At 75.1% G+C, this 49324-nt stretch carries 39 protein-coding genes; 19 read left to right on the top strand and 20 right to left on the bottom strand.

The genetic code is table 11. The features are described 5' to 3' along the window. From ABZ621_RS35225 to ptsP, 3 genes are all read left to right on the top strand, one after another. Window positions 1–204: hypothetical protein (locus tag ABZ621_RS35225; protein ID WP_360610904.1), on the top strand; the 204-nt coding region annotated here is incomplete at its 5' end. 251 nt (window positions 205–455) lie between these two features. Further along, window positions 456–905, top strand: a complete 450-nt coding sequence (locus tag ABZ621_RS35220) for a PTS glucose transporter subunit IIA (protein ID WP_360610903.1) — start codon at window positions 456–458, stop codon at window positions 903–905. An 81-nt stretch (window positions 906–986) separates the two neighbouring features. Continuing rightward, window positions 987–2657, top strand: a complete 1671-nt coding sequence (gene ptsP, locus ABZ621_RS35215; protein WP_360610901.1) for a phosphoenolpyruvate--protein phosphotransferase — start codon at window positions 987–989, stop codon at window positions 2655–2657. 76 nt (window positions 2658–2733) lie between these two features. Here the strand turns inward: ptsP and ABZ621_RS35210 are convergent, their stop codons facing one another. Beyond that, window positions 2734–3651: a hypothetical protein gene (locus tag ABZ621_RS35210; protein WP_360610899.1), complete on the bottom strand. Its 918-nt coding sequence runs from the start codon at window positions 3649–3651 to the stop codon at window positions 2734–2736. A gap of 36 nt (window positions 3652–3687) precedes the next feature. Continuing rightward, complete coding sequence (locus ABZ621_RS35205) at window positions 3688–4983, bottom strand: MFS transporter (protein WP_360610897.1); 1296 nt, start codon at window positions 4981–4983, stop codon at window positions 3688–3690. A gap of 47 nt (window positions 4984–5030) precedes the next feature. Between ABZ621_RS35205 and ABZ621_RS35200 the strand changes: the two genes are divergently transcribed. Then, window positions 5031–6350: an aminotransferase class I/II-fold pyridoxal phosphate-dependent enzyme gene (locus ABZ621_RS35200; RefSeq protein WP_360610895.1), complete on the top strand. Its 1320-nt coding sequence runs from the start codon at window positions 5031–5033 to the stop codon at window positions 6348–6350. A 70-nt stretch (window positions 6351–6420) separates the two neighbouring features. Here the strand turns inward: ABZ621_RS35200 and ABZ621_RS35195 are convergent, their stop codons facing one another. Beyond that, window positions 6421–7995, bottom strand: coding sequence for a serine protease (locus tag ABZ621_RS35195; RefSeq protein ID WP_360610893.1), 1575 nt, complete (start codon window positions 7993–7995; stop codon window positions 6421–6423). A gap of 370 nt (window positions 7996–8365) precedes the next feature. Between ABZ621_RS35195 and ABZ621_RS35190 the strand changes: the two genes are divergently transcribed. Beyond that, the gene (locus ABZ621_RS35190) at window positions 8366–9019 is read left to right on the top strand and encodes an RNA polymerase sigma factor (protein ID WP_360610891.1); all 654 of its coding nucleotides are present in this window, start codon (window positions 8366–8368) and stop codon (window positions 9017–9019) included. Further along, complete coding sequence (locus tag ABZ621_RS35185) at window positions 9016–10056, top strand: CU044_5270 family protein (protein WP_360610889.1); 1041 nt, start codon at window positions 9016–9018, stop codon at window positions 10054–10056. Before ABZ621_RS35190 ends, ABZ621_RS35185 begins: the two co-directional genes overlap by 4 nt. A 50-nt stretch (window positions 10057–10106) precedes the next feature. Here the strand turns inward: ABZ621_RS35185 and ABZ621_RS35180 are convergent, their stop codons facing one another. Beyond that, complete coding sequence (locus tag ABZ621_RS35180) at window positions 10107–12086, bottom strand: acetoacetate--CoA ligase (RefSeq protein ID WP_360610887.1); 1980 nt, start codon at window positions 12084–12086, stop codon at window positions 10107–10109. Between the two features lie 213 nt (window positions 12087–12299). On the opposite strand from ABZ621_RS35180, the gene ABZ621_RS35175 reads away from it, so the two are divergent. Further along, a complete protein-coding gene (locus tag ABZ621_RS35175; RefSeq protein WP_360610885.1) occupies window positions 12300–14648 on the top strand; it encodes a glycoside hydrolase family 31 protein in 2349 nt (782 codons plus the stop codon). Window positions 14649–14697: 49 nt separating this feature from the next. Then, complete coding sequence (locus ABZ621_RS35170) at window positions 14698–15432, top strand: hypothetical protein (protein ID WP_360610883.1); 735 nt, start codon at window positions 14698–14700, stop codon at window positions 15430–15432. A gap of 137 nt (window positions 15433–15569) precedes the next feature. On the opposite strand, the gene ABZ621_RS35165 is transcribed toward ABZ621_RS35170, so the two are convergent. After that, complete coding sequence (locus ABZ621_RS35165; RefSeq protein WP_360610881.1) at window positions 15570–16082, bottom strand: NUDIX domain-containing protein; 513 nt, start codon at window positions 16080–16082, stop codon at window positions 15570–15572. A gap of 60 nt (window positions 16083–16142) precedes the next feature. Here ABZ621_RS35165 and ABZ621_RS35160 point away from each other — a divergent pair, with 60 nt between their 5' ends. From ABZ621_RS35160 to ABZ621_RS35150, 3 genes are all read left to right on the top strand, one after another. Beyond that, window positions 16143–16961: a M15 family metallopeptidase gene (locus tag ABZ621_RS35160; RefSeq protein WP_360610879.1), complete on the top strand. Its 819-nt coding sequence runs from the start codon at window positions 16143–16145 to the stop codon at window positions 16959–16961. A gap of 84 nt (window positions 16962–17045) precedes the next feature. Next, window positions 17046–17510, top strand: a complete 465-nt coding sequence (locus tag ABZ621_RS35155; RefSeq protein WP_360610877.1) for a zinc ribbon domain-containing protein — start codon at window positions 17046–17048, stop codon at window positions 17508–17510. Beyond that, a complete protein-coding gene (locus ABZ621_RS35150; protein ID WP_360610875.1) occupies window positions 17507–18694 on the top strand; it encodes a lipid-transfer protein in 1188 nt (395 codons plus the stop codon). Before ABZ621_RS35155 ends, ABZ621_RS35150 begins: the two co-directional genes overlap by 4 nt. A 99-nt stretch (window positions 18695–18793) precedes the next feature. On the opposite strand, the gene ABZ621_RS35145 is transcribed toward ABZ621_RS35150, so the two are convergent. The 4 genes from ABZ621_RS35145 to ABZ621_RS35130 are packed head-to-tail and all read right to left on the bottom strand — an operon-like array spanning window position 18794 to window position 23108. Then, window positions 18794–19399 (bottom strand): ATP/GTP-binding protein, encoded by a 606-nt coding sequence (locus ABZ621_RS35145; RefSeq protein ID WP_360610873.1) that lies wholly within the window; start codon window positions 19397–19399, stop codon window positions 18794–18796. Then, complete coding sequence (locus ABZ621_RS35140) at window positions 19380–19817, bottom strand: DUF742 domain-containing protein (protein WP_360610871.1); 438 nt, start codon at window positions 19815–19817, stop codon at window positions 19380–19382. The genes ABZ621_RS35145 and ABZ621_RS35140 overlap by 20 nt, the downstream gene beginning before the upstream one ends. 10 nt (window positions 19818–19827) lie before the next feature. After that, window positions 19828–20271, bottom strand: a complete 444-nt coding sequence (locus tag ABZ621_RS35135; RefSeq protein WP_360610869.1) for a roadblock/LC7 domain-containing protein — start codon at window positions 20269–20271, stop codon at window positions 19828–19830. Further along, on the bottom strand, window positions 20268–23108 hold the full coding sequence (locus ABZ621_RS35130; protein WP_360610867.1) for a nitrate- and nitrite sensing domain-containing protein: 2841 nt from the start codon (window positions 23106–23108) through the stop codon (window positions 20268–20270). Before ABZ621_RS35130 ends, ABZ621_RS35135 begins: the two co-directional genes overlap by 4 nt. 478 nt (window positions 23109–23586) lie before the next feature. On the opposite strand from ABZ621_RS35130, the gene ABZ621_RS35125 reads away from it, so the two are divergent. Beyond that, window positions 23587–23934 carry a hypothetical protein gene (locus tag ABZ621_RS35125; RefSeq protein WP_360610865.1) on the top strand — a complete coding sequence of 116 codons (348 nt, stop codon included), beginning with the start codon at window positions 23587–23589 and terminating at the stop codon, window positions 23932–23934. Between the two features lie 72 nt (window positions 23935–24006). Here the strand turns inward: ABZ621_RS35125 and ABZ621_RS35120 are convergent, their stop codons facing one another. From ABZ621_RS35120 to ABZ621_RS35100, 5 genes are all read right to left on the bottom strand, one after another. Continuing rightward, the gene (locus ABZ621_RS35120) at window positions 24007–28680 is read right to left on the bottom strand and encodes a hypothetical protein (protein ID WP_360610863.1); all 4674 of its coding nucleotides are present in this window, start codon (window positions 28678–28680) and stop codon (window positions 24007–24009) included. Between the two features lie 102 nt (window positions 28681–28782). After that, a complete protein-coding gene (locus tag ABZ621_RS35115) occupies window positions 28783–29697 on the bottom strand; it encodes a hypothetical protein (protein WP_360610861.1) in 915 nt (304 codons plus the stop codon). Beyond that, window positions 29694–30494, bottom strand: coding sequence for a hypothetical protein (locus tag ABZ621_RS35110; protein WP_360610859.1), 801 nt, complete (start codon window positions 30492–30494; stop codon window positions 29694–29696). The genes ABZ621_RS35115 and ABZ621_RS35110 overlap by 4 nt, the downstream gene beginning before the upstream one ends. Further along, the gene (locus tag ABZ621_RS35105) at window positions 30491–32020 is read right to left on the bottom strand and encodes a hypothetical protein (protein WP_360610857.1); all 1530 of its coding nucleotides are present in this window, start codon (window positions 32018–32020) and stop codon (window positions 30491–30493) included. Before ABZ621_RS35105 ends, ABZ621_RS35110 begins: the two co-directional genes overlap by 4 nt. Before the next feature lie 143 nt (window positions 32021–32163). Beyond that, entirely contained in the window at window positions 32164–32895 is a 732-nt protein-coding gene (locus tag ABZ621_RS35100; RefSeq protein ID WP_360610855.1) for a GntR family transcriptional regulator, read from the bottom strand. Window positions 32896–33120: 225 nt separating this feature from the next. Between ABZ621_RS35100 and ABZ621_RS35095 the strand changes: the two genes are divergently transcribed. The 5 genes from ABZ621_RS35095 to ABZ621_RS35075 all read left to right on the top strand — a co-directional run bounded on the left by ABZ621_RS35095 (window position 33121) and on the right by ABZ621_RS35075 (window position 37305). Next, window positions 33121–34419 carry an MFS transporter gene (locus ABZ621_RS35095; RefSeq protein WP_360610853.1) on the top strand — a complete coding sequence of 433 codons (1299 nt, stop codon included), beginning with the start codon at window positions 33121–33123 and terminating at the stop codon, window positions 34417–34419. Further along, a complete protein-coding gene (locus tag ABZ621_RS35090) occupies window positions 34416–34934 on the top strand; it encodes a DUF1445 domain-containing protein (RefSeq protein WP_360610851.1) in 519 nt (172 codons plus the stop codon). Before ABZ621_RS35095 ends, ABZ621_RS35090 begins: the two co-directional genes overlap by 4 nt. A gap of 117 nt (window positions 34935–35051) precedes the next feature. Then, entirely contained in the window at window positions 35052–35816 is a 765-nt protein-coding gene (locus tag ABZ621_RS35085; protein WP_360610850.1) for a 5-oxoprolinase subunit PxpA, read from the top strand. Continuing rightward, on the top strand, window positions 35813–36445 hold the full coding sequence (locus tag ABZ621_RS35080; protein WP_360610848.1) for an allophanate hydrolase subunit 1: 633 nt from the start codon (window positions 35813–35815) through the stop codon (window positions 36443–36445). The genes ABZ621_RS35085 and ABZ621_RS35080 overlap by 4 nt, the downstream gene beginning before the upstream one ends. Continuing rightward, window positions 36442–37305: a biotin-dependent carboxyltransferase family protein gene (locus tag ABZ621_RS35075; protein ID WP_360610847.1), complete on the top strand. Its 864-nt coding sequence runs from the start codon at window positions 36442–36444 to the stop codon at window positions 37303–37305. The genes ABZ621_RS35080 and ABZ621_RS35075 overlap by 4 nt, the downstream gene beginning before the upstream one ends. On the opposite strand, the gene ABZ621_RS35070 is transcribed toward ABZ621_RS35075, so the two are convergent. The 6 genes from ABZ621_RS35070 to ABZ621_RS35045 all read right to left on the bottom strand — a co-directional run bounded on the left by ABZ621_RS35070 (window position 37292) and on the right by ABZ621_RS35045 (window position 46893). Further along, entirely contained in the window at window positions 37292–40903 is a 3612-nt protein-coding gene (locus tag ABZ621_RS35070) for a hydantoinase B/oxoprolinase family protein (RefSeq protein ID WP_360610845.1), read from the bottom strand. The genes ABZ621_RS35075 and ABZ621_RS35070 overlap by 14 nt on opposite strands. Continuing rightward, window positions 40900–41841, bottom strand: a complete 942-nt coding sequence (locus ABZ621_RS35065; protein ID WP_360610843.1) for an SGNH/GDSL hydrolase family protein — start codon at window positions 41839–41841, stop codon at window positions 40900–40902. The genes ABZ621_RS35070 and ABZ621_RS35065 overlap by 4 nt, the downstream gene beginning before the upstream one ends. Then, on the bottom strand, window positions 41838–43166 hold the full coding sequence (locus tag ABZ621_RS35060; RefSeq protein ID WP_360610906.1) for a glycosyltransferase: 1329 nt from the start codon (window positions 43164–43166) through the stop codon (window positions 41838–41840). The genes ABZ621_RS35065 and ABZ621_RS35060 overlap by 4 nt, the downstream gene beginning before the upstream one ends. Window positions 43167–43237: 71 nt before the next feature. Beyond that, complete coding sequence (locus ABZ621_RS35055) at window positions 43238–44359, bottom strand: glycosyltransferase family 1 protein (RefSeq protein ID WP_360610842.1); 1122 nt, start codon at window positions 44357–44359, stop codon at window positions 43238–43240. A 372-nt stretch (window positions 44360–44731) separates the two neighbouring features. Beyond that, entirely contained in the window at window positions 44732–46228 is a 1497-nt protein-coding gene (locus ABZ621_RS35050; protein ID WP_360610840.1) for a HEAT repeat domain-containing protein, read from the bottom strand. Window positions 46229–46500: 272 nt separating this feature from the next. After that, window positions 46501–46893, bottom strand: coding sequence for an ankyrin repeat domain-containing protein (locus tag ABZ621_RS35045; protein ID WP_360610838.1), 393 nt, complete (start codon window positions 46891–46893; stop codon window positions 46501–46503). Between the two features lie 358 nt (window positions 46894–47251). Between ABZ621_RS35045 and ABZ621_RS35040 the strand changes: the two genes are divergently transcribed. Next, entirely contained in the window at window positions 47252–47446 is a 195-nt protein-coding gene (locus tag ABZ621_RS35040) for a hypothetical protein (protein ID WP_030493667.1), read from the top strand. A gap of 37 nt (window positions 47447–47483) precedes the next feature. Further along, window positions 47484–49085 carry a hypothetical protein gene (locus ABZ621_RS35035; RefSeq protein WP_360610837.1) on the top strand — a complete coding sequence of 534 codons (1602 nt, stop codon included), beginning with the start codon at window positions 47484–47486 and terminating at the stop codon, window positions 49083–49085. Window positions 49086–49324: the final 239 nt, after the last annotated feature.

Here is a 49324-nt window from a genome sequence, read left to right as displayed (position 1 = left end):
CTTCGTTCCTGTTTCCAGGCCCTCCGGGCGCTTCCTTCGTTTCCGACTCTATCAGATCTTTCCGATCCGATTTCCTCGGTGCTTTCCGGTCCCGAATTGAATTTCTCGGGGCCTTCCGGCGGGGTCAAACATTACCAGGCTTTCTCCGTCCCCCTGACCACCCCTCCGCGTTCACCGGATGAACCGGGGCAGGCAGAGGTGTAGACCACTGGGGTTAGGATCTGGCTTGATCGGTGCTGCCGACCGCGACTCAAAGCCGCGTTGGGGTCAGGCAGGAGTACGACAGTACATCCCACCGTCAGTAGAGGCAAATCGTTTCCGGTAGTCCCTAGGTCCGCCAACTGGTACGTCTCGTGCGGAACCGGGACTTCTTATGACTTACGCTTCTGAACAGTACGCGCCGCCCAGGACAGGTGTGGCGGCGCCACACGATCTCCGCCCCTGGGAGGCTTCCCATGTCAACCGTGACGTCGCCACTCGCTGGACGCGCCATCGGTCTCGCCAACGTTCCCGACCCGGTCTTCTCCGGTGCCATGGTCGGGCCCGGCACCGCCATCGATCCCGTACGTGAGCCCTCCGAGGCGGTCTCCCCCATCGACGGGGTCGTCGTCTCCATGCACCCGCACGCCTTCGTCGTCGTGGACGGCGAAGGCCACGGGGTGCTGACGCACCTCGGCATCGACACCGTCCAGCTCAACGGCGAGGGCTTCGAGCTGCTCGTCAACAAGGGGGACACCGTGGCGCGCGGACAGGCCGTCGTGCGGTGGAACCCCGCCGACGTCGAGGCCGCCGGCAAGTCGCCCATCTGTCCCGTCGTCGCCCTCGAGGCCACGGCCGACTCGCTGTCCGGCGTCCGTGAGGACGGCGACGTGAAGGCCGGCGACCAGCTCTTCGACTGGAGCTGAGTCCGGTCCGTCGTCCGGACGGCCACGAGTACGACATTCAACGCGGTGGCTTCGGCCGCCGCTCAATCGGAGACGGGTGAGATGGAGACAACGCTGCGAGGCGTCGGCGTCAGCCACGGTGTGGCGATCGGCCAGGTCCGGCACATGGGTACGGCGGTTCTCGAACCGCCCGCCAAGCAGATTCCCGCCGAGGACGCGGAGCGCGAACAGGGGCGCGCCCGCCAGGCGGTGGAGGCTGTCGCCGCGGATCTGATCGCGCGCGGCAACCTGGCCGGCGGCGAGGCCCAGGCGGTGCTGGAGGCCCAGGCGATGATCGCCCAGGACCCGGAGCTCATCGCCGACGTCGACCGCAGGATCGCGGTCGGGAGCACGGCCGAGCGCGGTATCTACGACGCCTTCTCGCACTACCGCGAGCTGCTGGCGGGTGCCGGTGAGTACATGGCGGGCCGGGTCGCCGACCTGGACGACGTGCGGAACCGGATCGTGGCGCGGCTGCTCGGAGTGCCGATGCCGGGTGTTCCCGACAGCGACGAGCCGTACGTGCTCATCGCGCGGGACCTGGCGCCGGCCGACACGGCGCTGCTCGACCCGGCGCTCGTGCTCGGGTTCGTGACCGAGGAGGGCGGGCCGACCAGCCACAGCGCCATCCTGGCGCGTGCCCTGGGTGTGCCGGCCGTGGTGGCGCTGCCCGGTGCCGGTGAGCTGGCGGAGGGCACGGAGATCGCGGTGGACGGTTCCACCGGCGAGATCTTCGTGGACCCGAGCGAGGAGAAGAAGGCGGCTCTGACCAAGGCCGCCGAGGAGCGGAAGGCCGCGCTGTCCGCGTCCAGTGGCCCGGGTGCCACCTCGGACGGGCACAAGGTGCCGCTTCTCGCCAACGTCGGTGGCCCGGCGGACGTGCCGGCCGCGGTGGAGGCGGGCGCCGAGGGCGTCGGTCTGTTCCGTACCGAGTTCCTCTTCCTGGACGACAGCCAGAAGGCCCCGTCCGAGGAGAAGCAGATCGAGGCGTACCGGAAGGTCCTGGAGGCCTTCCCCGAGGGCCGTGTGGTCGTGCGGGTGCTCGACGCCGGCGCCGACAAGCCGCTCGACTTCCTGACGCCGGTGGACGAGCCGAACCCGGCGCTCGGCGTGCGCGGGCTGCGGTCGCTGCTCGACCACCCGGAGGTGCTGCGGACGCAGCTGACCGCGCTGGCGAAGGCCGCCGAGGGTCTGCCCGTGTACCTGGAGGTCATGGCGCCGATGGTGGCCGACCGGACGGACGCGAAGGCGTTCGCCGACGCGTGCCGCGAGGCGGGGCTCCGGGCGAAGTTCGGCGCGATGGTGGAGATCCCGTCCGCCGCGCTCCGGGCGCGCTCGATCCTCCAGGAGGTCGAGTTCCTGTCGCTGGGCACGAACGACCTGGCCCAGTACACCTTCGCCGCCGACCGTCAGGTGGGCGCGGTGTCCCGGCTGCAGGACCCGTGGCAGCCCGCGCTGCTCGACCTGGTGGCGATGTCCGCCGAGGCGGCCAAGGCCGAGGGCAAGAGCTGTGGTGTCTGTGGCGAGGCCGCCTCGGATCCGCTGCTCGCGTGTGTCCTGACCGGTCTGGGTGTCACCTCCCTGTCGATGGGTGCGGCGTCGATCCCGTACGTGCGGGCGACGCTGGCGAAGTACACGCTGGCGCAGTGCGAGCGTGCGGCGGCCGCGGCTCGGGCCGCGGACACGGCGCACGAGGCGCGGCTGGCCGCGCAGGCGGTGCTGTCCGGGGAGTGATCCCGGGGTCGTAGCGCGTGGTTCGGAGGGGCTTCCCGTCACCTGGTGGCGGGGAGCCCCTTCGTCGTGTCCGGGGTCAGGGGTGGCGGTGGGTGCCGGGGTCGGGGGCGAGGGGGAAGCCGGCACGGTGGTCGACGCCGTGCTCCGGGGGGAGGGGTTCGCCGGTGCGGGCGTCGGTGCAGTAGGCGGCGAAGACCTCGGCCTCGGTCAGCGGGGCGAGGGTGCCGTCGGCGAGGCGCCAGCCGTGGACGCGGTCGGGGCGTCCGGGGTGGGTGGCGCGCAGGACGAGGCCGCCCGGGGCGGCGAGAACGAGGCCGGCCGCGAGGACAGCGGCGAACTCGGTGGCGGCGGTGGGGTCGTGGTGGTTGGTGCCCTGGTCGTCGCGGGCGGTGTGGAGGACGGCGAGCAGGTGGTCGTCGGCGGCGGGGACGCTGCAGACGAGGTGATGGGTGCCGCTTCCCGCGCCGTCGAGGAGGGCGAGGAGCAGGCGGGTGGCGTGGTCGAAGGCGTCGCGGCCGAGGTCCAGGTCGCAGTCGGGGCAGTCTCCGGCGGTGGCGAGGACGGTGGTGGCGTACTCCCAGGTGGCGCGGCGGACGGCGGTGTCGACGAGTTCGGGGAGGAGGGTGGTGAGGGGCTGTCCGGTGTAGGTGACGCGGGCGCCGGTGGTGGCCAGGTGGTCGGTAAAACGGCTGCGGCTGGTGGGGTGATCGGGGTCGAGGCCGGTCTCGGCGCAGTAGGAGACGTATTCGTCGGGGTCGAAGAGGGCCACGGTGGTGTGGGTGCCCTGGCGGGCGAGGGATTTGAGGAGGGCTTCGATCTCCTTGAGGTAGGTGCCGTGGTCGTCGAAGGCGAAGGTGCGGTAGCGGCGCATGGCGGCGAAGTCCTGCTCGTCGGCGAGGAGTCCGACGGTGCTGGGGATCTCGCGGCGCAGGGCGCGGCGGAGGGCGCGGCGGAGGCGGGTCGTGGTGGTCGTGGTGGTCGTGGTGGTCGTCATGGGTCCCCCTCGTTCGTGGCGGTCTGATCACGGCGATCAATGCTCACTCACCGTAACCGTCGGCACTGACAGTGACGGCGGGGTGGGCTGGGTGACGCGGTCGCGGATGAGGCGGTGCTGGGCGGCGCCCGCGCCGGCGAGGGCGAGGCCGAGGAGGGGCCAGGCGAGGGGGCCGGCCGTCATGACGGCCGTGACGAGGAGGGGGCCGGCGAAGCGCTGGCTCGACTGGGCGGTGCCGTGGGCGCCGAGGTAGGCGCCCTGGGCGTCGGCGGGGGCCAGGGCGACGGAGAGTTCCCACGAGGCGGTGGCGTGGACGATCTCGGCGAAGGTGAGGGCGACGACGGCCACGACGAGCGCGGCGATGGCGAGGGCGCGGCCGCCGGCGGCGGAGGCGGCGAGGGCGAGCGTGCCGACGACGAAGAGGCCGGAGAGGGGGACGAGGAGGCGGCGGGCGGCGGCGGGGGTGGCGCCGAAGCGGGCGAGGGGGACCTGGAAGAGGACGACGAGGACGGTGTTGAGGACGAGGAGGAGCGGGACGAGCCCGACGGGGGCCTCGGTGGCGTGGACGATCCAGAGGGGGACGGCGACCTGGAGGATCGTGTCGTCGAGGAAGAGGGCGGCGTCGGTGGCGGTGTAGCCGAGGAAGGTGCGGTCGCGCCAGGGGCCGGCGGGCTTGTCCCGGACGGTGTCGCGAGGGGTGGCGGAGGCCGGGGAGACGGTGCGGGTGGCGGAGGGGGGTTCGGCGCAGCGGAGGGTGAGGACGGTGATGGCGAGGTAGGTGAGGACGTTGCCGACGAGGAGCCAGGTGTAGGCCTGGGTGGATCCGGTGGCGAGGGCGGCCGCGGCGCCGAGGCCGCCGATGGACCAGCCGATGTTGACGGTGGTGCGCTGGATGGCCTGGTAGCGGGCGCGTTCGGTGCCGGCCTGGCGGGCCGCGTACAGCTTGATGAGGACGCTGCCGGCGCGGTCGGGGAGGGCGCCGAGGGCGGAGTAGAGGGTGAGGAGGAGGAAGTGGTCGGTGGTGAGGAGGGCGAGGAGGGTGGCTCCGCGCATGAGCTGGGTGGCGGCGATGACGCGGACGAGGGGGAAGCGGTCGGCGAGGACGCCGGCGAGTGGGGCTCCGGCTATGCCGACGCCGCCGGCGACGGTCATGAGCAGGCCGACCTGACCGAGGCTCAGCCCTGAGACGTAGGTGAAGTAGAGGGCGGTGCAGCCGGCCCAGAGGCCGGTGCCCGTCTTGTCGACGATGCTGACGACGAGCATGCGGCGGCCGTCGCGGCCTCCTGGGATGCGGTCGAGCGCGGTGCGGTGCCATGACGACGGCCGACTCACGTGGTTCCCCCTTGACGCGATTTATGTATTGGTACATAATTTTGAATGTGGCAACACAATATTGGATTCAGGGGACGACAGCCAAGGGGATCGCCGCGTCCGTCGAACGCGGGGTGGCCGAGGGGGAACTCGCCCCGGGCGACGCGCTGCCTCCCGTACGGAAGCTCGCGGACGACCTGGGGGTCAGTCCGGGCACGGTGGCGACCGCGTACAAGGAACTGCGCGGACGGGGGCTCGTGGTGACCCGCGGGCGGGGCGGCACGGTCGTGGCGGAGGCGCCGTCGGTGGCGTCCCGGCGGCCCCCGCGCATGCCGGAGGGGCTGACGGACCTCGCCAGCGGTCTGCCCGATCCCGCCTTCCTGCCGGTGCTCCACCCGCCCCGCGACGTACGGCCCGTCTACGGCTCGCACCGGGCGGCGCCGCGGCTCGCCGCGCTGGAGGAGCTGACCCGGGCGTGGTTCCGGCGGGACGGGGTGCCCGCGGAGCGGGTGACCTTCGCGCACGGGGCGCTCGACTGCGTCGCCCGGCTGCTCTCGGTGGAGCTCCGGCCCGGGGACGCGGTGGCCGTCGAGGACCCCGGCTTCCACCACCTCCTCGACCTGGTGCCCGCGCTGGGACTGCGGATGGTGCCGGTGGCCGTCGACGGCGAGGGGCTCACGCCGGACGCGCTGCGGGCGGCGCTGCGGGCCGGCGTGCGGGCCGTCGTCCTCAGCCCGCGCGCGCAGTGCCCCACCGGAGCGTCCCTCTCCCCCGCGCGGCGGGACGAACTGGGGGCGCTCTTCCGGGAGTTCCCCGAGGTCCTGGTGATCGAGGACGACTACCTCGCCGAGCTCGACGGGCCCGCGGCACCGACGGTGAGCGCACTGGCGCCCGCCCGCTGGGCCCAGGTGCGCACGGTCTCGAAGCGGCTGGGCGTGGACCTGCGGTGGGCCGGGGTGACGGGGGACGCGGTGACGCTCGCCCGGCACGACGGCCGGATGGTGATGACCTCCGGCTGGGTCAGTCATGTGCTCCAGGAGACCGTCGTCGGGCTCTTCTCCGACCCGGAGGTGGCACGGCTCGTGGCACGCGGGGAGGCCGCGTACGCCGAGCGGCGGCGGGCACTGGTCGACGCCCTCGGCGCCCGCGGCATCCGCGCGGTCGGGGCCTCCGGCCTGAACGTGTGGGTGCCGGTGCGGGACGAGTCGGCGGTCGTCAACGGGCTGCGGACGTACGGGTGGTGGGTGGCCGCGGGCGCCCGCTTCCGGATCACCGCGCCGCCCGCCGTACGGATCACCGCTTCCATGCTGCTGCCGGAGGCCGCCGAGCGGCTGGCGGCGGACTTCGCGCGGGTGCTCGGGGACACCCAGGCGACGTACGGGGGCTGACGCGGCGTGAGCCCGCCGCCCGGACCGGGAGACGGTCGGGGCGGCGGGCTCACGCGCGCGTGGCGGGTGGTCAGCGGGTGCGGTAGGCGTTGCCGAGGGTCTGGTCCAGGGTGTTGCCCTGGGCGTCGGTGAGCGTGGCGCGGAACGAGACCGTGCCCCCGGCGGCGGGGTTGCGGACCACGACGGCGCCGTTGACGACGGGCGCCTCGGTCCAGGTGCCGCCGCCATCGACGGAGGTCCGGACGCGCAGCGACCGGGTGCCCGCGCCGGCGGCCGGGCCCTGGACCGTGACGGGGACGCGGAGTTCCGCGCCGGCCGGGGCGGTGCCGGCGAGGTCGAGCGCCGGGGTGAAGCGGACGACGCTCAGGGGCAGTGCGGTCGGGGTGGTGGTCGCGGCGGAGTCGAAGGTCCAGACGGCGCTCGTGCGCCCCGCGCGCGTGCCGGTGCCGTGGAGGGCGGTGGCGGTGAGCCGGTAGCGGGCCTGCGCGGCGGTGCCGAGGGCGAAGGAGGCCCGGCCGGGGTCACCGCGGTGGGTGCCGACGAGGACGCCGTCGCGGTGGAGGGTCGTGGTCGCCGAGCGGAAGACCGGGGCGGAGGGGGTGTGTCCCTCGCCGTCGGCGAGCAGCGGCACGTCCAGGGCGAGCCGGTCGCCGTCGCGGACACCGGCGGGCGCCGCGCCGGGGGTCGGGTCGAGGGCGGGGCCGAAGACGGCGTTGTCGAAGGTGTGGGTGGTGGTCGCGCCGGCACGGACCGGCAGGTCCGGCGCCTCGTACCGGTTGGGCGGCGTCTCCGGCGTGCCGGGCGTGGTGTACGACAGGTCCCAGGCGCCGCGCTCGGGGGTGACGTGGAAGGTCGCGGTGCCGGGGCGGGCGAACTGGGCGCCGAGTCCGACGGTGGTGCCCTCGGACGGCAGGATCGCGGCGGAGCCGACGCCGCCGGCGGCGTCGCGGTCGGCCGCGCGGACCTTGAGCGTGGCCAGATCGCCGGCGGCGGGCCTGCGGGCGAAGCCGGTCAGGGCGCGGCCGGAGGTGAAGCGGTAGCCGAGGCCGTAGTCGGCGCGCTCACCGATCCAGTAGGCGTCGAACGAGGCCGTCACCGAGCCGGCTTCGGCGGCGGGGCCGACGTGCGCCACGCGCAGACCGTCCGCCGAGGACATCAGGTTCGCGGAGCGGGTCCGTCCGTCGTGGTGGACCTCGATGAACGACATGGCGTGCTCGGGACGGGCACCTGCCTCGGGCGGCCGCACGTCGACCGGCGACGTGGTGCGGGCGTCCAGGGTGACCGTCGTGTCGTGGTCGAGGTCGAGGCGGGGCTGGACGAGCCAGTCGACACCGGCGCCCTCGGACTCGGGGAGCAGCTGCGAGTCGAGGAGGTAGCGGCCCTTGGGCAGCCGCAGCGTGACGGTGCCGGAGGCGTCGTGGGGCCTTTCCTCGACGGCCTCGCCCGCGCCGGAGACGCCGACGACGCGGGTCGAGTAGGAGTCGGTCGGGGCGCCCTCGCGGTCGAGGTGGCGGAGGGTCAGGGTGAACGTCTCGCTCTGGGCGGTGGCGGGCGGGGCCGTGAAGGCGGTGGCCGTGAGGGCGGCGGCGAGAGCGAGGGCGGGAAGGGCGGGGCGGATCCTGGATCCCTTCCTGGGGCGGATCACGGAGGGGGTGTCCGGGATCCTGGATCCACGGTTCTGGATGTTGGATCCGATGTCCTGGGTATCGGATCCACCGCGCTGGAGCCTGTATCCAACGTTCTGGAGACTGGATCCGATGTTCTGGGTACGGGACCCACTGTTTCGGATCTTGGATCCAGTGTTCTGGGTGGTGGATCCGGTGTCCTGGATATTGGATCCAGGGGCCTGGGGCGTGGTGCGCTGCGTCGGTGTTTCGTTCATGCAGGGAACTGGGCGCCGCGCGGCCGGGGTTCCCGTGACCTGGGCCACATGAGGCGCGGGGCGGGCGGGGAGTGTGGCGCGGGTCACGGGAACCCGGGCGAACCGGTGAGCAGTACCCAGTGTGGAACCAGAGATGAGAGAACGTTTCCGGGCCGGGGATCCCGCGGCGCTCGGTGAGGCGTACGACGAGCACGCACGGGCGCTGTTCCGGTACGCGTACCGGATGTGCGGGGACCGGGCCTCGGCCGAGGACGTCGTGTCCGCGACCTTCCTGGAGGCGTGGCGCTGCCGGGGCAAGGTCCGTGCCGAGGGCGGGAGTCTGCGGCCGTGGCTGTTCGGGATCGCCACCAATGTGCTGCGCGGGGCCGCGCGGGAGGCGCGGCGGCGGGACGCGGCGCTGGCGCGGATGCCGGACCGGGGGGTGTTGCCGGACTTCAGTGACGCGGTGGACTCGCGGCTCGCCGACGAGGAGCGGCTGCGGGCCGCGCGGGTGGCCCTCGGCCGGCTGCGGCGCCGTGAGCGGGAGGTGTTCGGGCTCGTGGTGTGGGCCGGACTCGACTACGCGACGGCGGGCGAGGCGTTGGGCGTCCCCGTCGGGACCGTGCGCTCCCGGCTCTCGCGAGCCCGGGAGCGGCTGCGGGCCCTCGCCGAGGCCGAACTGCGCGCCGGTCGGCGCCGTGCCGGATCCGGTGCCGGTGTCGGCGCCGTGGCCGGCGGGCCTTCCCTGTCCGTGAGTGACGGCCGTACCGTCCTCGTCCCCCGAACCTCCCCGGAGAAGCCGGTATGAACGACGTCGATCCCCGTTCCCTGTCCCGTTCCGACCGGGATCCGCTGCTCGGCGAGTTGAGCGCCCTGTTGCCCGCGCCCGCCGTACCGGAGTTCGCGCCGGAGCGGCAGCGGGAGCTGCGTCGGGAGCTGCTGGCCTCGGTGCGGCCCTCGCGGCCGGCGGGGTGGTGGACGCGGAGGGCCGTGCGGTTCGCCGTGCCCGCGGTGGTGTGCGGCATCGCGGCGGGTGCGGTGCTCGTCGCCGCTCCCCCGGAGCCGCGTGAGCCGCGGTCGGCGGTGCGGGCGGAGGGCGCCGCCGTGCTGCTCTCGCGGGCCGCGCTCGCCGCCGCCTCGGCGCCCGCGCCGGACGCGCGGCCGGAGGAGTTCGTGTACGTGGAGAGCCTGGTGTCGCGGGCCGGGCTTCCGGCGGGCGGCGGGGCGGCCGTCGTGGAACCCGTACACCGGCGGCAGGTGTGGCTGTCGGCCGACGGGAGCCGGGCCGGGCTGCTGCGGGAGGAGGGGGCCGCGGATTCCGAGCTGTCGCCCCGGCTGCCCGTGTACGAGCTGGACGGGCCCGGTGCCGAGCCCCGGCGGACGTACCTGGAGACGGGCGAGCCGTCGGTGACCGAGCCGACGCACGCGTTCGTGGCGGGGCTGCCGACCGAGCCGGAGGCGCTCCTGCGGCTGGTGCGGGAGCAGACCCGTACCGGTGGCGGGGACGCGGACCAGCGGGCGTTCGCCGCGATCGGGACGCTGCTCGCCGAGACCTGGGCGCCGCCCAAGGTGACGGCCGCGCTGTTCGAGGCGGCCGGGCGGATCCCCGGCGTGGTGGTGCTGCCGTCGGCGCGGGACGCGGCCGGCCGGGAGGGCGTGGCCGTGGCCCGTACCTCCGGGGCGGAGCGGACCCAGTGGGTCTTCGACCGGTCGACCTCGGCCTTCCTCGGGGAGCGGACCGTGCTCGTCTCGGCCTCGGCCGCCGGTGCGGCCGGGACGGTGCTGAGCGAGACCGCCGTGCTCAGGAAGGCGGCGGTGGCACAGGCCGGGCAGGTGCCCCGCTGAACCGGTAGGTGACGGAAAGGGGCGCCCCGCGTGGGGCGCCCCTTCTCGTGTCAGCCTCGGCGGGTGGCCGCGAGGGACTCGTAGAAGCGCAGGAGGTCGAGGTTGTCGACGGAGCCCGCGTTGACGGCCTTCTCCAGGGGGGTGCCCTGGAGAAGGCGCTTGACGGGGACCTCGATGCGCTTGCCGGTGAGGGTGTGCGGGACGCCCGGGACCTCGATGATCTCGTCGGGGACATGGCGCGGCGAGAGTTCGGTGCGGATCGTGGTCTTGATCCGGGCGATCAGGTCGTCGTCGAGGGCCGCGCCCTCGGCGAGGTGGACGAAGAGTGGCATCCAATATCCACCATCCGGTTCCTCCAGGCCGATGACGAGGGACTCGCGGATCTCGGGAAGCCGCTCGACCGCCTCGTAGATGTCGGCGCTTCCCATGCGCACGCCCTGGCGGTTGAGGGTGGAGTCGGAGCGGCCGTGGATGACGACCGAGCCGTGGTCGGTGATCGTGATCCAGTCGCCGTGGCGCCACACCCCGGGGAACATCTCGAAGTAGCTGTCGTGGTAGCGGCTGCCGTCGGGGTCGTTCCAGAAGTGGATCGGCATGGAGGGCATGGGGTTGGTGACGACGAGCTCGCCGACCTCCCCGATGACGGGCTTGCCGGAGGGGTCCCAGGACTGGAGGTCGGTGCCGAGGCCGGCCGCCTGGAGCTCCCCGATGTGCACGGGGAGCGTGGGGACGGCTCCCGCGAAGCAGGAGCAGACGTCGGTGCCGCCGCTGACGCTGGCGATCCACAGGTCCTCGCGGACCTCGTCGTGGAGCCAGCGGAAACCGTCGGGCGGCAGCGGGGAGCCGGTGGTGGCGACGCACTTCACGGCGGAGAGGTCGAAGTCGCGGCCGGGGTGGACGTCGGCCTTGGCGCAGGCCATGACGTAGGCGGCGGAGGTGCCGAACAGGGTGGCGCCGGTGCGTTCGGCGACGCGCCACTGGGCGCCGGTGTCCGGGTAGCCGGGGCTGCCGTCGTACAGGACCACGGTGGTGCCGGTGAGGAGGCCGGAGACGAGGAAGTTCCACATCATCCAGCCGGTGGAGGTGTACCAGAAGAAGACGTCCTCGGGGCCGAGGTCGCAGTGGAGGCCGAGCTGCTTGAGGTGCTCGATCAGGATGCCGCCCTGGGACTGGACGATCGCCTTCGGCAGGCCGGTGGTGCCGGAGGAGTACAGGACCCACAGGGGGTGGGCGAACGGGACCCGCTCGAAGACGGGCTCCGTGTCGGCGGCGACGAGGTCGGCCCAGTCGAGGGCGCCTTCGGGGGCCGGCGTGCCGAGGAGCGGGATGTGGACCACGGCGCGGAGGGTGGGGAGCTCGGCGCGGAGCTCGGCGACGGTGTCGCGGCGGTCGTGCTCCTTGCCGCCGTAGCGGTAGCCGTCGACGGTGAAGAGGACGACCGGCTCGACCTGCTGGAAGCGGTCGAGGACGGAGCGGGCGCCGAAGTCGGGGGCGCAGGAGGTCCAGACGCCGCCGACGGCGGCGGTGGCGAGGAGGGCGACGACGGCCTGGGGGACGTTCGGCAGGTAGCCGCTGACGCGGTCGCCGGGGCGGACGCCGAGGGCGCGCAGTTCGGCGGCGAGCGAGCCGACCTGGCGGCGGAGTTCGCCCCAGGTGATCGGGGTCGGCTCGTGGGTCTCGTCCACGTGGAGGAGGGCCGTGTCCCCGGGGCGCTCCGTGGCGGCGCGCAGGGCGTGCTCGGCGTAGTTGAGGGTGGCTCCGGGGAACCAGTCGGCGCCGGGCATCGAGCGGTCGCCGAGCACGCGCGCGTAGGGGGTGGCGAAACGGACGTCGAACCATTCGGCGACGGCGCCCCAGAAGGTCTCCAGCTCCTCGACGGACCAGCGGTGCAGGGCCGGGTATCCGCCGTCGACGGGGGCTCCGTGGTGTTCGGCGGCCCACGCCTGGAAACGGGTGACGGCGGCGTGGGCGATGCGCTCCTCGTCCGGCTGCCAGAGCGGCTCGGTCGGCTCGGTCGGCGCAGTTGTCATCGGGTGGCTCCCTGGCTGTACGCGGGTCGGCGTGTGTCGCGCGCACGTGCGGGGGTGTGCGCGTGACGCGGCTGACAGGACGATGCCATGGGAGCGGCGTTCGCACCAGGGCCGCCCGCACATGGTCGGTGAGTTGAACATGTACTCCCACCACGGGTGAACGGCAGCTGAACGAGACTCGTATCGCCGCTGGCGGGTGGCAGGGTGACCCTCATGGACGGTCGTGGACTGGTGCGTTCGGTGAGGGTGTTCGGTTCGGTGCGGGGGCTCAGGACGGTACGGGCGGCGTGGCGGCAGCGGCGGGCGGACGCGGCGGGGCTGCCGCCGCGGGGGGCGGAGCGGGCCCGGGTCCCGGGGCTCGCGGAGGGCGCGGAGCCGGCTCCGGGCGGCGGGACGGTGCGGTTCGCCCGGTCGTCACTGCGGGTGTGCGTGTCGGCGGGCGGCACGGTGTTCTGGGGCTGGGACGGGGCGGAGCCGGAGCCGTCGTACGCGCTCGTGGGGGCGGCGCCCGAGCCGGATCCCCGGGCGGTCCTGGAGCCGGACACGGACGGCGGCTGGCGGGTCGTGTCGGAGCGGGTCACGGTGGCCGTCTCGCGGCACGGGGCGGTGGAGATCCGCACGCCGGGCGGGGTGATGCTGCGGCGTGACCTGCCGCCGCGCTGGTGGGAGCCGGTGGGCGGGGGGCCGGCGCGGTGGGCGCAGCGGGCGGAGGTGCCGGCGGACGCGCGGTTCTTCGGGCTCGGCGGGCGGTCGGCGGGGCCGCGGCTGCGGGACGGGGCGTACCGGCTGTGGAACACGGACCCGAAGGGGCGGTTCGGGCCGGGGGACGATCCGCTGTACATCACGATGCCGGTGCAGTTCGTCGTCGCGGACGCGGGGACGCATCTGGCGTTCCACGACAACACGTGGGACGGGCGGGTGACGCTCGCGGAGGGCGAGGAGGGGGCGGGGTCGGGGCACGACCGGCCGGGCACGAGCGAGGTGCGGATGGAGGGCGGTCCGCTGCGGTGCTGGGTGGTCGTCGGGACCCCCGCGCGCGTGCTCCACAACTGGGCGGCGCTGACGGGCGCGCCGGCGCTGCCTCCGGCGTGGGCGCTGGGGCCGCAGCACGCGCGCTGGGGGTTCGGGAGCGCGGCGGAGGTACGGCGGGTGGTGGCCGGGTACCGGGAGCGGGGGCTGCCGCTGTCGGCGGTCCATCTGGACATCGACCACTACGACGGCCACCGGGTGTTCACGGTGGACCGGGAGCGGTTCCCGGACCTTCCCGGGCTCGCGGAGGAGCTGCGGGGGCAGGGGGTGCGGCTGGTGTCGATCGTCGATCCGGCGGTCGCGGCGGAGCCGGGGAACGTGCTGTACGAGGAGGGGCGGGCGGCCGGGGCGTTCGTGCGGGACGCGCGGGGCGAGGAGGTGCGGGGGGTGGTGTGGCCCGGGGAGTGCGCCTTCCCGGACTTCACGGATCCGGACGTACGGAAGTGGTGGGGCGGACTGTACGAGGAGCGGCTGCGGCAGGGCTTCTCCGGGATGTGGCACGACATGAACGAGCCGGTGTCGTTCGCGGCCTTCGGCGATCCGACGCTCCCCCGGTCGGCCCGGCACCACCTGGACGGGCGCGGCGGCGACCACCGGGAGGGGCACAACGTGTACGGGCTGCTGATGGCCCGGGCCGGCTACGAGGGGCTGCGGCGGCTGCGGCCCGAGGAGCGGCCGTTCCTGTTCACGCGCGCGGGGTGGGCGGGGATGCAGCGGTACGGGGGCACCTGGTCCGGCGACGTGGCGACCGGCTGGCCGGGGCTGCGGGCCTCGCTCGCGCTGGTGCTCGGGCTCGGGCTGTGCGGGGTGCCGTACTCGGGGCCGGACGTCGGCGGCTTCGACGGGAGCCCGTCGCCCGAGCTGTTCCTGCGCTGGTACCAGCTGGGGGCGTGGCTGCCGCTGTTCCGGACGCACGCGGCGCTGGACGCGGGGCGGCGGGAGCCGTGGGAGTTCGGCCCCGAGGTGCTGGAGCACGCGCGCGTGGCGCTGGCCGAACGCGAGCGGCTCCAGCCGTACTTCGTGACCCTGTCCCGGCTCGCCCGGATGACGGGCGCGCCCTATGTGCGGCCGATGTGGTGGGGGACGCCGGAGGACCGGGCGCTGCGGGAGTGCGAGGACGCCTTCCTGCTGGGCGACGGGCTGCTGGTCGCGCCGGTCCTGCAGCGGGGCCAGGACCGGCGGGCGGTGCGGCTGCCGCGCGGCCGCTGGTACGACACGGCGACCGGGGAGGCGTACGAGGGCCCCGGGCAGGTGCTGCTCGACGCGCCCCTCGCGCGCATGCCGGTCCTCGCGCGCGCGGGCGCGGTCCTTCCGGTGCGGGGCGCGGACGGGGAGCTGACGCTGGAGGTGTGGGCGCCCGCGCCCGGCCGGACGGGCGGCGGGCTCGTCGTCCGCGACAGCGGCGACGGCTGGGAGCCGGCGGAGATCGAGCGGTACCAGTCACGGCTCGTGGACGGACGGGTCGTGGTCGAGCGGGTGACGGAGGAGGGGTGCGTGGCGGCGGAGTTGCCGGTGCGGGTGCGGGGTCTGTGACCGGGGCGGCGGAACGGCCTTGTCGGTGGCCTCTCCTACGGTGTGCGGCATGACCGACGACACGAACGAAGCACCTGGCCCCGTACATCTGTGCGGGTTCTGGTACGCCGTACCGACCGCGGACCAGGGCTCGGTGCTCGACGCCTTCGACCTGGGCGAGGAGCAGGTGGTGTCCCTGCGGGCCGGCGCGGAGACCTGGAACCTGGACCAGCACTCCTGGGACGCCGACGACGCCCACGCGGCCTGCTCCCGGGTCTTCGTCAGCCCCGTCCTGGACGGCTGGACGCTGGTCTTCGGCTCGTCCTCCCTGGACCATCACCGCGTCGAGGACGCGGACGACCCGGAGGCGGCGCTCGCCCCGGTGGTGCGGGAGCGGTGCGTGGCGCTCAGCCGGCGGTTCGGCGCCGCGCACTGGTACGGGATGAGCTGCGGCGACGGGTGGACCGCCTGGTGCGTCGCCGAGAACGGCGAAGTGCTGCGCCACTACGACGCCTTCGACGCGGAGGAGAACGGCGACGACGGGCCGCGGCACCCGGCGGAGGCCGGATACCTGCTGCCGCACGAGGACGGGTTCCCGGAGGACGCCTTCGACGACGTGGACGTCAGCGACTCGGCGGCGTTCACCGCCCTCCACGACCGGCTCAAGCGGGAGCTCTGCATTCCGGACACCTGCTACGCCGACGACATCGCCGCTCGGCTGTCGGTGAACCCCGGTGCGCTGGGGCCGCACACCGCGGTCGTGGGGCAGGGGGTGGTGGCGTTGACCGCTTGCGGTAGGGGCTGACCGGATCCTGAAGAGCGGATCTTGGATATCGGATCCAGGATCCCGGAGGTCGGATCCAGGACCCTGGAGATCGGATCAGAGATTTTGGATCCAGGATGTTGGATGTTGGATCCCGGATGTTGGATCCGACATCTGCCTCAGCCGTACGCGCCCCCGAACCACTTCCCGGCCGCCTCCGTGTGGAGCGGGAAGACCAGTTCGCGCGGTTCCGGGAGGACGAGGCGGGCGGAGGTCTCCGAAGTCGGGGTGAAGGCGGGGAGCGCGGCCGCCTCGACGGGCGGGAGGAGGCCGAAGACGAGGAGGTGGTCGGCGGAGGAGAGGACGTCGGCGAGGCGGACGTCCTCGGGGGCTGCAGCGATGCCGGTCTCCTCGCGGAGTTCGCGAGTGACGGCGGTGCGCCAGTCCTCGCCGTGGTCGATGAAGCCGCCGGGGAGGGCGGTGCCGCCGTGGCCGGGGTGGATGGCGCGGGTGATGGCGAGGAGACCGGTGCCCGTCGGGGCCGTGACCGGGAGCAGGGCCACGGCCACCGGGAGGGGGTTGCGGTAGGCGGTGGTGCCGCACGAGCGGCAGGTGCGGGGCCAGGGGGTGATGCCGGCCGGGTAGGGGGCTCCGCAGGCCGAGCAGTGGGAGTCGTGCACGGGGGTGGTCACGGCGTCGACCGTACGCGAGGGGGTTTCCCGGTGGGGACGGAACTGGTAGACCCGGTGCGCATGACTCGACTTGGTGTGGTGACACGTTCGCTGGGTGCGGCCCTGCTGCTCGTCTGCGTGGGAGGTCTGGGCTCCCCGGCGGTCGGTGCGCCCGCCGTCGGCGCGCCCGGACCGAAGGCGCCGCGGGAGTTCGTGGCCCTGGACTCGGTGGACCGGACGATCCTTCAGGAGATGCGGTACACGACCGCGCACAACTTCGTGGGCGAGCCGATCGATGGGTACCGGCAGCCCGTGTGCGTGCTGACGCGGCTGGCGGCGGAGGCGTTGCACCGGGCGCAGACGCGGCTGCTGGCGCGGGGGTACACGCTGAAGGTGTACGACTGCTACCGGCCGCAGCGGGCGGTGGACCACTTCGTGCGCTGGGCGGAGGACCTGGCGGACGAGCGGATGAAGGCGGAGTTCTATCCGGCGGTGGCGAAGGACCGGCTCTTCGCGGACGGGTACATCGCGGAGAAGTCCGGGCACAGCCGGGGGTCGACCGTGGACGTGACGGTGGTGCGGCTGCCTGCGGCGCGCACGCGCGCGTACGTGCCGGGCGAGGAGTTGACCTCGTGCGTGGGGCCGCGGGAGGAGCGGTTCCCGGACAGCTCGGTGGACATGGGGACCGGGTACGACTGCTTCGACACGCTCTCGCACACCGAGGACCCGAGGATCACGGGCGTCCAGCGGGCCAACCGGCAGCTGCTGAAGGGGCTGCTGGAGGCGGAGGGGTTCGTGAACCTGCCGGAGGAGTGGTGGCACTTCACGTTCAAGCCGGAGCCGTTCCCGTCGACGTACTTCGACTTCCCGGTGGCCCGGAGGTCGGTGGCCGGGCACTGACGTCTTCCGCCGCCTGCGCGGGCGTGCCAGACTCGGCGGCCGCAGATACATGACGCATCGTCAGATCTGGGCGGAGGGGCGACGATGGCACGGACGCGCAGGCCGGTCGTGGGCGGCTGGTTCACCGACGACACCGTTCCGGACGGGGAGTTCCGGCTGCTCGGCACCCGGTGTTCGGCCTGCGCGGCGGTGTTCTTCCCGCGCGAGGACGACGCCTGCCGCAACCCGGGCTGCGCGGGTGGGGGCGCGCTCGACGAGACGCCGCTCTCGCCGCGCGGACGGGTGTGGTCGTACACCGACGGGCGCTACCGGCCCCCCGCCCCGTACGTCTCCGACCCGGAGAAGCCCTGGGAGCCGTACGTCCTCGTCGCGGTCGAGCTCGCCGCCGAGGGGATGGTGGTGCTCGGGCAGGCCGCACCCGGCGTGCGCACCGCGGACCTGGCGGTGGGCATGGAGGTCGAGGTGGTGCCCGGGGTGCTGAACGAGGACGCCGAGCACGTCTGGACCACCTGGCGGTGGCGGCCTGTAGGGACGGAGGAGCGCGCGTGAACGACATCGCCGTCATCGGGGCCGGGATGCATCCCTGGGGCAAGTGGGGGCGCAGCTTCGTCGCATACGGGACCGCCGCCGCCCGCGCCGCGCTCGCCGACGCCGGAGTGCAGTGGTCGGATATTGGATCCATCGTCGGGGCCGACACCATGCGGTGCGGATATCCGGGATACGTGGCCGGGGCGACCTTCGCGCAGGCCCTCGGCTGGCAGGGTGCGCGGGTGACCAGCGTGTACGCGGCGTGCGCCTCGGGTGCCCAGGCCATCGGCGCGGCACGGGCGCAGATCCTCGCCGGGCTCGCCGACGCGGTGCTCGTCGTGGGCGCCGACTCGACCCCGAAGGGGTTCTTCGCGCCGGCCGGCGGGGAGCGGCCCGGGGATCCGGACTGGCTGCGGTTCCGGGTGCTCGGCGCCACCAACCCGGCGTACTTCGCGCTCTACGCCCGCCGCCGGATGGCGCTGTACGGGGACACCGTCGAGGACTTCGCCCGGGTCAAGGTGAAGAACGCGGCGGCGGGGGCGCTCAACCCGCTGGCCCGCTACCGGAAGACGGTCACCGCGGAGGAGGTCGCCGCCTCGGCGGTGGTCGCCGATCCGCTGCGGCTGCTCGACATCTGCGCCACCTCCGACGGCGGGGCGGCGCTGGTGCTGTCCAGCCTGGACTTCGCGCGGCGGCACGGGCACGCCGATCCGGTGCGGATCCGGGCCGTGTCGACGGTCTCCCCCACGTACCCCAGGGCCGTCCTCGACCTGCCCGACATCGCCACCGACGCGACCACCGCGCTCGCTCCCCCGCCGCAGGGCTTCAAGGCCTCGCTCGCGCGGGCGGCGTACGAGGAGGCGGGGCTCGGGCCGGAGGACCTGTCGCTGGCCGAGGTCTACGACCTGTCGACGGCCCTGGAGCTGGAGTGGTACGAGGACCTGGGCCTGTGCGGGACCGGGGAGGGCGCCAAGCTGCTCCGGGACGGGGCGACCCGACTCGGCGGCGCGCTGCCGGTCAACACGAGCGGCGGGCTCGCCTCCTTCGGGGAGGCGGTGCCCGCGCAGGCGATCGCCCAGGTCTGCGAGCTGACCTGGCAGCTGCGCGGCGCGGCCGGCGACCGGCAGGTGCCGGGGGCGCGGGCCGGGATCACCGCCAACCAGGGCCTGTTCGGGCACGGGTCGGCGGTGGTGGCGGTCCGCTGAGGCCGCCCGGGAGGGGCGGGCCCGCGACCTGATCCGTACGGCTGGGGGCTGTAGGGATCAGGTCGTACGGTTCCGGCCGTCCGGATCAGGTCGTCCGGATCAGGTCGCGACCGGCTGCTGGCCCCGGTCCGCGAGGACGAGGGCGTGTTCGACGACGGCGACGAGGACGGCCTTGACCGACTCGCGGTCTCGGGCGTCGCACAGCACCAGCTCGACGTCGGGGTCGAGGTCGAGCGCGGCCCGCACGGTCTCCGTCGGGTAGTGGCGGGCGCCCTCGAAGCAGTTGACGGCCACCGTGAAGGGGATGCCGCGCCGCTCGAAGTAGTCGATGGCGGCGAAGCTGTCCTCCAGGCGGCGGGTGTCGGCGAGCACGACCGCGCCGAGCGCGCCCTGCGCCAGCTCGTCCCAGAGGAACCAGAAGCGGTCCTGGCCCGGGGTGCCGAACAGGTACAGAACGAGGTCCTCGCGGAGCGTGATGCGGCCGAAGTCCATGGCGACCGTGGTGGTCGTCTTGGCCTCGACGCCGTGCAGGTCGTCCACGGGACGGCCGGCCTCGGTGAGGACCTCCTCGGTCCGCAGCGGCCGGATCTCGCTGACCGCGCCGACCAGTGTCGTCTTGCCGACTCCGAAACCGCCCGCCACCAGGATCTTCAACGTCACCGGCTCGACGGGGGGCTTCTTGCGGCTAGAGCGCCCGAAGGCCATTGATCACCTCGCGGAGGATGCTCACGTCCGGCAGCTGGGCCGGCGGAACGGGGCGGGTCACGTGCACGAGTTCCTCGTCGACGAGGTCGCCGACCAGGACCCGGACCACCCCGACGGGGAGGTCGAGTCCGGCGGCGAGCTCGGCGATCGACTGGGGCTGCTCGGAGCAGCGTTCGACGATCTCCACGTGTTCCGGGGAGAGCGACTGGTCACGGCCGGGGTCGTCGGCGGCCGGCTCGGGCACCACCAGGGCGATGAGGTCGAGCCGGTGCCGGCCCGCGGCGCTCGTCCGGCCGCGGGTCATCGCGTACGGGCGGACGACCGGGCCCGCCTCGTCGTCGTACCAGTGGTGGGGGACGGCGCTGCGCCGGCCGGAGACGTCCCCGTCGGGCTGAATGCGCTCGGCTGCGTCGCTCATGCGGGGCGGCTCACCCTCCTGTCGTCAGACCGGTCCGGGGGGCCGTGCCGAGATGGGTGCCGACCCGCTTGACCATCAGGGTCATCTCGTAGGCGACCTGGCCGACGTCGGAGTCCGCGTCGGCGAGGACGGCGAGGCAGCTGCCGTCGCCGGCGGCAGTGACGAAGAGGAAGGCGTCCTCCAGCTCGACCACCGTCTGGCGGACCCTGCCCGCCTCGAAGTGGCGGCCGACGCCCTTGGCGAGGCTGTGGAAGCCGGAGGCGACGGCGGCCAGGTGCTCGCCGTCCTCCCGGCTCAGGTCCTTCGACGCGCCGGTGGGCAGGCCGTCGCTGGAGAGGATCAGGGCCTTGCGGATGGCGGCGACGCGCTGGACCAGCTCGTCGAGGAGCCAGTTGAGCTCGCCGTTGCCGTGGACGGTGCTGCTGGTGCCTGCTGCGGCGTTCGGTGCGGTCATCGACCGTCCCCCTCGGGTGTCGTTCCGTGTGCTGTGCTGTCGTCCGGTCCCGAGCCGTGCCGTCGGCCGCGCTGCCAGCCGCGCTGCATGGCGGCCATGCGGGCCCGCACTTCCTCGGCGTCGCGTTCGAAGTCGTCCTCGGCCCGGCCGCCCTCGGCGGGCAGGTCGTCGGCCGGGGCCGGCCGGTCGGGCTCGCGCAGCTGCGGCACGAGGCTGGCCTGCCGGACCCGGCGCGGAAGCCCGTCGAGCCCTTCCGGCGCCTCCGCGCGCGGCGCGGCCACCGGCGCGGGGGCCGTACGGGACTCGGTGCCCTCCGGGAGTACGGGGACGAGCGTGGGCCCGGCCGGGCGCGGCGGCACCGGGCCGTCCTCGGCGCCGCGCCGGTCGGGGGCCGGGTGGGCGCGTCCCGGCTCGTCGAGCCGGCGTCCGTGGTCGACGACGAGCGTCGGCGGGCGGCGGCGCGGCAGCGGCACGGCGCCGTGGGCGCCCGGGGCGTCGTCCTCGCCCGCCGGGTCGTCGCCGCCGTGTCCCGAGGTCTGGTCGGCGGCCTGCTGGTGCTGCTCGGCGGCCGGGACGAGCCCGCCCCGGCGGCGCTGCGGGCGGAAGAGGCCGCCGCGCTCGCTGTCGCTGTCCAGGAGGTCGGCGGAGCGGTCGAGGAGCGCGTCGAGGTCCTCGGTGTCCAGGGGCCCTTCCAGCTCGACGGGGCCGTCCAGCGGGCGCGCGGTCGGCCCGGCCGCGGCTCCCGCGGGGCCCGTCTCGTCGGCGAGGTCGGGGACCCGGGCGAGAGCCGGCCGGCGCTGCGGGAGGAGTCCGTCGCCGAGCGCGCCGGCGGGCGCCCCGGAGGTCGTACCGGATCCGCCGGAGGCCTGGTGCGGGGCGACGTCGGCCGTGCGGGGGTCGGGGGACGTGCGGTCGAGGCGGAAGCCCGCGCCCTGGGTCTCGGGGGCGTCGGTGAGCAGCGCGGCCGGGATGAAGACGACCGCGGTGGTGCCGCCGTACGGGGAGGTCTGGAGCGAGACGCGGACGTTCTGGCGCTGGGCGAGCCGGCTGACCACGAAGAGGCCGAGGCGGTCGGTGTCGGAGAGCTCGAACTCGGGGGTCTCCGCGAGCCGCAGGTTGGCGTCGAGGAGGACCTCGGGGCTCATGCCGAGGCCGCGGTCGTGGATCTCCAGCGTGAAGCCGTTGGCGACGCGCTCGCCGAGGACCTGGACGGCGGTGTGCGGGGGCGAGAACACGGTGGCGTTCTCGAGGAGTTCGGCGATGAGGTGGGTGAGGTCGGCGACGGCGGGGCCGCCGACGCCGAGCCGGGGCAGCCGGCGGACCTCGACGCGCTCGTAGTCCTCGACCTCGGCGACGGCCGCCCGGACCACGTCCATGAGCTGCACGGGCTTGCGCCACTGGCGGGAGGGGGCGGCGCCGGAGAGGATCACGAGGCCCTCGGCGTGGCGGCGCATGCGAGTGGTGAGGTGGTCGAGGCGGAAGAGGTCCGCGAGCTCCTCGGTGTCCTCGGTGCGCCGCTCCATGGTGTCGAGCAGGGTGAGCTGACGGTGGAGCAGGACCTGGTTGCGGCGGGCGAGGTTGACGAAGACCTCGGCGACGCCGCGGCGCATGTCGGCCTGCTTGACGGCGGCCTCGACGGCGGCGCGCTGCAGGGTGTTGAGGGCCTGGCCGACCTGGCCCACCTCGTCCTCGCCGTACCGCAGGTGGGGCACCTCGGTCTCGACGTCGACGTGCTCGCCGGCGGCGAGGCGGCGCATGACGCTCGGCAGGCGGACGCCGGAGACCTCCTGGGACTCCTTCTGGAGGCGGCGCAGGTCGCGGACGAGGGAGCGGCCGATCCGGACCGAGATGCCGACGGAGGCGAGGAGGGCGAGGAAGCCGAGGACGCCGGCGACGCCCGCCTTCAGCAGGACGCTGTACGCGGCGGGCTGGACGCGCTCCTGGTAGCGGTCGCCGGCGGCGGTGTTGGCGCGGGCGAGCTCGTCGAGGACGGGGCTGGCCTCGTCCTGCCAGTAGGCGGGGGTGACGCTTTTCGGCCGTTCCGTCGGACCGGCCTTGATGAACTCCTCCTCGGCGGTGCGCAGCGCCGCGGTCTCGGGGCTGCGCCAGTACTGCTCGTAGCGCTGCCGCTCGACGGCGGGCAGGAGTTCGAGGTTGACCTCGTAGTACTGCTTGCGTCCCGCGACCAGGTCGGAGACGGCGCGGATCTCCTGGGCGGTGACGCGGTCGGCGACGAGGGCGGAGAGGACGAGGGCGTCCTCGCGGGAGAGGAGTTCACGGGCCCGGGTGATGCCGACGAGGGCGCGGCCCTGTTTGTCCATCTCCACGTTCTCCAGGGCGTGGAGGGTGACGAGGAAGCTGTAGCAGGGGTCGACCAGGCGGTTGTAGAACTCCAGCGCCTGGAGGCGGCCGATGCTGCGCTTCTCGACCGAGCGGCGCAGCGAGGTGATCTCCTCGAAGGCGGTGAGCAGGGAGTTGAGCCGCTGGGTGGTGACCGGCCGCATCTCCTCGCGGACGCCGGGGTCCTGGGCGTTGGCGCGGATGCGGGCGATCTGGCGGTCGGTGGCGAGGCGGGCGGCGCGGAGCTGCGGGAGCGCCTCGGAGCCGCGCGGGTCGGCGAGGTAGACGAGGGACTGGCGGCGTTCGAGCTGGATGACCCGAGCGGTGTCCTCGATGGGGTAGCCGACCTTGTCGACGACGTAGCCGACGTCGAGGAGCTGGTCCGCCTCGCGTCCGGTGAGGACGGTGGCGAAGACCCAGAGGCCGGTGAGGGAGACGAGCGGTACGAGGAGCAGCGCCACGATCTTCCGGCGGATGGACTTCCCGCGAAAGCGCATGGCCTCCCCCAGTACGGCCCCCGCGGCCACGGAGGTCTCTCGAACGATGTCGCCGCGTCAACACGGCGCGTCAACCTTCGGTTTCAACAAACGGCGGCGCGAGCCTACTACTGCATCGCGACCTTCTCGAAGGTGTGTCTGGGCGATTTTCAGCCTGTCGAGTGAGTGTTGATCATGAGATGTCCTGGTATTCCAGGAGTTCGGATGAGGCACTGTGGCGCAGGACACTTGACGATGCGTCCTTTTCCGCCTGCGGCGCATTGGCTGGAATCGTTCGTTCCGCTCGCGGTGTCGGCGATGTCACGGGTGACTCGGGGAAACCTTTTCCCTGTCCGGAGCGTCATGAAGTACGGGGGAACGCCCTGTCCGAGGACGGGCCGCCGTGCGCCGGGGGTCGCCGGCCGTGCGTGCCGTGTAAAGCGGTCGGATCCGGGCAGCCACCCCTGGGAGCGTCGTGCGGTGGGGAGTGACGGAACAGATGGAAGACGAGACGCGGGCCGCGCGTCAGTTGTGGGTGGAGGACGAGCGCGGACGGCAGAGGATGCCGGATCCGGTGCGGAACGCGGCGGTGCGGGCGGTGATGATCATGTCGGTGACCCTCATCCTCGCCGTGGTCGCCTTCCTGACCTCCGTGACGAGCTCCTGGCTGGCCTATCCGATGACGATAGCGGCGGTGGTCGCGACCGTCGTGGCCACCTGGAGCGTGCTGGACATCTGGATCACCCGCCAGGTCTGGCGGCAGCGCAACGGCGTGGTCTCCGAGCCGAGCAGCAGCGCGTATCCGGGACGGGTGCGGGAGCGGGTTCCGGAGGAGCGGGTCGCCTGACGGGCCCGTGACGGACGAGGAAAGGCCCGGCACCCCGGGAATTCTCCCTGGGGTGCCGGGCCTTCGCCGTGCCTACGGTGCGGCTTCCCCGTGCCGCGGGTCGTCCTGGTGAACGTCCTGGTGGCGGCGGAACATCCGGGTCGCCGTGATCTCGCCGTGGATCGTCTCGCCCTCGCCGGCCGGCTGCGGCAGGCCCGGGCGCAGGTGCTCCTCGACGCTGATGTACTTCAGTCCCGCCCGCAGGTCCGCGTCGTTGCGCAGCCGGATCACCAGCGGGAACTCGGCGAGGGCCGTCGTGTCGAACAGGCCCGTGGTGTACAGCAGCTGGACGCCGAGCGCGTCCGACACGGCACGCTGGAGTTCGAGCAGGTACGTGGCGTTGGCGCGGCCGATCGGGTTGTCCAGGAACAGCGTGCCCGCGTGCCGGTGCTTGTCGCGGCCCCGGTCGTTGGAGCGGAGCGCCGCCATCGTGCAGTAGAGCGCGATGGCCGCGGTGAGCAGCTGGCCGCCGGAGAAGACGTCGCCCATCTGCCCGACGGGCACCCGCTCGGCGCGGAGCACCGCGTCCGGCTTGAGGATCTCGACGGCGACGCCCTTGGGTTCGAGTGCCGCCTGCACCCCGCGCAGCAGCAGCGACATGCCGTCGCGGCGCAGGTCGGAGTTCTTCTTCACGGCGGCCCGGGTCGCCTCGTCGACGACCTCGCCGAGCCGCTCGGTGAGGGTGGCCTGGTCGGGCTCCTCGAAGCGGATCCGCAGGAACTCCTGGCCCGACCACTCGCCGAGGCCCTCGGGGAGCCGGGAGAGCCGCTGGGCGGAGCGGAGCGTGGCGAGCGAGGTCTCCACCAGGCCGCGCAGCCGGTCCACGATCGACTCGCGGTTGCGCTCCAGCTGGGCCAGTTCGTCGGTGAGGACGCGCAGCCGGGGCGCGAAGGCCTCGGCCCACTTGGCGGCGTGCTCGGGCAGCGCGGAGGCGGGCAGTTCGCGGATCTGCTGGCGGGCCGGGGTGCGGACCTGCTCGTAGCGGGTGGAGTTGGCGTGCCGGACGAGGATGTCGCTCGCCTCGCGGACGGCGGCGTCGGCGGCGGACAGTTCGGCCGTGCAGGCGCGCAGCGCCCGCCGGGCCTCGCCGGCCGCGTTCCTGGCCTCCTCCAGGGAGCCGGCGTACGGCTCCTGCTCCTCCTGCTCCTCCTCCGCGTGGTCGCGCAGCAGGTCCCGCAGCAGCGCGGCGGTCTCGTCGAAGCCGCCGGCGGCGTCCTCGGCGGCCCGGTGGTCGCGCAGCAGCCCGGCGTGGGCGGCGCGGGCCGCGTCCAGGGCGTCGCCGCGGGCGGCGAGTTCACCGCTCGCGGTACGCAGCAGGGCCTGGGCGCGGTCGGCGTCGGCCGGGACCAGCTCCTCCGGCAGCTCGGTGTGGGCCTCGCCGTCCTCGGGCGCGAGCCGCTCGGACTCGCCGCGGAGCCGGCCGAGCTTCTCGCTCGCCTCGGAGGCGCGGGACTCCAGCATCTGCACGAGGGACTCGGCGCGGGCCGCGGCGGCCTGCCGGGACGGGCCGTCGGCGCCGTCGGTGGACTCCAGGAGCTGCTCGGCGCGGGTGCGGACCTTGTTGGTGAGCCGGTCCAGTTCGGCGAGGGCGGCGGACTCGTCGCTCTCGGCGCGGGCCTGCTCGGCGCGCAGGTCGGCGCCGACGCCGACCTTCTCGTACACCTGGGAGGCGGCCCGGTAGGCCTCGCGGAGGGTGGGGAGCGCGGCGCGGGGGGCGCCCGGGGTCTCCTCCGGCAGCTGCTCGGGGGCGCCGGCGATCTCGGCGCGCTCGGCGCGCAGCGCGCGGGCGGTGCGGTGGGCGTCGTCGGCGGCGCGCTGGGCCGCCCTGCGGTCCTCGTCGGCGGCGCGCGCGCGTTCCAGACAGGTCTGGGCGCGGGCCTCGGACTCGGCGCCGTCGTCGGCGAGTTCGCGGAGCTTGGCCTGCCAGGCGGAGCGCTCGCGGAGCCGGTACGCGAGTCCGGCGAGGGCGTCGGCGACGCGGCGGGCGCGCTGGGCGGCCTCCTGCCGGTCGTCGCGAACGGCGAGGGCCTCGGCGGCGGTCTCCTCGGCCTCCGCGCGCAGGGCGCGGGCCTCGTCGAGGGCTCGGGCGGCCGTCTCCGCGGTCTCGCGGGCGGTGGCGGCGACGGCCGCGAGCTCGGCGAGCATGCCGGGCGGGCAGTCGGCGCGCCAGGCGCCGATCCGGGCGGCGAGGGCGCGGTCGCCGGCGAGCCGGGCGGCGAGCGCGCGGATCTCCTCGTCGCGGGCGGCGGCACGCGCGCGGAGCGCCTGGCGCTCCTCGTCGGCTGCGTGCTCGTCGTGCATGGCCGGGTTCGGCGGCACCAGGAACACGCCCGTGTCGTCCCCGGGGTCCTGTGCCGGTACGGGGGCGAGGAGGGCGGCGGCGGTGCCGACGGCGACGGCGGAGCGGGGCAGCAGGGCCGCGGAGGCGAGGGCCTCGCGGGCCCGCCCGTACGAGACGGGGTCGGTGATGACGACGCCGTCGACGAGTTCGGGGCGGGCGGCGAGCACGCGCGCGTGGTCGGCGGGGTCGACGGACTGGGCGAGGTAGCGCCAGCCGGGGAGCGCGGGGATGCCGTGCTCGCCGAGGAACTCGACGGTGGCCAGGACGTCCGGGCCCGGCGGCAGCAGGCCGCCGTCGCCGAGGGCGCCGAGGATCCGGGAGTCGTCGGCGGCGGCGGTGCGCAGGTCGAAGAGGCGGCGCTCGGCGGAGGAGACGGCCTCGTCGAGCAGGCGGCGCAGCTCCTCGGCGTAGCGGTCGAAGTCGGTGACGGAGAGCGGGGCCCCGGTCTCCGTCGCGTCGGGCTTTCCGCCGGCCTCCTCGTCCGTGTCGGCGGCGCGCTGGCCGGGGAGCGGGGAGCCGGAGGCGGGCAGGCCGAGGAGTTCCGCGAGGCGCTCCTCGGCGGCCAGGGCCTCGGCGGCGCGGCGCTCGGCGTCGTAGGCGTTGCCGGCGGCCTCGGCGGCGTCGGCGGCGCGGGCGGCGGCGAGTTCGGCGCGGGACTCGGCGGCGGCCGTCTCGCGGGCCCGGTCGCTCGCGGTGCGGGCCGCCTCGCGGGCCGCGTCCCAGGCGGCGACGGTGGTCTTCTCGGCGTCGGCGGCGGCGAGCGCGGCGCGGGCCGGGTCGGCGTCGGGCGCGGAGTCGTCGAGCCAGCCGGCGCGGACGGCCTCGGCGGTCTCCTGCTCGACCTCGGCGAGCCGCTGGCGCAGGTGGCCGGCCTCGCTGCGGGCGCGCTGGGCCTCGGTGGCGGCGGCGGTGGCGTCCCGGTGGGCGGCCTCGCCGGCCTCCTGGAGGGCGGTGGACCGTTCCTCCTCCTCGGCGGCGTGCCGCTCGCCCTCCTCGGCGGCCGCGGCCAGGGCCCGTACGAGATCGGCGGCGGCCTCGGCGCGGGCGGCGAGGGCCGGGGCGGCGTCGCGCTCGGCCTCGCGGATGGCGGCGGCCACGCGCGCGGATCGGTCGCCGGCGGCGCGGTGGCGGAGCACCGACTCGGCGGCCTGCCAGGCGGAGTGCAGGGTGCGGGCCTCGATCAGCTCGCGGCGCTGGGAGGCGGCGCCCTTCTCGGCGGCGGCGAGCGCCAGGGAGGCGTGCCGGTAGGCGAGTTCGGCGGCGATGAGGGCGCTGCGCTCGCGGGCCGTCTCGGCCTCGGCGACGGCGTGGCCGGCGGCGGTGACCCGCTCGGCCAGCTCGGCGGCGCGCGCCCGCTCCCCGGCGGCGCGGCCGGAGAGGCGGCGGGCGAGGGTGCGGGTGCGGCGCTCGGCTCCGGCGTGCACCTCGCGCGCGTGGGAGCGGGTTCCGGCGGCGTCGACGATGCGGCCGAGGAGGTCGACGGAGCCGGCGGTGAAGTCGCGTTCGGCGGTGAGTTCGGCGCGGCGGCCGAGCTTGTTGCCGAAGCCGCCGACGAGGTCGGCGAGGCCGTCGGTGTCGCGGGTGTCGGTGACGGCGCGGAGGAGGAGGTCGGTGAAGTCGGAGTCCTTCTTGACCGCGAAGAGGCCGGCGGCCTCGCCCTCGTCGGCGTTCATCTCGCGCTGGTAGCGGAAGAGTTCGGGGTCGAGGCCGAGCTCGCCGAGGTGCTCGTTCCAGCGGTCGTGGATCTCCTCCCACACCACGTCCAGGTGCGGGTAGGCCTTGCCGGCCTCGGTGAGGGCGTCGCGGAAGCCCTTCATGGTGCGGCGGCGGCCGGTGGCGGCGGAGGCGCCCTCGACGGCGGGACGGACCGCGTTCGCCTCGGCGACCGGCAGGTTGTCCAGGCTGAGGCCGGGGCCGGGGCGGAAGGAGTACCAGGCCTCGGCGAACTTCCGCGGGTCGTTGGAGACCTGGCGGCCGCGCCACTCGCTGACCTTGCCGACGACGACGAGTTCGCCGGTGAGGGTGTGCTGCCACTCCAGGGCGACGTGGCCGCAGTCGTCGGCGAGCAGGAACTTGCGGAGCACGCCGGAGCTGGCGCCGCCGAGGGTGTTGCGGTGGCCCGGGAGCATCACCGAGAAGATCAGCTTGAGGAGGACGGACTTGCCGCCGCCGTTCTCCAGGAAGAGCACGCCCGCGGGGGCGGGGCGGCGCGGCGGGCCGACGGGCTCCTCCTCGAAGAACTCCGCCTGGGTGGGCGCCGGGTGCGGCACGGGCGCGCCGACGCCGCGCAGGTCCAGGACGGTGTCGGCGTAGCGGGCGCCGGCGGGGCCGATGGAGTAGAGGCGGACCCGGGACAGCTCGTACATGGCGAGGGACTCTCGTGCTCTCGTGCTCGGGGAGTTCGGTGGGGCGGGACGCGGCGGCCCGGGGGTGTGGCTGGGGCGGGGCCGGGGTGCGGTGGGGTGGGGTTACGCGTGGAAGGGGAGGCCCGCGTCGGCGGCGAGGTCCAGGTCGTCGCCCTCGGGCGGCGGGACGAGGGTGGCGGTGCCGTCGCTGACCGGGACGATCCCGAGGTCGAGCAGTTCGGTGAGGGCGGCGGAACCGGCCATGTCGCGGACCTGCAGCTGGTAGCGGGCGGTGGTGCGGTACGAGCCGCCGTTCTCGTCGCCGGTGCGCTGGAGGAAGCCGGATTCGGTGAGGAAGGCGACGGCCTTGGCGACGATGCCGGTGGTGGAGCCCGCGAGGCGGCGGGCGTCCTTGGTGGCGCCGGTGGTGGAGCGGCGGGACCAGACGCGCCAGGCGGCCTCCAGGCCGGGGGCGTCGGAGGCCGGGTCGGTGTTCTCGCCTTCCTCCTCGGCGCGCTGCTCCAGGCGGAGGCAGGCCTGGCGGACGAAGGAGTCCACGCCGTTGACGGTGAGGCGGCCGATGTACGCGTCGTCGGCGAGGTCCTCGGGGCGCGGGAAGGCCATCGCGGCGACGGCGAGGTGGGCCAGGCCGTGCAGGAAGCGGTCGGCGGAGTCGGTGTTGGCGCGGCGCGCGTAGTCGCCCATGCGGACGGCGAAGACGGAGTCCTCGCCGGCGGTGACGGCCATGCCCGCGCGCGGGGAGACCTCCAGGACGATCAGTCCGAGACCGGTCGCGACGGCGTCGGCGAGCCGCGCGAAGGCCGGGTCCTCCTGGTAGCGGCGGAGCAGCTCGGCGTACTCGGCGTCGCGGGCGGGCAGCAGCTTGGGCTGGAGCCCGAAGGAGACGAGCCGCGCCGCGTCGGCGGCGTCCGCGGGGGTGACGGCGGTGTGCGCGGGGGCCGTGGCCTGGGGCCGGGGGGACTCCTGCTCGCTCCACGCGTCCGGGTACTCGGCGTACTCGACGTGGTTGTCGCTCACGGCTGGGGCTCCTCGGTGCGGCTCTCGTTCGGTACGGCGGTGGTGCCGGCGGCCCTCGGCAGGGGCAGCGGCACGGGGGTGACGGCGGCGGGCGGCACGGCGCTCCCGCCCGGCCCGGGCGGCGGCTCCCCGACCCCGCCGAGGCGCACGGCCCGCACGCTCGGCAGCGCCCGCCGCCGCCGTACCTCGCCCCGGAGCGGCGCCTCCGGCAGGGAGACGACGGCGAAACGGGGGCGGGGGGTGGGTGTGGATATGGGGGTGTCAGTGGACGCCGGGGTGGGCTCCGTGCCGGGTTCCGGGGTCGGGGTGGGCGCGGGGACGGCGGGGCCGGCCGGGGTGGCGGAGCCGGCCAGGGTGGCGGCCGTCGACGGCGGGTCCACGAAGGGGGGTACGACGCGGGGGCCGGTGCGGGCCCCCATCCCGGGGCGCCGGGCGGGGGCTTCGGGCCGGCCGGTGGGCTCCGTCAGGACGGCCGCCAGGTCGGTTGGGGCCGTCGGGGCCACCGGAGCCGTCGGATCGGCTGCGGGCTCGACGAGGTCGGCCGTCGGGGCCACCGTGACCACCGGGTCGGCTGCCGGCTCGACGAAGTCGGCCGTCGGGGCCGTCGGCTGCTCGGCGGGGGTCGTCGGGGCCGTGTCCGGTTCGGCGGAGTCGGTCGTGGCGGGGGTGGGGGCCGTGTCGGGGGTGACGGTCGGCGGGTGCTCCGGTGTGGTCGGTTTCGGGAGCCACGCGCGGGTGGCGCGGGTGAGGAGGCGGGGGCGCTTCGGGGACCGGTCGGTGCCGGAGGCGTGCGTCACGTCGCCTCCGAGCGGTCGGCGGCCATGCCCACGGCGTCGAGGAGCGCCGTCCCGACGATGAGGTCGGCGCCGCCGAAGCCGGGGTCGTCGAGCGGGGTGCCGTCGTCGACGGCGAAGAGCAGGCGCTCCTCGCCCTGGCGGTAGGCGGTGCCGACCGGCGGGCTGGCCGCGTGGACGGCGAGCAGGGCGACCAGGTAGGCGAGGTCCTCGCCGCCGGTCGCGCGGGCGTCGGCGAGCAGGCCCGAGAGGCGGCGCGGGGCGTCGTGCTCCAGGTCGAGGAGGGCGAGCGCGTCGGCGAGCTGGCGCTCGCTGAAGCGGGAGTCGTCGGGGGTGGCGATCAGGTCCGGCTCGGGCATCTCCGCGCCGAGGTGCTCGCGCTCGACGGGCGGGGTGAGCAGCAGGTCCACGAGGTCGCCGAGGCGGACCGAGGCGGGGGTGCGCAGACCGGTGCCGCGCGCGAAGAAGGCGTCCGTGACGCGGGTGGCGCGCTCGACGGGGAGCGGCAGCACGGGCGCGACCAGCTGCCCGTACAGGTCGAGGCCGGTGTACCGGGTGGGGGCGGCGAAGGCCTGCCGGTCCTGCTCGGCGCGGAAGAGCGGGCCCGCCTCCAGGAGGCGGGACTGGAGCTGGGTGTGGCGGCGGATGCAGTCCTTGACGATGTCGACCAGCTCCGCGGCCCGCCGCTTGTGCTCGGGGTCCTCGGCCTCGTCCCTGGCCTTGCGGATGTTGGTGAGGATCGCGTTCTCGTGGCGGTAGCGGTCGGCGACGTGGTCGAGCGCCTCGGCGATCATGTCGGGGACGCTGTTGAGCCAGTCGACCGCGCGCACGTTGCGCCGGGTGGCCTCCAGGGTCCTGCGGAGGGTCTCGGCGTACTGGACGGTGCGGTAGCGGGCCTGCTCGGCCGCGAGCTGGGCGTCGGCGAGGCGGCCCCGGCTGATGAGGACCTCCAGCTTCACCTCGGCGGCGATCTGGGCGCTGGTGACGTCGGTGTCGAGCGCGCCGACCAGCACGTTGACGGCCTCGTCGGTGGTCCGGAGGCAGACGGCGCCGCCGTACCCCGGGACCTCCTCGATGAGCTTGAAGTCGTAGTCCCGGCGGACGTACACGCCGTCGGTGCCGAAGGTGCCGTAGACGGCGCGGAAGCCGCGGTCGACGCTGCCGACGTTGATCAGGTTCTCCAGGACCCAGCGGGCCACGCGCTCGTGCTCCGTGGCGGGGCGCTCCGGGGCCTGGGCGGCGACGCGGGGCAGCAGCCGGGCGACGACCTGGTCGTGGTCGGCGCCGGTGTCGAAGTCCATGTGGAGGGTGACGAGGTCGATCGCGGCGAGGGCGACCTCGGCCATCGCGTAGACCGTGTACTCGCCCGCGAGGTTCGCCTTGCGCGTGTCGAGGTCGTGCAGCGGCGCCGTGCAGGCGAGCGCGCGCAGGCGCCGCGCGAGCCCTTCGTCGGCGGCCGGCCCCTGCGCGGGGCGCGGCCCCGCGCTGAGCTGGGGCGGAGCGAGGTCCGTCGAGGCAGGCGAAGTCACGGTGCACAGAGTAGGTCCTCGCACTGACATGGGTCGAAACGGCGCAGAAACCACCGCCCCCGGCCCGCCTCGGGCGGTACCCTGCGCCCGCGGCGCCGGCAGGCCTCCGGCCCATGCTCCGGGGGCTGCGCTCCGCCCCGTCGCTACGCCTCCGCGGGCTCGTCCACGGCGCGGGCGTAGGCGGCCGCGACGCGCTCGATGGAGTCGTCGAGATAGCGGGCGAGGAGGCGTTCGGCGCCGGTCCGCTCTCCCGCGCTCAGGGCCTCCAGGATCTCCTTGTTGCGGACGAGGTAGGGCTCGTGGAGGGCCTTCGGGTCGTCCACGACGTGGAAGGCGAGGCGGAGCTCGGCGAGGACGCCGCGCATGAGCTCGTCGGTACGGGCGCTGCCGGCGAGGGCGACGAGCTCCCGGTGGAAGTGGATGTTGGCGGTGGAGACCCCGCGCCAGTCGCCGTCCTCGGCGGCGGCCTCGCCCTCGGCGACGGCGGCGGCGAGTCCGGCCACCGGGAAGGGCGGGGCGCCGAGGCTCCGCACGACGGCGCATTCGACGAGCCGGCGGGTGCGGTAGATGTCCTCGACGTCGTCCACGGCGAGGACGCGGACGAAGACCCCGCGGTTGAGCTCGTGGACGAGCAGCCGCTCGTGGGTGAGGAGCCGGAAGGCCTCGCGCAGGGTGTTGCGGGAGACCCCGAGGGCGCCGCCGATGCTCTCCTCGGAGAGCCGGGTGCCGGGCGGGAAGAAGCCCTCGGCGATGCGGGTGCGCAGGATGTCCGCGACCCGTTCGGCCGTGCTCGTGCGGCCGAGCAGCGCCCGGTCGTCCGCCAGTCCCCCGGCCGTCCCGGCCGTCCCGGCCGTGCCGGTGCCGCTCGCGTCCACGGTCCCCCTTCCTCACGGGGCGGTCGGCCCCGTCGTCGTCCGGCCGCCGAGTCAACCGCAGAAACGGATCCGGGACAACAGCCCCCTTGTCGAATCGTTGAACAATCCCCTACGTTGACGCCACCGCACCGCCCGCACCGCCCTTACACCCCGCACGGCCCCGCACTGCCCCGCACGGCCCTCTCGTACGTCTCTCCGGCACGCCTCCCCAACTGCGAGGTGCAGATGAGCACGGCACAGACCCGGCAGCACTCCCAGGACGACACCCCCGACCCCACCGAAGGCACGGGCACGACCGGCGCCTTCGGCTGGCTGCGCGCCCTCGGCCCGCGCGGTCGGCGCGCCTTCGGCGGCGCGTTCGGCGGCTACGCCCTCGACTCCTACGACTTCTTCACCCTCCCCCTGTCGATGGTGGCGATCGCCGCCTACTTCGGCCTCGACAAGGGCCAGACCGGACTGCTCACCACGGTGACCCTGGTGGTCTCGGCGGTGGGCGGCGCGCTCGCGGGCGTCCTCGCCGACCGGGTGGGCCGCGTCAAGGCGCTGATGATCACGGTGATCACGTACGCGCTCTTCACCGTCCTCTGCGGGTTCGCGCCGAACTACGAGACCCTGCTGGTCTTCCGGGCGCTCCAGGGCCTGGGCTTCGGCGGCGAGTGGGCGGTCGGGGCGATCCTGGTCGCCGAGTACGCCTCCGCCCGGCACCGGGGCCGTACGCTCGGCGCCGTGCAGTCGGCGTGGGCGGCCGGCTGGGCCCTCGCGGTGATCGTCTACACGCTGGTCTTCCAGTTCTTCGACGCCGACCTCGCCTGGCGGATCCTGTTCTGGACCGGCGCCCTTCCCGCGCTGCTCGTGTTCTGGGTCCGGCGGCACGTGGAGGACGCCCCGCAGGCCGCGGCCGCACGCGTGGCGAGCCCGGAACGGGGTTCCCTGCGGGCGGTGTTCCGGCCCGGCCTCCTGCGCACCACGCTCTTCGCGATCCTGCTCTCCACGGGCGTGCAGGGCGGCTACTACACGCTCGCCACCTGGGTGCCGACCTTCCTCAAGACCGAACGCGGGCTGACCGTCGTCGGCACCGGCGGCTATCTGACGCTGCTGATCTCCGGCGCGTTCATCGGTTACCTGACGGGGGGCCATCTGACGGACCGGATCGGCCGCAAGCGGAACATCGCGCTCTTCGCCGTCCTGTCGGCGGCGTCGGTGCTCGCCTACACCCAGATCCCGGCGGGCGCGAACACCCTCCTCCTGATCCTCGGCTTCCCGCTCGGCTTCTGCATGTCGGCCATCTTCAGCGGCTTCGGCTCCTTCCTCGCCGAGCTGTACCCGACGCCGGTGCGCGGCACCGGCCAGGGGCTCACGTACAACACCGGCCGCGCGATCGGCGCGGTGTTCCCGACCCTGGTCGGCTTCCTCTCGGAGAGCTGGGGCGTCGGCGGGGCGCTGGTCTTCGGCGCGGTGGGGTACGGGATCGCGGTCGTCGCGCTGCTCGGCCTGCCGGAGACGCGCGGGAAGGAGCTCGGGTGAACGGCGGCGCCCTCAGGGGACCGTCGGTCCCCGGTCCGCGCGAGGCACGCGCGCGTGCGCGGGCCGGGACGGCGGGCCCGACGGCCGGCTGGGCACCCGGCCACGCCCAGGCCAACCTGATCGCGGTCCCCGCCGACTGGGCCTACGACGTCCTCCTCACGGACCGGGCCTGCCGGCCGGCGGGGCGGCTGCGCGGTCCGATGGTCGTGTCGATGCGGCCGGTCCCGGCGCGGCTCGTGCCGGTGGCGCGGCGGATCAGCGGTCTGCTGCCGGCCGTCCACGGGGCGCCCGTGCACGCGGGCGACCCGGCGGCGCTCGGCATCCGCGACCTGGACCGGCCCGATTTCGGGGACCCGGTGGTCGCGGAGCCGGGGGACGTGCCGGTCTTCTGGGCCTGCGGAGTCACCCCGCAGGCGGCGGTCGTGGCCTCGCGCCCGCCGTTCGCGATCACCCACGCGCCGGGACGGATGTTCGTCACCGACGTCCGGGACGAGGAGTACCGGATCGCCTTCTGAGCACGAAGAGTCAAGACGAACAGACGAACACGGCGAACGCGGCGAACGCGGCGAACAGCACAGCACAGCGCGACCGCACCACGGCACCACAGCACCGGTGAAAGGAACAGCACCATCATGAGCGGGGTCTCGATCGACCTGAACGCCGATCTCGGGGAGGGCTTCGGCCGCTGGACGCTGACCGACGACGAGCGGCTGCTCTCCGTCGTCACCAGCGCCAACGTGGCCTGCGGCTTCCACGCGGGGGACGCGGTCACCATGCGGCGGGTGTGCGAGCTCGCCGCCGAGCGGGGGGTGAGGATCGGGGCCCAGGTGTCCTACCGGGACCTCGCCGGTTTCGGGCGGCGGGCGATGGAGGTGCCGCCGGCGGAGCTGGCCGCCGAGGTGGCGTACCAGATCGGCGCCCTGGAGGTCTTCGCCCGCGCCGCCGGCTCCCGGGTGGCGTACGTGAAGCCGCACGGGGCGCTCTACAACCGGGTGGTGCGGGACGCGGAGCAGGCGGCCGCGGTCGTCGAAGGGGTGCTGCTCGCGGGCGGCGCGCTGCCGGTGCTCGGGCTGCCCGGTTCACGGCTGCACGAGGCGGCGGGGCGGGCGGGGCTCCCGGTGGTCTCCGAGGCCTTCGGCGACCGCGCCTACCGGGCCGACGGTTCCCTGCTGCCACGGGGGCAGGAGGGGGCCGTGGTGCACGATCCGGACGCGGTGGTCGAGCGGTCGGTGACGCTGGTCCGCGCGGGCACGGTCACCGCGCACTGCGGGACGGCCGTGGCCGTGCGGGCGCGCTCGCTCTGCCTGCACGGGGACACCCCGGGCGCGGTGGAGCTGGCCCGGCGCGTCCGGGCGGGCCTGGAGTCGGCCGGGGTCACCGTGGGGGCCTTCGCGTGAGGGTGCTGCGGGTGGGCGAACACGCCCTCCTGGTCGAACTGGCCGACGCCACCGCCGCCGAGGCCTTCCACGCGGAGCTGCTGCGGCGCCGTGCGGCCGGCGCGCTGCCCGGCGTACGGGAGATCGTGCCGGCGGCGCGGACGGTACTGCTCGACGGGGTGGCCGGGCCCGCGCGGCTCGCGGCCGAACTGCCCGGGTGGGAGCCGCGGCCGGGGCACGCGCGCGTGGGCGAGGTCGTGGAGGTGCCCGTGCGGTACGACGGGCCGGACCTGGCCGAGGTGGCCGCCCGGTGGGGGGTGTCGCCGGAGGAGGCGGTACGGATCCACTCCTCGGCCGAGTTCCGGGTCGCCTTCTGCGGTTTCGCGCCGGGCTTCGGCTATCTGACGGGGCTCGGGGCGCGGTACGAGGTGCCGCGCCGGGCGACGCCCCGGACGGCGGTGCCGGCCGGGTCCGTGGCGCTGGCGGGGCCGTACACGGGGGTGTACCCGCGTTCCTCGCCGGGCGGCTGGCAGCTGATCGGGTCGACGGACGCGGTCCTGTGGGACACCGGGCGGGAGCCGGCGGCGCTGTTCTCGCCGGGCACGCGCGTACGGTTCGTGCCCGCGCCCCGGACGGGGGCCGGCCGATGAACGACCGTGCCGTCGCCGTCGTCAGGGCCGGCGCCCTCACCACCGTGCAGGACCTGGGGCGGCCGGGCTTCGCGCACCTGGGCGTGCCCCGTTCGGGGGCCCTGGACCCGGCCGCCGCCCGGCTGGTGAACCGGCTGGCCGGCAACGCCGAGGACGCCGCCGTCCTGGAGACCACCGTCAACGGCTGCGCGCTGCGGCCCCGGAGCGCGGTGACCGTGGCGGTGGGCGGGGCGCCCTGCCCGGTCCGGGCGGACGGCCGGCCGCTGCCCTGGGGCACGGCGGTACGGGTCCCGGCCGGGGCGCTCCTGGAGGTCGGGCCCGCCGTGCGCGGGCTGCGCTCGTACGTGGCGTTCGGCGGCGGGATCGCCGTCGAACCGGTGCTCGGCAGCCGCTCCACCGACCTGTTGTCCGGGCTCGGCCCGGCGCCGCTGGCCGAGGGGGCGGTCCTGCCGCTGGGGGCGGCCACGGCCGTACGGGGGTCGGTCGACGCTCCCCCCTGGCCGGGCCCGCCGGACGAACTCGTCCTGCGGGTCCGGCTCGGGCCGCGCGACGACTGGTTCACCGCCGGCGCGCTCCGGGCCCTCACCACGCGCGCGTACCTGGTGTCCTCGGCGAGCAACCGGATCGGGCTGCGTCTCGACGGGCCCGCCCTGGAGCGGGCCCGCCCCGGGGAGCTGCCCAGCGAGGGCATGGTCCTGGGGGCGGTGCAGGTGCCGCCGGACGGGCGGCCCGTGGTCTTCCTGGCCGACCATCCGACGACCGGCGGCTATCCGGTGGTGGCGGTGGTGCGGGAGGGGGACCTGGGGGCGGCCGCGCAGGCCGTGCCGGGGACCCGGGTCCGGTTCGTCACGAGCCGGTAGTGCCGTCCGGCGGCGGCGTGCCGTAGCCCCCGCCGCCGGGCGTGCGGACGACCAGCACGTCGCCGGGGGCGACCTCGGTGGTCGCGGCGCCGTCCAGGTGCTCCACGGTGCCGTCGGCGCGCTCGACGAGGTTCTCGCCGAGCGCGCCGGGTTCCCCGCCCGCCATGCCGTACGGGGGCACCCTGCGGTGTCCGGTGAGGAGGGCGACCGTCATCGGCTCCAGGAAGCGCAGCCGCCGCTCCACGCCGTCGCCTCCGTGCCACCGGCCCCGGCCGCCGCTGCCCTCGCGCACGGCGAAGGCGTCGAGGCGGACGGGGTGGCGCCACTCCAGGATCTCGGGGTCGGTGAGGCGGGAGTTGGTCATGTGGGTCTGGACGGCGTCGGCGCCGTCGAAGCCGTCGCCCGCGCCGGAGCCGCTGGCGAGGGTCTCGTAGTACTGGACGCGGTCGTCGCCGAAGGTGAGGTTGTTCATGGTGCCGGAGCCCTCGGCCTGGACGCCGAGGGCCGCGTAGAGGGCGCCGGTGACGGCCTGGGAGGTCTCGACGTTCCCGGCGACGGTGGCGGCGGGCGGTTCGGGGGCGAGCATGGAGCCGGGCGGGACGCGGATCTCCAGGGGCTCCAGGCAGCCGCTGTTGAGGGGGATGGACTCGTCGACGAGGGTGCGGAAGACGTACAGGACGGCGGCCATGACGACGGCGGTGGGGGCGTTGGCGTTGCCGGGGAGCTGCGGCGAGGTGCCGGTGAAGTCGAGGACGGCGGAGCGCCGTTCGCGGTCGACGCGGACGGCGACCTGGATGACGGCGCCGGAGTCGGTCTCGTACCGGTGGGTGCCGTCCTCCAGGCGGGCGACGATGCGGCGGACGGACTCCTCGGCGTTGGCCCGGACGTGGCCCATGTAGGCCTGGACGGCGTCGAGGCCGAACTCGGCGACGGTCTTGCGGAGTTCCTCGATGCCCTTCTCGTTGGCGGCGATCTGGGCGCGCAGGTCGGCGAGGTTGGTGTCGGGGTCGCGGGAGGGGTAGGGGGCGCCGGTGAGCAGGGCGCGGGTCTCGGCCTCGCGGAGCCCGCCGTCGCGGACGAGGAGCCAGTCGTCGAAGCGGACGCCCTCCTCGTCGATGGTGCGGCTGAAGGCGGGCATGGAGCCGGGGGTGATGCCGCCGATCTCGGCGTGGTGGCCGCGGGAGGCGACGAGGAAGAGGAGTTCCTCTCCCCCGTCGTCGAAGACCGGGGTGACGACGGTGACGTCGGGCAGGTGGGTGCCGCCGTGGTACGGGTCGTTGACGGCGTAGACGTCGCCGGGGCGCAGGTCGCCGGTGCGGCGGCGCAGGACCTCCTTGACGGTCTCGCCCATGGAGCCGAGGTGGACGGGGATGTGGGGGGCGTTGGCGACGAGGTTGCCCTCGGCGTCGAAGAGGGCGCAGGAGAAGTCGAGCCGTTCCTTGATGTTGACGGAGTGGGCGGTGTTCTCCAGGCGGACGCCCATCTGCTCGGCGATGGCCATGAAGAGGTTGTGGAAGACCTCCAGGAGGACCGGGTCGACGTCGGTGCCCGCGGCGGTGCGGGCGGGGCGGGGGACGGCCCGGGTGAGCAGCAGGTGGCCGGTGTCGGAGGCGGTGGCGCGCCAGCCGGGGTCGACGACGGTGGTGGCGTCGTCCTCGGCGAGGATCGCGGGCCCGTCGACGGTGTCGCCGGGGCGCAGGTCCTCGCGGCGGTGGAGCGGGGTGTCGGAGGCGGTGGCGCCGTCGTGGGTGCGGACGGTGGCGCGGGGGACGAGGGGGCCGGTGCGGGCTCCGGCGGGGACGTGGACGGGGCCGTGGGGTCCGGCGGTGCCGACGGCCTCGACGGTGACGGCCTCGGCGACGAGCGGCTTGTCCATGGTGAAGGCGTAGCGGGCGCGGTGGTCGGCGGTGAACGCGGCGGCCATCTCCTCGGCGGGGCCGAGGTCGACGGGGAGGCTCGCGTCGGTGCCGGCGTAGCGGAGGAGTACGCGCGCGTGGGTCGTGATCGCGGTGTCCGGGAGGCCGTCGGCACGGAGTTCGGCCCGGGTGCGGTCGGCGAGTTCGGCGGCGACGCCGGTCACGCGCGCGGGGGTTTCGGGGTCGTCGAGGGGGGCCTCGACGGAGCGTTCGCGCAGGGCGGTGGCGTCGGCGAGGCCGATGCCGTACGCGGAGAGCACACCGGCGAGCGGGGGTACGAGGACGGTGTCGACGCCGAGGGCGTCCGCGACGGCGCAGGCGTGCTGGCCGCCGGCGCCGCCGAAGCAGGTGAGGGCGTAGCGGGTGATGTCGTGGCCGCGCTGGACGGAGATCTTCTTGACGGCGTTGGCCATGTCGAGGACGGCGATCCGCAGGAAGCCGGCCGCGACCTCCTCGGGGGTGCGGCCGCCGCCGACCTCCTCGGCGAGGGCGGTGAACCGTGCGCGGACGACGTCGGCGTCGAGGGGGCGGTCGCCGTCCGGGCCGAAGACGGCCGGGAAGTGGCCGGGCTGGATCCGGCCGAGCATCACCTGGGCGTCGGTGACGGTGAGGGGGCCGCCGCGCCGGTAGCAGGCGGGGCCGGGGACGGCGCCTGCCGAGTCGGGTCCGACGCGGTAGCGGCGCCCGTCGTAGTGGAGGACGGAGCCGCCGCCGGCGGCGACGGTGTGGATGCTCATCATGGGTGCCCGCATCCTCACCCCGGCGACCTGTGAACCGAGTTCACGCTCGCACGTCCCGGCGTAGTGCGACACATCCGTGGACGTGCCGCCCATGTCGAAGCCGATGACGCGGTCGTGTCCGGCCTGGGCGGAGGTGCGGGCCATGCCGACGACGCCGCCGGCGGGGCCGGAGAGGACGGCGTCCTTGCCGCGGAAGTGGGCGGCCTCCCGCAGTCCGCCGTTGGACTGCATGAACATCAGGCGGATCCCGGCGAGTTCGGCGGCGACCTCGTCGACGTAACGGCGCAGCACTGGGGAGAGGTAGGCGTCGACGACGGTGGTGTCGCCGCGCGGGACGAGCTTGATGAGCGGGCTGACCTCGTGCGAGCAGCTGACCTGGGTGAAGCCGGCGGCCCTGGCGGCGGCCGCGACGCGCTGTTCGTGCTCAGGGTGGCGGTAGCCGTGCATCAGGACGACGGCTACGGACCTGATCCCGTCCCGGTGGGCGGCGGCGAGCGCGGCGGCGACGGCGTCCTCGTCGAGGGGGCGGACGACCGCGCCGTGGGCGTCGACGCGCTCGGGGACCTCGGCCACGCGCGCGTACACCGCCTCGGGCAGCACGATGTGCCGGTCGAAGAGCCGGGGCCGGTTCTGGTAGGCGATCCGCAGGGCGTCGCGGAAGCCCTCCGTGATGAGCAGCAGGGTCGGCTCCCCGCGCCGCTCCAGGAGGGCGTTGGTGGCGACGGTGGTGCCCATCTTGACGACGGCGACCCGGTCGGCGGGGACGGGTTCGCCGGGGGCGAGGCCCATGAGGAGCCGGATCCCGGCCACGGCGGCGTCCTGCCGGCGGGCCGGGTCGTGGGAGAGGACCTTGCGGGTGACGAGGCGCCCGTCGGGCCGCCGTCCCACGACGTCGGTGAAGGTGCCGCCCCGGTCGATCCAGAACTCCCAGCGCCCGCTCATTCCTCCATTGTGGCCGCGAGGGCCTCGGCGAGGGCGGTCGCGGCGCGCGCGTCGAGCGCTCCGCCGCCGCCGTCGCCGTCCGTCCGGTGGAGCAGTTCCTCCCCCGCGAGCAGCAGCAGCTGCGGCAGCAGGTCGCGGCTGCGGCGCAGCACCCAGCCGGTCCCGGCCGTGGCGAGCCACAGGGCGGTCTCGGCGCGGGTGGGCGGCGGCTCGGACGCCTCCGGGGAGGGCGCGGGCCCCCGGGCGAGCCCGCGCTCCGCCAGGGCCCGGTGGAAGGCCCCGGCGACCGCGCGGTGGCCGCGCTCGCCCGGATGGAGCCGGTCGGCGCTCCACAACCGCCGGTCCTCGGTCCAGGTCGGGTCGGCGAGGTGGACGTGGACGGCGCCGCGCCGGGCCGACAGCGCGTGCACCACCGCGTTCACGGACGTACGGCGGCGGGCGAGCGGCCGGGCCAGCGGCCCCGGGAGCCCGAGCATCCGCCCCGGGTCCGGCAGACAGGCCGTCAGGAGTACGGCTCCGGCCGCGTCGAGCGCCGCCAGGACCCGGTCCAGGCGGCGGGCGAACACCCCGATGTCGAAGGTGTGCCGCAGGGTGTCGTTGACGCCCACGACGACGGAGGCGAGGTGCGGCCGGAGGGCGACGGCGCGGGGGGCCTGCGTCTCGGCGACGTCCGCGCTGAGCGCGCCGCTGACGGCGAGGTTCACGTACTCGACCCGCTGCCCGGGCCCGGCGAGCCCGCCGGCGAGCAGCTCCGCCCATCCGCGCCACACGCCGCCGACCCGGTCCCCGACCCCCTCGCTGAACGAGTCCCCGAGCACGACGAACCGCAGCGGCGCGGCCCCCGCGAGAGCGGGGGACGCGCCTGCCCGGCCCGGTTCCGGGACCGACTCCGGGCCGGGCCCCTGGGCCGGGACGCGGTCCTCCCGGACCGGGTTCATCCGCCGACCGCCTGCGGCCGGGGCGGGGCAGCGACGGCGGCGTGGGTGGTGGGGAGGGGGCCGGTGGATATCGGATCCGGGACGGCGGACATTGGATCCGAAATCCCGGACGCCGGATCCGGGACGGTGGCTACTGGATCCGGGCGGGTGGATATTGGATCCGGGACTTTGGACATCGGATCCGAAACGCTGGCCGCCACGCCACCCCTCGTGGTGGCCGCTTCATGGGCGCGGAGGAAGGCGGCCACGGACCGGTCCCAGGAGAACTGCTCCGCACGCGCGCGTGCGGCGGCCCTGCGGACGGGCTCCGGCAGGGCCAGCAGGCCGCGGACGGCGTCAGCGAAGGCGGCCGGGGTGTCGGCGGCCGCGGCCCCGGCCGTGCCGACGACCTCCGGGAGCGCGGAGGAGGCGCTGACGACGGCGGGGGTGCCGCAGGCGAGCGCTTCCAGGGCGGAGAGCCCGAAGGTCTCGGCGGGGCCGGGCGCCAGGCAGAGGTCGGCGGCCGCCTGGAGGCCGGCGAGCTCCTCCCGGTCGGCGACGTGACCGAGGAACCGCACCGGCAGGCCCCGCTCCCGGGCCCGCCGCTCCAGGCCGGCGCGCAGCGGCCCGTCGCCCGCGACGACCAGCCGGGCCGGCACCCCCGCGTCGAGCAGACCGGCGAGCGCCTCGACCGCCGTGCCGGGCCGCTTCTCCACGGAGAGGCGGGAGCAGAGCAGCAGCAGGACCCCGGCGCCCTCCGCGTACCGGGCCCGTACGGCGGGGTCGCGCCGCCCGGGCCGGCAGTGCTCCAGGTCGACGCCGAGCGGAGCGCGTACGACGTTGCGGGCGCCGAGGCGGACGAACTCGTCCTCCGCCCAGGCGGTGGTGCACACGATCCGGCCGTAGGCCCAGGCGGTGCGGCGGTTGAGCCGGTCCGCCGCCCGGGCCGCGAGCGGCCCAGGGACGCCCCAGGTGCGCAGGACGCCGTCGGCGGTCTCGTGGGAGACCATCACGGAGGGGACGCGGGCGCGCCGGGCCCACTCCCCGGTCCAGCGCAGGGTGGTGCGGTCGGAGACCTCGATGCGGTCCGGGGCGAGCCGTTCGAGGAGCTCGGCGAGCCGGCGCCGGTCGGCGAGGACGCGGTAGCCGCCGGTGCCGGGGAGTTCGGGCCCCGGCAGGGTGATCACCCGGCCCTGTTCGGCCGGTTCGTCGGCGGCGGTGGCCCCGGGGACGATCAGGACGGGCTCGTGTCCGGCCGCGCGGTAGCCCCGGCCGAGCCGGTCGAGCGCGGTCCGGAGGCCGCCCGAGGTGGGGGTGACGAAGTTCGCGAGCCGCACGATCCGCAGCCCGTCGCGGCCGTACGAGGCGGGGTACGCGCGCGCCCGCGCGAGACCGGCCGCCGAGGCGGTACGCCCGTTCACGCCGCCACCGCCGTCCGCTCCCGCAGGACCTCCAGGTAGTGGCCGATGAGTTCGTCGCCGAGCGCCTCCCAGGTGCGCCCCTCGACCTCGGCGCGCCCGGCCCGGCCGTAGGCCTCGCGCAGGGCGGGCGCGGCGACGAGGGCGGTGACGGCCTCGCGGAGCGCGAGGGGGTCCTCGGGGGGCACCAGGAGGCCGGTACGGCGGTGGGCGACGAGGTCGAGGGGGCCGCCGGCGGCCGGGGCGATCACCGGCAGTCCGCTGGCCATCGCCTCCTGGACGGTCTGGCAGAAGGTCTCGTACGGGCCGGTGTGGGCGAAGACGTCGAGCGAGGCGAAGATCCGGGCGAGGTCGTCGCCGGTACGGCGGCCGAGGAAGTGGGCGTGCGGGAGGCGTTCGCGCAGGCCGGCCGTGCTGGGTCCGTCGCCGACGACGACGAGCCGGACGCCGGGGAGCCCGTCCGTGGCGGCGAGGAGGTCCACCCGCTTCTCGGGGGCCAACCGGCCGACGTAGCCGACGAGGAGTTCGCCGTCGGGGGCGAGGGCCCGGCGCAGTCCGGGGTCGCGGCGGTCGGGGCGGAAGCGGTCGGTGTCGACGCCCCGGCCCCAGATGCGTATCCGCTCGATGCCGTGGGCCTCCAGGTCGCGGCGGGCGGCCCGGGAGGGGGCGAGGGTGCGGTCGGCGGCGCCGTGGACGGCGCGGAGCCGGCGCCAGGCGGTGCCCTCGCCGGTGCCGACGTAGGTGCGGGCGTATCCGGCGAGGTCGGTCTGGTAGACGGCGACGGCGGGCACCCGGAGGCGGGTGGCGGCGGCCATGGCGCGGACGCCGAGGACGAAGGGGCCGGCGAGGTGGACGAGGTCGGCGCGGTGGGCCGCGATGGCGGCGGCGACACGGCGGCTGGGGAGGGCGACGCGGACCTGGGCGTAGCCGGGCAGGGGCAGGGAGGGGACGCGGACCACCGGGCACGGTGCGTCGGCGTCGGCGGCGGGGTCGGGGACGGCCGGGGCGATCACGAGGGGCTGGTGGCCCCGGCGGGCGAGGTGGCGCGCGGTCTGCAGGGCGCAGTGCGCCACACCGTTGATGTCAGGGGGGAAGGATTCGGTGACGATGACGACACGCATACGGGTGTTCTCGTCGCGCCCGACGTGTCCCCGCCGACGTGGATCTGGACACCGGGGGAACGTCCCGTGAGCTTTTCCCGCCCGGCCCCCGCGGCCCCGGCTCCGATACCCGGAGCCCGGGCCGGGGAGGGCCTTCCCCGAAGCCGGAGCCGCCGGGGACAAAGGACAAGGTCACCCGGGACCGTCGGCGCGGCGGCCCTCACATCCGAGGCAGGCACCGCCGGGGCAGGCCGGAGCCTTCCGGTTCCCGGAACAGGGCCAAGCCTTCCGGTCCCGGGACAGGGCCAAGCCTTCCGGTCCCGGGGCGGGGCCACGCTCGGCGGGGTTCGCCGGGGGCCGCGCCGCCCCGGGCCGGGGCGGTGGTGGGTCGGCTCAGACCTGGAGGTCGGGGCCGATGCGGTTGCGGACCGCCGTCTGGACCTCGACCTCTTCGGCCGGGTCGGCGGCGAGGCGGCGCAATCGCTCGGCCACGCGCGCGTCGGCCGTCTCGGCGTGCTGGGCCGCGATCTCGCGGGTGGTCTCCTCGCAGTCCCAGAGGCACTCGACGGCGAAGCCGCTGGCGAAGGAGGGGTCGGTGGCCGCGAGGGCGCGGGCCGTGCGGCCGCGCAGCTGGGAGGAGGCCGTCTCCCGGTAGACGTGGCGCAGCACGGGTGCCGCGCAGGCGATGCCGAGCCGGCCGGCGCCGTCGACGAGGACGCCGAGGGCGGCCGCGTCGGGCCCGCCGGTGCGGATGGCGGTGCGCAGGGCGCCGAGGACGAGCCCGGCGTCCCGGTCCTCGCCGCGCGCGGCGAGGGTCTGGCCGGCGGCGGCGCCGAGGGGGTCGGTGCGGTGGATCCAGGCGCGGGCGCGGGCGACCGCGTCCTCGCCGCACATGCGGAGGTAGGCGGTGACGGCGGCCCGGGCGGCGGCGAGCGCCTCGCGGTCGACGGCTCCGGGCACGTCGGCGTACGGCCCGGCCTGTCCGGGAGTGGTGCCGGCGGCCGTATCGAGGGGGTGTACGGCGTCGGCGGCGGCCTCGACGAGGTCGAGGACGGCGGGGTCCCGGGTGGCGGCCAGGTGGTGCAGCGCGGCGGCGCGGGCGCCGGGGGCGCCGGAGCGGGCGGCGGCCAGCAGCTCGGGGCGGTCCTCGGCCCCGGCCACGGCGGCCAGGCAGCGGGCGGCGGGTCCGGCGAGGTCGGCGCCGCGCTCGTACCCCTCCTGGGCCCAGTCGAGGACGGCGCGGACGCTCCAGCCGGGGCGGGGACCGGCGGGGCGCAGCTGCCGCTGCCAGCGGTCGAAGGAGCCGTGTTCCTGGGCGGCGCGGACGCGGGCGCCGACGGCGTCGCGCTGGTCCTCGGCCCACAGCCGCCAGGGGCGGGGCTCGAAGGCGTCGCGGACGGTGCCGGCGAGCGCGGTGTCGCCGGCCTCGTCCTGCGGGAAGCGGGCGAGGACGGGCTCGGCGAGCGAGCGCAGTCCGGCGTCGTCGTCGCGCAGGGCGAGCTCGTCGAGGGCCCAGGCCCAGTTGGAGCCGGTGGCCGCGTAGCGCCGGAGGAGCAGCAGGGCGTCGTGGCGGCCGTAGGAGGCCAGGTGGCCGAGGACGGCGAGGGCGAGGCCGGTGCGCTGCTCCTCGGCGTCGAGGTGGTCCTCGGGCGCGAAGAGGTGCGCCTCGATGGCCTCCAGGCCTCCGTGGAGGTCGAGGTAGAGCCGGGCGTAGTAGAGGGAGCGGTTCTCGACCCGCCAGTCGTGGCGCGGGTCGGCGAGCACGCAGTGGTCGAGGGCCGCGAGGGCCTCGGGGCGCGGTGCGGCGAGGGCGTGCAGGGTGCCGTCGCCGCGGCCCCTCTGCAGCAGGCCGAGCAGAGTGCCGCTCGGCGCTATGGCTGGTTCGAACATGGGAAGACGCCTCACATCAAGCTGTCGTCACGACGGGTGGACCGGGTGGTCGGGGTCGGGCGCTGGGCCCGTCCGCGCGGAGCCCGGCCTAGTAGGCCGTGGGACAACAGGTCGGGCCGTCCGTCGTACGTCGCTTGTGCGCGCTGCTCATCTTCCTCTGCCTCTCGTCCGTGGCCCGGTCGGACGGCCGGGCTTGTCGTCATGATGACCGACCGTCCGCACGGTCGCGACCACATTTACGGACCCGTTCCCACCTGGGGTTCAGGCCGCGTTCACCTGGTGGTGAAGAGCTCCAGGAGTTCGGTCTTGCCGAACATGCGGGCGGTGTCCAGGGCGGACGGAGTGCCGGACTCCGGATTCGCGCCGCCGGCGAGGAGGGCGTGGATGACGGCGTCGGCGCTCTTGAAGACGGCTCCGGCGAGCGGGGTCTGGCCGCGGTCGTTGGCGCGGTCGGCGTCGGCTCCGCGCTCCAGGAGGGCGGTGACCGCGTCGGCGTGGCCGTGGTAGGCGGCGAGCATGAGGAGGGTGTCGCCCCGGTCGTTGGTGAGGTTCGCGGGGACGCCCGCGTCGAGGTAGGCGGCGAGGGCCGCCGCGTCACCGGTGCGCGCCAGGTCGAAGACCTTCGACGCCAGCTCGACGACCTCGGGGTCCGGGGTCTCGCTCATGTTCACAACCGCCTTCCGTGCTCCGACCGCGTACCGCGCGCGTGTCGCCCGGTATCGCCTGCCCTTGACCTGCGCACGGCAAGCGCGGCCGTACGAGTGAATCGACAGGGTACTGCCCACGCGGTGACATGACCGCGTCCGGCCGAGGCAAGGATCACGGCGTCCACCCCCGTGACCTCCGCCTCTCGTGGCTCCCTTACCCCACTTCGACGGTTTCGCCACCCGGGACGGCGATCACCGTCCGCCGGTCAAGTGAAAACACCCACTATTCACCCGAATGCACCTTTAGTCACATAGATACTTGCCGTGAACCTGGAAGGACTCATCGTGACTGTCCCCTCAACCAGGAGAACACCCAATGATCCTGTCCATCTCAGGCGTGGTCCTGCTCGGCATCATCTGCTTCCTGTTCTTCAAGAAGGACGGCCTCAAGGCCTCGCACGCCCTCGTCTGCGCGCTCTTCGGCTTCTATCTGGCGGGCACCGCCATCGCACCGAGCATCACCGCGGGCGGCCAGAGCCTGGCCGGCCTGCTGGGCGGAATCAAGTTCTGACGCCACTCACCCCCTTCCACCACTCCAGGAGTACGACGTGTCCCGGCGACCACTCCCCCGCATTCTGAGCAACGGCGGCGCGCAGCTCGCGCGCGGCCGAGAGATCGCGCGGTCGGCCGCCGACAGCGCCACCGACGTGCTCCACCCGCTGATCACGGTCTCCCGTGGTCTGCGGAAGCTGGCCGCGACCGCGCGCGCCAAGTGGGCCGCGACCCCCAAGGAACGGCGCGGTCCCACGCTGTTCCTGGTCGCGGCCTGCGTCCTGGTCGTCGCCCTCGTGCCGTACGGGCCGCTCCTCGCGCTCGTCGCGCTCATGGGCGCCGCCGCGTGGAAGGGGCGTGAGAGACCGGTCGTGAAGACCGGCCCCGACGAGGCGGAGGTGGCCCGGCTGAAGGGGCTCTACGAGGCCCTGGTGCCGTACTTCTCCGTCCCCGAGGACCCCGACCCGCTCTTCGCCCACGGCGGCGACTGGGCCCGGGCCTTCGGCGACCACGCCTTCGACGACAGCGGCCGCCTGACGCGGCTGCGGATCTCCTACCCTCCGTACTTCACCGACGGCGAGGCCGCCTCGCGCGCCCGCATCGAGCAGCTCCTGCACGCCAAGTCGGGGCGCGGCCGCGAGTACCTCTTCGACTGGGACGAGGAGGGCAACCGGCTCGTCATGCACGTGCTGCCCGCCCTCCCGACCACCATCGCCGCCCAGCGGTTCGTCACCGCCCCCGGCGAGACCGTCCTCGGCTTCACCGACGCCGACGCCGTGCAGCGGACCGTGCCGGTCGTCTCGGCGGACGGCTCCGAGGACGCGCCGGCCGTCGTCTGGCGCACCGGCCCCCGCTCCACCGAACCGCACCTGCTCGCCGTCGGCCAGCCCGGCAGCGGCACCACCTCCCTGCTGCGCTCCCTGGCGCTCCAGGCGCTCGCCCACGGCGACGTGCTGATCGTGGACGGAGCCGGCGCCGGCGAGTACGCCTGCCTGGTCGGCCGCGACGGCGTCCTCGGCGTCGAGAGCGAGCTGTCCGGCGCCCTGGAGAGCCTGGAATGGGCCTCCCACGAGACCGAGCGGCGGCTGATCACCGCGAACCGCGCCCGGCAGGCCGGGCACCCCGCCCCCGCGGACACCCGCCGCCCGCTGTGGATCCTCCTCGACCGCCCCGGCGTCCTCGGCCACCTGGCCGCCGCCGAGGGCCGGCCCGACCCCCAGGAGCTGCTCCAGGTGCCGCTGCGGCACGGACGGGCGGCCCAGGTGACGGTGGTGGTGGCGGAGCAGTTCGACACCGCCGACGCGCTCCACGAGGGGGTACGCGCGCACACCCGCGCCCGCGTGGTCCTCGGCCCCGCCTCCCCCGAGCAGATCGCCGCGGTGCTGGGCGCCGCGCCGCACACCACGCCGACCCCGCAGGTCCCGCCGGGCCGCGGCTACGCCCGCCTCGGCACCGGCCCGGTCCTCCGCCTCCAGGTGCCGGCCACGCCCGACCCGTACGACGACGCCGTCGGCGACACCGACCGGCAGGCCGTCCTCGACCTCCTGCCGGAGCGGCGGGCGGCGGCCACGGTCGCCCTGGAGAAGGTCCCGGAGGCGGCGGCCGAGCCGACCCCCGGCCCCTCCCCGCTTCACACCCCGGTGCCCGCGGAGAGCTGACCCCACCGGATCCAGAAGTTTGGATCCAGAAGACCGAATCCAGGAGACCGGATCCAGGAGACCGGATCCAGGAGACCGGATCCAGGAGACCGGATCCAGGAGACGGTGAAGGCCGGTACGGACCCCAGGTCCGTACCGGCCTTCACCGTCAACACGCACGCGGGGGAGCGCCCATGGCGGACGCCACACAAAAACAAAGGGGGAACAACCCCGGGCCCCCCACAGAAAAAGACAGCCGG

This window comes from Streptomyces sp. NPDC007863, assembly GCF_040633895.1.
Lineage (GTDB): Bacteria > Actinomycetota > Actinomycetes > Streptomycetales > Streptomycetaceae > Streptomyces.
The sequence above is the reverse complement of the archived record's forward strand: the minus strand, read 5'-3'. Positions and strand labels throughout refer to the sequence as shown.

What these genes read in the sequence shown, in the direction of transcription:
- ABZ621_RS35170 (WP_360610883.1), top strand. Translation starts at nt 14,698, where the DNA reads ATGACCGACGACACGAACGAAGCACCTGGCCCCGTACATCTGTGCGGG.
- ptsP (WP_360610901.1), top strand. Translation starts at nt 987, where the DNA reads ATGGAGACAACGCTGCGAGGCGTCGGCGTCAGCCACGGTGTGGCGATC.
- ABZ621_RS35085 (WP_360610850.1), top strand. Translation starts at nt 35,052, where the DNA reads ATGAGCGGGGTCTCGATCGACCTGAACGCCGATCTCGGGGAGGGCTTC.
- ABZ621_RS35040 (WP_030493667.1), top strand. Translation starts at nt 47,252, where the DNA reads ATGATCCTGTCCATCTCAGGCGTGGTCCTGCTCGGCATCATCTGCTTC.
- ABZ621_RS35120 (WP_360610863.1), bottom strand. Translation starts at nt 28,680, where the DNA reads ATGTACGAGCTGTCCCGGGTCCGCCTCTACTCCATCGGCCCCGCCGGC.
- ABZ621_RS35190 (WP_360610891.1), top strand. Translation starts at nt 8,366, where the DNA reads ATGAGAGAACGTTTCCGGGCCGGGGATCCCGCGGCGCTCGGTGAGGCG.
- ABZ621_RS35210 (WP_360610899.1), bottom strand. Translation starts at nt 3,651, where the DNA reads ATGACGACCACCACGACCACCACGACCACCACGACCCGCCTCCGCCGC.
- ABZ621_RS35175 (WP_360610885.1), top strand. Translation starts at nt 12,300, where the DNA reads ATGGACGGTCGTGGACTGGTGCGTTCGGTGAGGGTGTTCGGTTCGGTG.
- ABZ621_RS35180 (WP_360610887.1), bottom strand. Translation starts at nt 12,086, where the DNA reads ATGACAACTGCGCCGACCGAGCCGACCGAGCCGCTCTGGCAGCCGGAC.
- ABZ621_RS35220 (WP_360610903.1), top strand. Translation starts at nt 456, where the DNA reads ATGTCAACCGTGACGTCGCCACTCGCTGGACGCGCCATCGGTCTCGCC.
- ABZ621_RS35095 (WP_360610853.1), top strand. Translation starts at nt 33,121, where the DNA reads ATGAGCACGGCACAGACCCGGCAGCACTCCCAGGACGACACCCCCGAC.
- ABZ621_RS35130 (WP_360610867.1), bottom strand. Translation starts at nt 23,108, where the DNA reads ATGCGCTTTCGCGGGAAGTCCATCCGCCGGAAGATCGTGGCGCTGCTC.
- ABZ621_RS35075 (WP_360610847.1), top strand. Translation starts at nt 36,442, where the DNA reads ATGAACGACCGTGCCGTCGCCGTCGTCAGGGCCGGCGCCCTCACCACC.
- ABZ621_RS35070 (WP_360610845.1), bottom strand. Translation starts at nt 40,903, where the DNA reads ATGAGCGGGCGCTGGGAGTTCTGGATCGACCGGGGCGGCACCTTCACC.
- ABZ621_RS35145 (WP_360610873.1), bottom strand. Translation starts at nt 19,399, where the DNA reads ATGGCCTTCGGGCGCTCTAGCCGCAAGAAGCCCCCCGTCGAGCCGGTG.
- ABZ621_RS35185 (WP_360610889.1), top strand. Translation starts at nt 9,016, where the DNA reads ATGAACGACGTCGATCCCCGTTCCCTGTCCCGTTCCGACCGGGATCCG.
- ABZ621_RS35045 (WP_360610838.1), bottom strand. Translation starts at nt 46,893, where the DNA reads ATGAGCGAGACCCCGGACCCCGAGGTCGTCGAGCTGGCGTCGAAGGTC.
- ABZ621_RS35160 (WP_360610879.1), top strand. Translation starts at nt 16,143, where the DNA reads ATGACTCGACTTGGTGTGGTGACACGTTCGCTGGGTGCGGCCCTGCTG.
- ABZ621_RS35050 (WP_360610840.1), bottom strand. Translation starts at nt 46,228, where the DNA reads ATGTTCGAACCAGCCATAGCGCCGAGCGGCACTCTGCTCGGCCTGCTG.
- ABZ621_RS35140 (WP_360610871.1), bottom strand. Translation starts at nt 19,817, where the DNA reads ATGAGCGACGCAGCCGAGCGCATTCAGCCCGACGGGGACGTCTCCGGC.
- ABZ621_RS35065 (WP_360610843.1), bottom strand. Translation starts at nt 41,841, where the DNA reads ATGAACCCGGTCCGGGAGGACCGCGTCCCGGCCCAGGGGCCCGGCCCG.
- ABZ621_RS35055 (WP_360610842.1), bottom strand. Translation starts at nt 44,359, where the DNA reads ATGCGTGTCGTCATCGTCACCGAATCCTTCCCCCCTGACATCAACGGT.
- ABZ621_RS35155 (WP_360610877.1), top strand. Translation starts at nt 17,046, where the DNA reads ATGGCACGGACGCGCAGGCCGGTCGTGGGCGGCTGGTTCACCGACGAC.
- ABZ621_RS35135 (WP_360610869.1), bottom strand. Translation starts at nt 20,271, where the DNA reads ATGACCGCACCGAACGCCGCAGCAGGCACCAGCAGCACCGTCCACGGC.
- ABZ621_RS35125 (WP_360610865.1), top strand. Translation starts at nt 23,587, where the DNA reads ATGGAAGACGAGACGCGGGCCGCGCGTCAGTTGTGGGTGGAGGACGAG.